The sequence below is a fragment of the Plantactinospora mayteni genome (assembly GCF_016862935.1).
Taxonomy (GTDB): Bacteria; Actinomycetota; Actinomycetes; order Mycobacteriales; family Micromonosporaceae; genus Plantactinospora; species Plantactinospora mayteni.
Window position 1 is genome coordinate 1 of record NZ_BONX01000018.1, and the last position, 56,409, is coordinate 56,409.

Annotated in this window: 52 protein-coding genes and 2 pseudogenes (1 of these 54 only partly in view); 36 read left to right on the plus strand and 18 right to left on the minus strand. The window is 72.7% G+C overall.

Annotation, left to right across the window (positions count from 1 at the left end):
* Window positions 1-277, plus strand: a pseudogene (locus Pma05_RS13465) (hypothetical protein); the annotation flags it as partial.
* 147 nt (window positions 278-424) lie between these two features.
* Here Pma05_RS13465 and Pma05_RS13470 read toward each other — a convergent pair.
* Together Pma05_RS13470 and Pma05_RS13475 are read right to left on the minus strand one after the other, a co-directional pair.
* On the minus strand, window positions 425-1,588 hold the full coding sequence (locus Pma05_RS13470; RefSeq protein WP_203857728.1) for an NADH-quinone oxidoreductase subunit D: 1,164 nt from the start codon (window positions 1,586-1,588) through the stop codon (window positions 425-427).
* A 68-nt stretch (window positions 1,589-1,656) separates the two neighbouring features.
* Window positions 1,657-2,853 (minus strand): SAM-dependent methyltransferase, encoded by a 1,197-nt coding sequence (locus Pma05_RS13475; RefSeq protein ID WP_203857729.1) that lies wholly within the window; start codon window positions 2,851-2,853, stop codon window positions 1,657-1,659.
* 83 nt (window positions 2,854-2,936) lie between these two features.
* Here Pma05_RS13475 and Pma05_RS13480 point away from each other — a divergent pair, with 83 nt between their 5' ends.
* The 8 genes from Pma05_RS13480 to Pma05_RS13515 all read left to right on the plus strand — a co-directional run bounded on the left by Pma05_RS13480 (window position 2,937) and on the right by Pma05_RS13515 (window position 11,648).
* Window positions 2,937-4,226, plus strand: coding sequence for a phytase (locus tag Pma05_RS13480; RefSeq protein ID WP_203857730.1), 1,290 nt, complete (start codon window positions 2,937-2,939; stop codon window positions 4,224-4,226).
* Between the two features lie 289 nt (window positions 4,227-4,515).
* Window positions 4,516-5,517, plus strand: coding sequence for a DUF2520 domain-containing protein (locus tag Pma05_RS13485; protein ID WP_203857731.1), 1,002 nt, complete (start codon window positions 4,516-4,518; stop codon window positions 5,515-5,517).
* Between the two features lie 22 nt (window positions 5,518-5,539).
* The gene (gene panC / locus Pma05_RS13490; protein ID WP_203857732.1) at window positions 5,540-6,400 is read left to right on the plus strand and encodes a pantoate--beta-alanine ligase; all 861 of its coding nucleotides are present in this window, start codon (window positions 5,540-5,542) and stop codon (window positions 6,398-6,400) included.
* Window positions 6,401-6,451: 51 nt separating this feature from the next.
* Window positions 6,452-6,877 (plus strand): aspartate 1-decarboxylase, encoded by a 426-nt coding sequence (panD, locus tag Pma05_RS13495; RefSeq protein WP_203857733.1) that lies wholly within the window; start codon window positions 6,452-6,454, stop codon window positions 6,875-6,877.
* 293 nt (window positions 6,878-7,170) lie between these two features.
* Window positions 7,171-8,076, plus strand: a complete 906-nt coding sequence (locus Pma05_RS13500; protein ID WP_203857734.1) for a septum formation family protein — start codon at window positions 7,171-7,173, stop codon at window positions 8,074-8,076.
* A 194-nt stretch (window positions 8,077-8,270) separates the two neighbouring features.
* A complete protein-coding gene (locus Pma05_RS13505) occupies window positions 8,271-9,965 on the plus strand; it encodes an L-aspartate oxidase (protein WP_203857735.1) in 1,695 nt (564 codons plus the stop codon).
* A complete protein-coding gene (gene nadC, locus Pma05_RS13510) occupies window positions 9,962-10,849 on the plus strand; it encodes a carboxylating nicotinate-nucleotide diphosphorylase (protein ID WP_203858042.1) in 888 nt (295 codons plus the stop codon). Before Pma05_RS13505 ends, nadC begins: the two co-directional genes overlap by 4 nt.
* Window positions 10,850-10,889: 40 nt before the next feature.
* Window positions 10,890-11,648 (plus strand): type III pantothenate kinase, encoded by a 759-nt coding sequence (locus tag Pma05_RS13515; RefSeq protein WP_203857736.1) that lies wholly within the window; start codon window positions 10,890-10,892, stop codon window positions 11,646-11,648.
* Window positions 11,649-11,745: 97 nt separating this feature from the next.
* Here the strand turns inward: Pma05_RS13515 and Pma05_RS13520 are convergent, their stop codons facing one another.
* On the minus strand, window positions 11,746-12,495 hold the full coding sequence (locus tag Pma05_RS13520; protein ID WP_203857737.1) for a class I SAM-dependent methyltransferase: 750 nt from the start codon (window positions 12,493-12,495) through the stop codon (window positions 11,746-11,748).
* Window positions 12,496-12,640: 145 nt separating this feature from the next.
* Between Pma05_RS13520 and lysS the strand changes: the two genes are divergently transcribed.
* From lysS to Pma05_RS13535, 3 genes are all read left to right on the plus strand, one after another.
* On the plus strand, window positions 12,641-14,095 hold the full coding sequence (gene lysS, locus Pma05_RS13525) for a lysine--tRNA ligase (protein WP_372441478.1): 1,455 nt from the start codon (window positions 12,641-12,643) through the stop codon (window positions 14,093-14,095).
* A gap of 110 nt (window positions 14,096-14,205) precedes the next feature.
* A complete protein-coding gene (locus Pma05_RS13530) occupies window positions 14,206-14,556 on the plus strand; it encodes a histone-like nucleoid-structuring protein Lsr2 (protein WP_192766542.1) in 351 nt (116 codons plus the stop codon).
* 598 nt (window positions 14,557-15,154) lie between these two features.
* Window positions 15,155-17,686 (plus strand): ATP-dependent Clp protease ATP-binding subunit, encoded by a 2,532-nt coding sequence (locus Pma05_RS13535; RefSeq protein WP_203858043.1) that lies wholly within the window; start codon window positions 15,155-15,157, stop codon window positions 17,684-17,686.
* Window positions 17,687-17,797: 111 nt separating this feature from the next.
* On the opposite strand, the gene Pma05_RS13540 is transcribed toward Pma05_RS13535, so the two are convergent.
* Window positions 17,798-18,691: an HhH-GPD family protein gene (locus Pma05_RS13540; protein ID WP_203857739.1), complete on the minus strand. Its 894-nt coding sequence runs from the start codon at window positions 18,689-18,691 to the stop codon at window positions 17,798-17,800.
* A 354-nt stretch (window positions 18,692-19,045) separates the two neighbouring features.
* Here Pma05_RS13540 and Pma05_RS13545 point away from each other — a divergent pair, with 354 nt between their 5' ends.
* From Pma05_RS13545 to Pma05_RS13555, 3 genes are all read left to right on the plus strand, one after another.
* Window positions 19,046-19,558: a glycine cleavage system transcriptional repressor gene (locus tag Pma05_RS13545; RefSeq protein ID WP_203857740.1), complete on the plus strand. Its 513-nt coding sequence runs from the start codon at window positions 19,046-19,048 to the stop codon at window positions 19,556-19,558.
* Window positions 19,555-20,136, plus strand: a complete 582-nt coding sequence (locus tag Pma05_RS13550) for a peptide deformylase (protein ID WP_203857741.1) — start codon at window positions 19,555-19,557, stop codon at window positions 20,134-20,136. Before Pma05_RS13545 ends, Pma05_RS13550 begins: the two co-directional genes overlap by 4 nt.
* A gap of 81 nt (window positions 20,137-20,217) precedes the next feature.
* Window positions 20,218-20,955, plus strand: a complete 738-nt coding sequence (locus tag Pma05_RS13555; RefSeq protein ID WP_203857742.1) for a hypothetical protein — start codon at window positions 20,218-20,220, stop codon at window positions 20,953-20,955.
* Window positions 20,956-21,024: 69 nt separating this feature from the next.
* Here the strand turns inward: Pma05_RS13555 and disA are convergent, their stop codons facing one another.
* The 4 genes from disA to Pma05_RS13575 form a co-directional block, all read right to left on the minus strand.
* Window positions 21,025-22,206 (minus strand): DNA integrity scanning diadenylate cyclase DisA, encoded by a 1,182-nt coding sequence (gene disA, locus Pma05_RS13560; RefSeq protein ID WP_203857743.1) that lies wholly within the window; start codon window positions 22,204-22,206, stop codon window positions 21,025-21,027.
* Window positions 22,207-22,442: 236 nt separating this feature from the next.
* Window positions 22,443-23,888 carry a DNA repair protein RadA gene (gene radA, locus Pma05_RS13565; RefSeq protein WP_203857744.1) on the minus strand — a complete coding sequence of 482 codons (1,446 nt, stop codon included), beginning with the start codon at window positions 23,886-23,888 and terminating at the stop codon, window positions 22,443-22,445.
* 53 nt (window positions 23,889-23,941) lie between these two features.
* A complete protein-coding gene (locus tag Pma05_RS13570) occupies window positions 23,942-24,661 on the minus strand; it encodes a hypothetical protein (protein ID WP_203857745.1) in 720 nt (239 codons plus the stop codon).
* A 179-nt stretch (window positions 24,662-24,840) separates the two neighbouring features.
* Window positions 24,841-25,728: a UbiA family prenyltransferase gene (locus tag Pma05_RS13575; RefSeq protein WP_372441468.1), complete on the minus strand. Its 888-nt coding sequence runs from the start codon at window positions 25,726-25,728 to the stop codon at window positions 24,841-24,843.
* On the opposite strand from Pma05_RS13575, the gene Pma05_RS13580 reads away from it, so the two are divergent.
* The 4 genes from Pma05_RS13580 (at window position 25,727) to Pma05_RS13595 (ending at window position 29,744) form a co-directional block, all read left to right on the plus strand.
* A complete protein-coding gene (locus Pma05_RS13580) occupies window positions 25,727-26,527 on the plus strand; it encodes a methyltransferase domain-containing protein (RefSeq protein WP_203857747.1) in 801 nt (266 codons plus the stop codon). The genes Pma05_RS13575 and Pma05_RS13580 overlap by 2 nt on opposite strands.
* A gap of 48 nt (window positions 26,528-26,575) precedes the next feature.
* Entirely contained in the window at window positions 26,576-27,745 is a 1,170-nt protein-coding gene (locus Pma05_RS13585; RefSeq protein WP_203857748.1) for an acyl-CoA dehydrogenase family protein, read from the plus strand.
* Between the two features lie 320 nt (window positions 27,746-28,065).
* Complete coding sequence (locus tag Pma05_RS13590; protein ID WP_203857749.1) at window positions 28,066-29,196, plus strand: type III polyketide synthase; 1,131 nt, start codon at window positions 28,066-28,068, stop codon at window positions 29,194-29,196.
* 56 nt (window positions 29,197-29,252) lie between these two features.
* A complete protein-coding gene (locus tag Pma05_RS13595; protein WP_203857750.1) occupies window positions 29,253-29,744 on the plus strand; it encodes a DUF6023 family protein in 492 nt (163 codons plus the stop codon).
* A 110-nt stretch (window positions 29,745-29,854) separates the two neighbouring features.
* On the opposite strand, the gene Pma05_RS13600 is transcribed toward Pma05_RS13595, so the two are convergent.
* Window positions 29,855-30,658: a hypothetical protein gene (locus Pma05_RS13600; protein ID WP_203857751.1), complete on the minus strand. Its 804-nt coding sequence runs from the start codon at window positions 30,656-30,658 to the stop codon at window positions 29,855-29,857.
* A 330-nt stretch (window positions 30,659-30,988) separates the two neighbouring features.
* Between Pma05_RS13600 and Pma05_RS13605 the strand changes: the two genes are divergently transcribed.
* The 5 genes from Pma05_RS13605 to Pma05_RS13625 all read left to right on the plus strand — a co-directional run bounded on the left by Pma05_RS13605 (window position 30,989) and on the right by Pma05_RS13625 (window position 33,842).
* Window positions 30,989-31,474, plus strand: coding sequence for a CarD family transcriptional regulator (locus Pma05_RS13605; RefSeq protein ID WP_007073334.1), 486 nt, complete (start codon window positions 30,989-30,991; stop codon window positions 31,472-31,474).
* Between the two features lie 66 nt (window positions 31,475-31,540).
* The gene (gene ispD / locus Pma05_RS13610; RefSeq protein ID WP_203857752.1) at window positions 31,541-32,251 is read left to right on the plus strand and encodes a 2-C-methyl-D-erythritol 4-phosphate cytidylyltransferase; all 711 of its coding nucleotides are present in this window, start codon (window positions 31,541-31,543) and stop codon (window positions 32,249-32,251) included.
* An 18-nt stretch (window positions 32,252-32,269) separates the two neighbouring features.
* Window positions 32,270-32,746 carry a 2-C-methyl-D-erythritol 2,4-cyclodiphosphate synthase gene (gene ispF, locus Pma05_RS13615; protein WP_203857753.1) on the plus strand — a complete coding sequence of 159 codons (477 nt, stop codon included), beginning with the start codon at window positions 32,270-32,272 and terminating at the stop codon, window positions 32,744-32,746.
* A 144-nt stretch (window positions 32,747-32,890) separates the two neighbouring features.
* Window positions 32,891-33,667, plus strand: a complete 777-nt coding sequence (locus Pma05_RS13620) for a helix-turn-helix domain-containing protein (protein WP_203857754.1) — start codon at window positions 32,891-32,893, stop codon at window positions 33,665-33,667.
* The gene (locus Pma05_RS13625) at window positions 33,660-33,842 is read left to right on the plus strand and encodes a DUF397 domain-containing protein (protein WP_203857755.1); all 183 of its coding nucleotides are present in this window, start codon (window positions 33,660-33,662) and stop codon (window positions 33,840-33,842) included. The genes Pma05_RS13620 and Pma05_RS13625 overlap by 8 nt, the downstream gene beginning before the upstream one ends.
* 154 nt (window positions 33,843-33,996) lie before the next feature.
* Here the strand turns inward: Pma05_RS13625 and Pma05_RS13630 are convergent, their stop codons facing one another.
* Window positions 33,997-34,569 carry a TetR/AcrR family transcriptional regulator gene (locus Pma05_RS13630; protein ID WP_203857756.1) on the minus strand — a complete coding sequence of 191 codons (573 nt, stop codon included), beginning with the start codon at window positions 34,567-34,569 and terminating at the stop codon, window positions 33,997-33,999.
* 113 nt (window positions 34,570-34,682) lie between these two features.
* On the opposite strand from Pma05_RS13630, the gene Pma05_RS13635 reads away from it, so the two are divergent.
* From Pma05_RS13635 to Pma05_RS13645, 3 genes are all read left to right on the plus strand, one after another.
* Window positions 34,683-35,465 carry an SDR family NAD(P)-dependent oxidoreductase gene (locus Pma05_RS13635; protein ID WP_203857757.1) on the plus strand — a complete coding sequence of 261 codons (783 nt, stop codon included), beginning with the start codon at window positions 34,683-34,685 and terminating at the stop codon, window positions 35,463-35,465.
* Window positions 35,466-35,788: 323 nt separating this feature from the next.
* Window positions 35,789-36,826, plus strand: a complete 1,038-nt coding sequence (locus Pma05_RS13640; RefSeq protein ID WP_203857758.1) for a tetratricopeptide repeat protein — start codon at window positions 35,789-35,791, stop codon at window positions 36,824-36,826.
* A gap of 104 nt (window positions 36,827-36,930) precedes the next feature.
* Complete coding sequence (locus Pma05_RS13645) at window positions 36,931-38,037, plus strand: hypothetical protein (protein ID WP_203857759.1); 1,107 nt, start codon at window positions 36,931-36,933, stop codon at window positions 38,035-38,037.
* A 23-nt stretch (window positions 38,038-38,060) separates the two neighbouring features.
* Here the strand turns inward: Pma05_RS13645 and Pma05_RS13650 are convergent, their stop codons facing one another.
* Window positions 38,061-39,236: a homogentisate 1,2-dioxygenase gene (locus tag Pma05_RS13650; RefSeq protein WP_203857760.1), complete on the minus strand. Its 1,176-nt coding sequence runs from the start codon at window positions 39,234-39,236 to the stop codon at window positions 38,061-38,063.
* 94 nt (window positions 39,237-39,330) lie between these two features.
* On the opposite strand from Pma05_RS13650, the gene Pma05_RS13655 reads away from it, so the two are divergent.
* From Pma05_RS13655 to Pma05_RS13675, 5 genes are all read left to right on the plus strand, one after another.
* Entirely contained in the window at window positions 39,331-40,191 is an 861-nt protein-coding gene (locus Pma05_RS13655; RefSeq protein ID WP_203857761.1) for a hypothetical protein, read from the plus strand.
* Window positions 40,192-40,207: 16 nt separating this feature from the next.
* Complete coding sequence (fahA, locus tag Pma05_RS13660; protein ID WP_203857762.1) at window positions 40,208-41,413, plus strand: fumarylacetoacetase; 1,206 nt, start codon at window positions 40,208-40,210, stop codon at window positions 41,411-41,413.
* 235 nt (window positions 41,414-41,648) lie between these two features.
* Window positions 41,649-41,846 carry a DUF397 domain-containing protein gene (locus Pma05_RS13665; protein WP_203857763.1) on the plus strand — a complete coding sequence of 66 codons (198 nt, stop codon included), beginning with the start codon at window positions 41,649-41,651 and terminating at the stop codon, window positions 41,844-41,846.
* Between the two features lie 303 nt (window positions 41,847-42,149).
* Complete coding sequence (locus Pma05_RS13670) at window positions 42,150-42,749, plus strand: SRPBCC family protein (protein WP_203857764.1); 600 nt, start codon at window positions 42,150-42,152, stop codon at window positions 42,747-42,749.
* A gap of 125 nt (window positions 42,750-42,874) precedes the next feature.
* Complete coding sequence (locus tag Pma05_RS13675; protein ID WP_203857765.1) at window positions 42,875-44,170, plus strand: outer membrane protein assembly factor BamB family protein; 1,296 nt, start codon at window positions 42,875-42,877, stop codon at window positions 44,168-44,170.
* Between the two features lie 45 nt (window positions 44,171-44,215).
* Here Pma05_RS13675 and Pma05_RS13680 read toward each other — a convergent pair whose 3' ends face one another.
* From Pma05_RS13680 to hppD, 6 genes are all read right to left on the minus strand, one after another.
* Window positions 44,216-45,157 (minus strand): hypothetical protein, encoded by a 942-nt coding sequence (locus Pma05_RS13680; protein WP_203857766.1) that lies wholly within the window; start codon window positions 45,155-45,157, stop codon window positions 44,216-44,218.
* 91 nt (window positions 45,158-45,248) lie between these two features.
* A complete protein-coding gene (locus Pma05_RS13685) occupies window positions 45,249-45,803 on the minus strand; it encodes a hypothetical protein (protein ID WP_203857767.1) in 555 nt (184 codons plus the stop codon).
* A 142-nt stretch (window positions 45,804-45,945) separates the two neighbouring features.
* Window positions 45,946-47,088, minus strand: a complete 1,143-nt coding sequence (hisC, locus tag Pma05_RS13690; protein ID WP_203857768.1) for a histidinol-phosphate transaminase — start codon at window positions 47,086-47,088, stop codon at window positions 45,946-45,948.
* Entirely contained in the window at window positions 47,085-48,176 is a 1,092-nt protein-coding gene (locus tag Pma05_RS13695) for an RDD family protein (protein WP_203857769.1), read from the minus strand. Before Pma05_RS13695 ends, hisC begins: the two co-directional genes overlap by 4 nt.
* A 28-nt stretch (window positions 48,177-48,204) precedes the next feature.
* Entirely contained in the window at window positions 48,205-48,852 is a 648-nt protein-coding gene (locus Pma05_RS13700) for an RDD family protein (RefSeq protein WP_203857770.1), read from the minus strand.
* A 32-nt stretch (window positions 48,853-48,884) separates the two neighbouring features.
* Window positions 48,885-50,105 (minus strand): 4-hydroxyphenylpyruvate dioxygenase, encoded by a 1,221-nt coding sequence (gene hppD, locus Pma05_RS13705; RefSeq protein ID WP_203857771.1) that lies wholly within the window; start codon window positions 50,103-50,105, stop codon window positions 48,885-48,887.
* 137 nt (window positions 50,106-50,242) lie between these two features.
* Between hppD and Pma05_RS13710 the strand changes: the two genes are divergently transcribed.
* Window positions 50,243-50,785 carry an Lrp/AsnC family transcriptional regulator gene (locus tag Pma05_RS13710; protein ID WP_203857772.1) on the plus strand — a complete coding sequence of 181 codons (543 nt, stop codon included), beginning with the start codon at window positions 50,243-50,245 and terminating at the stop codon, window positions 50,783-50,785.
* On the opposite strand, the gene Pma05_RS13715 is transcribed toward Pma05_RS13710, so the two are convergent.
* Window positions 50,689-51,729, minus strand: coding sequence for an ArsR/SmtB family transcription factor (locus Pma05_RS13715; protein WP_203858044.1), 1,041 nt, complete (start codon window positions 51,727-51,729; stop codon window positions 50,689-50,691). The genes Pma05_RS13710 and Pma05_RS13715 overlap by 97 nt on opposite strands.
* Window positions 51,730-51,960: 231 nt before the next feature.
* Between Pma05_RS13715 and Pma05_RS13720 the strand changes: the two are divergent.
* From Pma05_RS13720 to Pma05_RS13730, 3 genes and pseudogenes are all read left to right on the plus strand, one after another.
* Window positions 51,961-53,184: pseudogene (locus tag Pma05_RS13720) on the plus strand (MFS transporter); the annotation flags it as partial.
* Between the two features lie 178 nt (window positions 53,185-53,362).
* Window positions 53,363-54,793, plus strand: a complete 1,431-nt coding sequence (locus Pma05_RS13725) for an outer membrane protein assembly factor BamB family protein (protein WP_372441469.1) — start codon at window positions 53,363-53,365, stop codon at window positions 54,791-54,793.
* Window positions 54,794-55,065: 272 nt separating this feature from the next.
* Window positions 55,066-56,409, plus strand: partial view of a fumarate hydratase gene (locus Pma05_RS13730; protein ID WP_203857773.1) — the 5' portion only. It continues 327 nt past the right edge of the window; only the first 1,344 of its 1,671 coding nucleotides appear in the window; the start codon lies at window positions 55,066-55,068; its stop codon lies off the right edge, out of view.

Here is a 56,409-nt window from a genome sequence, read left to right on the forward strand (position 1 = left end):
CCTCGGTGGCGGTGCCCGGCGTGGCGGCGGTGGTGATCTCGGCGACGGCCGGGGCTGGGAGCGGTCCGGCGGTGCTCCAGCACTGCCCGCCGGAGGGGTGGACCCGGCGTCCGTCTGGGGTCCGCCCCGGCAGGAGCCCGAGCCGGAGCCGGCCCGGCGGGGGCGGCGGCACCGGGAGGACGAGGAGTACGGCTACCCGCCGCTGGACGAGTCACCCCGGGCCGGCGGCACCCGACGGTCGGAGTACGGCTATCCCGCCGACGGCGACTGGCGCTGACCACCGCGCCACTGAACCTTTTCAACCTGAACCGCGCGGCGCTTACGCACCGCGTCCGACCTTGCGGCCCGTCGGACCGCAAGGGGAGGTGGAAAAAGGTTCACCGTCCGGGGCTGACCCGGCCGTTCCACCTGGACGGGGAGAACGTCACTTGTCGATGTCGCCGACGACGAAGAACATCGAGCCCAGGATCGCGATCAGGTCCGGCACCAGAGAGCCGGGCAGCAGCGTGGCCAGGGCCTGCACGTTGGCGTACGAGGCGGTGCGCAGCTTCATCCGCCACGGGGTCTTGTCGCCCCGGGACACCAGGTAGTAGCCGTTGATCCCGAGCGGGTTCTCGGTCCAGGCGTAGGTGTGCCCCTCCGGCGCCTTCACCACCTTCGGCAGCCGCACGTTCACCGGACCGCTGATCCGGTCCACCTGGTCCAGGCAGCGTTCCGCCAGGTCGAGTGAGACGTACACCTGGTCGAGCAGCACCTCGAACCGGGAGTGACAGTCGCCGGCGCTCCGGGTCACCACCGGCACCTCCAGCGACCCGTACGCGAGATACGGCTCGTCGCGGCGCAGGTCGAGGTCGAGCCCGGAGGCCCGGGCGACCGGCCCGGAGGCGCCGTACGCTGCGGCGTCGGCGGCGGAGAGCACCCCGACCCCGACGGTACGGGCCAGGAAGATGTCGTTGCGCCGGATCAGGTTGTCCAGGTCCGGCAGGCGGCGGCGTACCTCCCCGATCGCCGCCCGGACCCGCCCGGTCCAGCCGGCCGGCACCTCCTCCTTGAGCCCGCCGACCCGGTTGAACATGTAGTGCATCCGGCCGCCGGAGACCTCCTCCATCACCGCCTGGAGGGTCTCGCGTTCCCGGAACGCGTAGAACATCGGGGTGATGGCGCCGATCTCCAGCGGATAGGAGCCGAGGAACATCAGGTGGTTGAGCACCCGGTTCAGCTCGGCCAGCGCGGTACGCAGCCAGACGGCCCGCTCCGGCACCTCCATCCCCATCATCCGCTCGACCGCGAGCACCACGCCCAACTCGTTGGAGAACGCCGAGAGCCAGTCGTGCCGGTTCGCGAGCACGATGATCTGCCGGTAGTCGCGTACCTCGAAGAGCTTCTCCGCGCCCCGGTGCATGTAGCCGACGATCGGCTCGCAGGCGATCACCCGCTCGCCGTCGAGCACCAGCTTGAGCCGGAGTACGCCGTGGGTCGACGGATGCTGCGGCCCGATGTTCAGCACCATGTCGGCGGTGTCGAGGCCCGCCCCGGTGCCGACGGTCAGCTCCCGCAGCGCCCCGGTGTCGGCAGTCATGCCCGCCATCGTGCCACGATCCGCCCGCCCGCACCGCTGGCCGAACTGGGCGGCCGGTCCGGTTCGCGACTACGAGGTCATCTCGCGGGCCGCCCCGGTGCCGGTCCAGCGGGTTCTGCACCGAGCCACCCGGACGGGCCCGGATCGACCCCGACCGGTTGGAGCAGCCACCAGTGGCCGCCGAGGCCGGCCGGATCGGTGAGTTCGGCCGCCGTGGAGGCCCGGGCGAGCGCCCGGACGTAGCCGGCCGGGTCGGCCGAGGCCAGCGCCAGCGCGGGTCGGCGCCCGTCGGCCCCGAGCGCCCGCAGCGCGGTGTACTGCCCGACCAGGGTGTACGGCCGGCCAGCCAGCGCCGTACCGGCCGCCGCCACCGAGTCCATCGCGACGTGCGCGGTCAGGTCGCAACTGCCGTCCGGTACCGGTGCCACCTGCCGGCCGGCCCGGAATCCGGTGAGCGTGCCGTGGCGTGGGCGGCTGTCCCGCAGGTGTCCGTAGTCGACGGCGAGGGCCAGCCCCCGGTGCAGACTGCCGACCGCCTCGGCCCAGGCGGCGTCCCGGGCCAGCCCGATCTCCACCCGGCCCGGCAACGCCTCGTCCGGCTCGGCCCGGCTGGGCGACGGTTGGTCCGGCTCGGTCCAGCCCGTCGACGGTTGGTCCGGCCCGACCTGGCTGGTCGACTGCTGGTCCGGCTCGGCCCGGCCCGGTGACTGCTGGTCCAACTCGGCCCGGCTGGGCGACTGCTGGTCCGGTGGGGTCGGCCACCAGCGGGTCAGCCACTCCGTCTCGGCCGGGTCGAGCGGGCCGCCGGGCGACTCCGTACCGGTGGCGGGGTCGACGAGGATCCGTCGCCAGCCGGCGGGGCTGGGCTCCGCCACGTCCAGCGGTACGTTGTCCAGCCACTCGGTCGCGAGCAGCAGCCCGACGACCCGCTCCGGCAGGTCCGAACGCCATTCGACCGTCTCCGGCAAGGTGTCCGGGCGCGGGGCAAGCTCGACCGCGGTCAGCCGGAGCCGGGCGGCGAGTTCCGGCGGGGCGAGCCGGGCCAGGGTGCCGAGCAGTTCACCTCGCCCGGCGCCGACGTCGACCACGTGCAGCGGGTCCGGCCGGCCCAGCGCGGCGTCGAGTCGGTCCAGCAGCCGCAGCAGGGCGCCGCCGAGCACCGGTACGGCGTGGGCGCTGGTCCGGAAGTGCGCGGCCGGTCCGGCGCCGCTGACGAAGAACCCGTGGGCACCGTAGAGCGCGGTGGTCATCGCGGCTCGCCATCCGATCGGCATCGGCCCAGGTTATGCGGCACAGATCCCCCGGGTTCACCCGCCGTTCAGCGGCCGGCACCGCTGCGCTCCTACGGTCGGCGGTCATGAGAAGACCGCTGCTCGCCACCGTGCTCGCCGTACCCCTGCTGCTGGCCGCTCCGGCGGGCCCGGCCGCCGCGACGCCCCGCCCCGACGAGTCGCCGAGCCCGGTCCGGGCCGTGCTGGAGACTCCGGCTCTCTACGACGACGAGGCCGGCGGTGACGCGGACGCGGACGACCCGGCGATCTGGCTGCACCCGACCGACCGGGGCGGGAGCCTGGTGATCGCGACCGCGAAGAATGGCGGGTTGCGCGTCTACGACCTGCGAGGACGGGAGCGGCAGGCGATCGCCACCCCGCCCCCGCCCGGACCGGAGGACGAGGCCGGGCGGTTCAACAACGTGGACCTGGCCACCGGCTTCCCGCTCGGCGGTCGGCGGGCCGACCTGGCGGTGGTCAGCGACCGGGGACGGGACAAGCTGCGGTTCTATCTGGTCGACCCGGCCGGGCGGCGGCTCGTCGACGTGACCGCCCCGGACGTCCCGTACGCGTTCAGTCGGGACCAGGCCGAGGTGAACGAGCAGCGTACGGCGTACGGGCTGGCCACCTATCGGGACGCCGACGGCACCTGGTACGCCGTGGTCAGCCGGCGCAGCACCCCGGAGGTAGGGCTGTTCCGGCTGGTGGCCCGGCACGGGAAGATGTCGTACCAGCGGGTCGACGGGTTGACCCTGCCGGCGTCGTTCCGGCTGCCGGACGGCTCGCAGTGGCAGCCGTGCGCCGACCCCGGGGACGGCCCGCAGGTCGAGGGCATGGTGGTGGACCCGGCGGACGGCACCGCCTACCTGGCCCAGGAGACGGTGGGGCTGTGGCGGGTCGGTGTCCGGGACGGGCGGTTCTCGGGGCGGCCGGTGTCGGTGGAGCGGACCCGGGAGTTCGGCATACCGGCGGCGTTCGACCCGGAGGAGGACGACTGCGTGGTGGACTACGACGCCGATCCGGGCTTCGGCGGCCGGATCGCGGCCGACGTGGAGGGGCTGACGATCTACCAGACCGGGCAGCGGGACGGCGTACTGGTCGTCTCCAGCCAGGGTGACGACACGTTCTACACGTACGACCGCCGGACCAACCGGCCGCTCGGCCGGTTCGCGGTGGCCGACGGCGTGGTGGACGGGTCGCAGGAGTGTGACGGCGCGGCGGTGGTCTCGACCCCGCTGCCCGGTTACCCCGGCGGGCTGCTGGTGGTGCACGACGGCCAGAACACCCCGGACGAGACGGACTCGACCGGCGAGGCCCGGCCGAACACCAACTTCAAGTTCCTCGACGCCGGCTTCCTCCGCCCGACCCGGCACTGAGACTCCCGCCTCGTTGATCCCGGCCCACCCGTCGGGTGGCGGCGGCGCTCCCGTTAGAGGGCGTCGCCGCCCCGGCGCGACCGGACTCCGGCAGGGCTTCCGCAGGACTCCGGCAGGGCTTCCGCAGGACTCCGGCAGAGCTTCCGCAAGGCTCCGGCAGGGCTTCCGCGGGGCTTCGGCAGGGTTCCGGCGGGCGGTGAAGGTTTTCACAACCCCTTGGTCCTGAGCTGGCCGGACGGCGCATACTTGCGATCGACCGGTACCACTTATCGAGGACTGGATCACCGCTATGAGCGCTTCCGCGCGCCCGCGTACCGCCGCCTCCGGCGGGTCGGCCCGGCCACCGGCCGCCGCCCCGAGCCGTGACCGCGCCGGCCAGGGCCAGTCGCCCCCGCTCTTCCCCCGCCAGCTCACCGTCGGCGTGATCGGCGCCGGTCGGGTCGGTGCCGTACTCGGTGCCGCGCTCGGCCAGGCTGGGCACCGGGTAGTCGCCGCCGCCGGGGTGTCGACCGCCGCCCGGGACCGGATCGACCGGCTGCTGCCGGGGACCGCCGTACGCCCCGCCGACGAGGTGGCCCGGGCCGCTGCCGACCTGCTGCTGGTCGCCGTACCGGACGACTCGCTGGGCCCGGTGGTCGCCGGGCTGGCCGGGACCGGTGCGCTCCGGCCGGGGCAGGTACTGGCGCACACCTCCGGCGCGCACGGGCTCGACGTGCTCGCCCCGGCCGTGGCGGTCGGGGCGTACGCGCTGGCGCTGCACCCGGCGATGACCTTCACCGGTACCGCCGAGGACCTGCACCGGCTGGCCGGCATCTCGTACGGGGTGACCGTCCCGGAGCCGCTGCGGCCGTTCGCCGTCCGGCTCGTCGCCGACCTCGGCGGGGTACCCGAGTGGGTGGCCGAACTGGACCGCCCGCTCTACCACGCCGCTCTCGCGCACGGCGCGAACCACCTTGTCACGCTGGTCAACGAGGCGGCGGACCTGCTCCGGGCCGCCGGGGTGACCCAGCCGGCGAAGGTGCTCGGGCCGTTGCTCCGGGCCGCTCTGGACAACTCGCTGCGGCTCGGCGACGCGGCGCTGACCGGGCCGGTGTCCCGGGGCGACGCCGGTACGATCGCCCGGCACCTGGACCGGCTGGCCGCCACCGCCCCGGAGTCGGTGCCCGGCTATCTGGCGCTGGCCCGCCGCACCGCCGACCGGGCGATCGCGGCCGGTCGGCTCCGCCCGGCCGACGCCGAGTTCCTGCTCGGGGTACTGGCCGACCGGGACCGCAAGGTCGCCGCCGCGTGACCGGGGGAAGTGGGGAGCCGAGATGACCACGGTGTTGCGTACCCGGGCGGAGCTGGCGGCCACCCTGGCGTCGCTGCCCGGGGAGCTGGCGGTGGTGATGACCATGGGCGCCCTGCACCCCGGGCACGAGGCGCTGTTGCGGGCGGCCCGGGAGCGGGCCGACCGCGTACTGGCGACGATCTTCGTGAACCCGCTCCAGTTCGGCCCGAACGAGGACTTCGACCGGTACCCCCGGACCTTCGAGGCCGACCTGGCGGTCTGCCGGGCGGCCGGGGTGCGGTACGTCTTCGCCCCGTCCCGCGAGGAGCTGTATCCGGACGGCGGGCCGATGGTCCGGGTCGACCCGGGCAGTCTCGGCGAGGAGTTGGAGGGGGCCAGCCGCCCCGGCTTCTTCACCGGGGTACTCACCGTGGTGGCGAAGCTGCTCAACCTGCTCCGGCCGGACGTCGCGTTCTTCGGCGAGAAGGACTACCAGCAGCTCACCCTGGTCCGCCAGATGGTCCGGGACCTGGAACTGGACGTGGAGATCGTCGGCGTGCCGACCGTACGCGAGCCGGACGGGCTGGCGCTGTCCAGCCGTAACCGCTACCTCTCGGCCGAGGAGCGGACCGCAGCGCTGCGGCTGTCGGCGGCACTGCGGGCCGGCAGCGCCGCCGCCGAGACCGGCCGGGGTGCCGACGGTACGCTCGCCGCCGCCTACCGCGCCTTCGGCGAGGGTACGACCGGCGCCAAGCTCGACTACCTGGTGCTGACCGCCCCGGACCTGGGCCCGGCACCGGCCACCGGACCGGCCCGGATGCTGGTGGCCGCCTGGGTCGGCGCCACCCGACTGATCGACAACCTGCCGGTCGAGCTGGCCCCGCCTCCCGCACCGGCTGACTGAGGCGTGGCGACGACCGCCCGCGAAACCCCTGCACCACGGAGGACGTACCCGATGTTCCGCACCATGCTCAAGTCGAAGATCCACCGGGCCACGGTGACCCAGGCGGACCTGCACTACGTCGGCTCGGTGACCATCGACGCCGACCTGCTGGACGCCGCCGACCTGCTCCCCGGCGAGCAGGTCGCGATCGTGGACGTGACGAACGGGGCACGGCTGGAGACGTACGTGATCGCCGGTGAGCGCGGCAGTGGCGTGATCGGCATCAACGGGGCCGCCGCGCACCTGGTACACCCCGGCGACCTGGTCATCCTGATCTCGTACGGTCAGATGGACGACGCCGAGGCGCGGACGTACCAGCCCCGGATCGTGCACGTCGACGCGGCGAACCGGATCATCGAGCTGGGCGCGGACCCGGCGGGCGCCGTACCGGGAATGGCCGGCGACCCGGTCCGGGGCGACCTCGTCGCCACCGGCTGACCGGCCCGCTCCAGTCCCGCTGACCGGCCCGCTCCAGTCCCGCTGACCGGCCCGCTCCAGCCCCGCCGACCCGCCTGCTCCAGTCCCGCCGACCGCCGCTCCATTCCGCTGACCCGGCCTGCTCCAATCCGGCTACCCGGGCCTGCTCCGTCACGCTTGCCCGGGCCCGGTCGGCGTCCCCGGCGGCCTCCCCTGGGCGACCCGCCGGGGCGATGATCTCGCCGTCCGGATGACGCCGCCGGTTAACCTAGGGTGCAGCCATCCGGACTGTTTGTCGCCCTGGGGAGGACGCGATGCGCCGTTGGATGAGCGCCCTGGCGGCGGCCGGGGCAGTGGTGCTCGGTGCCGCCGGCTGCGCGCCTCCGGCCGGTACGGACGGCGACCTCACCAACAACTGGGCTCCGGTCGGCGAGCCGACGGTCTTCACCCCGGCGGCCGAGACCTGCCACTCGGCGGACTTCTCCGAGACGGTCTACCTGTCGTCGTACGTGCCGGTGGACTGCACCACCAACCACCGGCTGGAGACCGTGCACGTGGGCACGTTCGCCGGGGCGGCCAGCGAGGCGGAGAAGCCGCCGGCACCGGGCTCGCCCCAGTTCACCACCGCGTACGCCGAGTGCGACAACCGGGCGCGCGGCTTCCTCGGCGCGGACTGGCGTACCGGCCGGCTCTGGCTCGGGGTGGCGGTGCCCTCCCCGCAGGGCTGGGCGGCCGGGGCCAGGTGGTTCCGCTGTGACATGACCGAACTGTCCAACGTAGAGGAGGACGGCGACGCGGTCGGCCGGACGGCGAGCCTGAAGGGCGCGCTCCGCGAGGCCGGGCCGCTGCTGCTCGGCTGCTACGCCACCACCCTGACCCGGACCGAGACGATCGACCGGATGCCCCCGGCGGAGTGCTCGGCCCGGCACAATTCCGAGTTCACCGGGGTGTGGCGGGCACCGGCGACGTTGAAATATCCGACGGCCGAGCGGGACTGGCAGCCCTTCTACGACGGCTGCTACACCGTCGCCGCCCGGTTCGTCGGGGTGTCGCAGAGCACGATCCGGTTCCGTACCGGCGTCGTGACGCTGCCGGGCGGGCGGGACGACTGGACGTCGGGCAACCGGGGGGTCCGGTGCTACCTGTGGGTCTCGGACGGCAAGTTCACCCGCTCGCTCAAGGGCGCCGGCAACAGCGGCCTGCCGATCCGGACCGGCTGATCCCGGTCGATCTCCCGGGGCTGACCTGCGCGATCATGGCCGGGCACTCCCGTCGATCGGGGCGGGCCCGCTCGGCCGGCCCTTCGGTCGACCCGGAACGGGTCGGCCTCTCCGACCCGGATCGGGGAGCGTCGTAGGCCACTTCTGCCGGCCCCGGGCCACCCGATCGCACCGGTACGCGGTTGACTGGAGTGATGCAGTTTCCGACCGTCGACCTGCCGGTGGTACCCCGGTTGCTGGCCGCGCCGGCACCCGGCTGGGTGGAGACGACCGACGTGATCGTGATCGGGTCGGGCATCGCCGGGCTCACCGCCGCACTGCACCTGCGCGAGGCGGGACTGCACGTGACCGTGGTGACCAAGGTCAACATCGACGACGGCTCCACCCGGTGGGCGCAGGGCGGCATCGCGGCCGTACTCGATCCGCTGGACACTCCGGCGGCGCACGCCTCGGACACCGAGCTGGCCGGGGTCGGGCTCTGCGACCCGGCGGCGGTCCGGGTACTGGTGGAGGAGGGGCCGACCCGGCTGCGGGAGCTGATCCGGGTGGGTGCGGAGTTCGACCGCAACCCGGACGGCTCGCTGATGCTGACCCGGGAGGGCGGGCACCGGGCCGACCGGATCGTGCATGCCGGCGGCGACGCGACCGGGGCCGAGGTGCAGCGGGCGCTGCACGCGGCGGTCGGCCGGGACCCCTGGATCCGGCTGGTCGAGCACGCCCTCGTCCTCGACCTGCTCCGGGCCCCGGACGGCGGCTGGGCCGGTCCCGGCCGGGCCTGCGGGATCACCCTGCACGTACTCGGCGAGGGCAGCGAGGACGGCGTCGGGGCGATCCTGGCCCGGGCGGTGGTGCTGGCCACCGGCGGAATGGGGCAGGTCTTCGCCGCCACCACCAATCCGGCGGTCTCCACCGGCGACGGCGTCGCCCTCGCCATCCGAGCCGGTGCCGCCGTGACCGACCTGGAGTTCGTCCAGTTCCATCCGACCGCGCTGATGGCGCCGGCCGCCCCCAGGGCCGACGGGGCACGGGCGGCACAGCAGCCGCTGGTCTCCGAGGCGCTGCGCGGCGAGGGCGCCCACCTGGTCGACGCGGACGGCAAGCGGTTCATGGTCGGCCAGCACGAGCTGGCCGAGCTGGCGCCCCGGGACGTGGTGGCCAAGGGGATCCATCGGGTACTGCTGGCCACCGGCGCCGACCACGTCTTCCTGGACGCCCGGCACCTCGGCGCGGAGTTCCTGGCCCGGCGCTTCCCCACCATCGTCGCCTCCTGCCTGGCGGCCGGGATCGACCCGGCCGAGCAGCCGATCCCGGTTGCCCCGGCCGCGCACTACGCCTCCGGTGGGGTACGCACCGACCTGCACGGCCACACCTCCATCCCCGGCCTGTACGCCTGCGGCGAGGTCGCCTGCACCGGCGTGCACGGCGCCAACCGGCTGGCCAGCAACTCGCTGCTGGAGGGGCTGGTCTTCGCCCGCCGGATCGCCCAGGACATCGCCCGGGACCTGCCGGCGCAGGTCGAGCCGGCACCGACCGGGGCGTGGCGGGGCGGCGAGGGCGCCACGGTCGACCCGGCGGTGCGGGAGAGCCTGGCCCGGGCGATGACCCGGGGTGCCGGGGTGCTCCGCTCCGCCGACTCGCTCCGGGCCACCGCCGCCGAGCTGGTGACGCTGGGCGCGACCCGGGGTGCGCCGCGTACCGCGAGTTGGGAGGCGACCAACCTGGTGACGGTGGCGGCGGCGCTGGTCGGCGCGGCGTACGCCCGGCAGGAGACCCGGGGCTGCCATTGGCGCGAGGATTACTCGGATTCACGCGACGATTGGCTCGGACACCTGGTCGGGTCGATCGGTCCGGCGGGCAACCTCGAACAGGACTGGGAGGCACTGTGCTGACAGACTCGACCACGCAGGCGCTGCGGGCTGCCGGGCTCGACCCGGCGGAGGTGGAACGCATCGTCCGGGGGGCGCTGGACGAGGACCTGGGGCCGGAGCGACTGGACGTGACCAGTGTGGCCACCGTTCCGGACGAGCAGGTCGACACCGCCGACGTGGTGGCCCGGGCCGCCGGGGTGGTGGCCGGGCTGGCCGTGGCGGCGGCCGTCTTCGAGCTGGCGGGCGGCGCGGGCGTACGGGTGCTGCCGGTGGCCGCCGACGGTGCCGAGGTCGCCGAGGGGGACGTGCTGGCCACGGTGACCGGGCCGACCCGGGGACTGCTCACCGCCGAGCGGACCGCGCTGAACCTGCTCTGCCGGATCTCCGGGGTGGCGACACACACCCGGGCCTGGGTGGCGGCGCTGGGCGGCAGCAAGGCGACCGTACTGGACACCCGGAAGACCACCCCGGGGCTGCGCCCGCTGGAGAAGTACGCCGTCCGGGCCGGCGGCGGCGCCAACAAGCGGCTCGGGCTGTACGACGTGGCGATGATCAAGGACAACCACAAGCTGGCGGCCGGCGGCATCGGTCCGGCGTACCGGCGGGTCCGGGCGGCGTTCCCGGCGGTGCCGGTCCAGGTCGAGGTGACCACGGTGGCGGAGGCGCTGGAGGCGGTGGAGGTAGGTGCCGACTTCCTGCTCTGCGACAACATGTCCCCGGCGCTGCTGACCGAGGTGGTGGCGGCGGTGGGCGACCGCGCCGAGCTGGAGGCGACCGGCGGGCTGACCCTGGAGACCGCCGCTGACTACGCCGCCACCGGCGTCGACTACCTCTCGGTTGGGGCGCTGACCCACTCCTCGCCTATCTTGGACATCGCACTGGACCTCCGCTCGCGCGCCGCGTAGCGGCGGGACGCGCCACGACTCGGGGCCCGGGACTGACGACATGCTGCTCTGTATCGACATCGGTAACACCAACACCGTGCTGGCGACCTTCGAGGGCGAGAAGCTGGTGCACTCCTGGCGGATCAAGACCGATGCCCGGTCCACCGCCGACGAGCTGGGCCTCAAGCTGCGCGGACTGCTGGCCGGGGACGCGGTGGAGATCACCGGGGTGGCCGCCTGCTCGACGGTGCCGGCGGCGCTGCGCTCGCTGCGTACGATGCTGGCCCGCTACTACGGCGACATCCCCAACGTGATCGTCGAGCCGGGGGTGAAGACCGGGGTGCAGTTGGCGATCGACAACCCGAAGGAGGTCGGCGCCGACCGGGTGGTGAACACCCTCGCCGCGTTCACCCTCTACGGCGGGCCGTCGATCGTGGTCGACTTCGGCACCACCACCAACTTCGACGTGATCAGTGGCCGGGGGGAGTTCCTCGGCGGTGCGTTCGCGCCCGGAATCGAGATCTCCTTCGACGCGCTGGCCGCCCGGGCGGCGCAACTGCGCAAGGTCGAGCCGGCCGTACCCCGTTCGGTGATCGGCAAGAACACCGTGGAGTGCCTCCAGGCCGGGATGTACTTCGGTTTCGCCGGCCAGGTGGACCGGATCGTCGAGCGGATGGTCGGTGAGTTGGGCGAGGTGCGGGCGGTGATCGCCACCGGCGGGCTGGCGTCGCTGGTGATCGGCGAGTGCCGGACGATCACCCACCACGAGCCGATGATCACGCTGATCGGGCTCCGCATGGTCTACGACCGCAACCGCTGACACCCCCGTCGGTCGGCCTCCGCCACCCGGCTCGGCGTCGTCGCCCCTGGAAGAGCCGCCCGGCTCAGCGCCGGGCCCCGGAAGAGAGTCGCCCGGCTCAGCGTCGGCGGCCCCGGAAGACCAGCGTCCGGTACGGCAGCGCGAAGCTCTCCCGCCCGGCCAGGTCCGGATGGCTGGCGGTCAGCTCCCGAATGGCGTCGGCCACCTCGCGCTGCCGCTCCGGGCTGGCGGTGAGGTAGTGCGACCGGGTGCTGACCATCCCGACCAGGGCCTCCGGGGTGAGCGTCACGCTGTGCCGGAACTCGTTCCGTTCGACCGGCGCGAACTCCGGGCCGTACCCGTCGATCCCGGGTCCGTCGCTACTCCGGACGCCGCCCCCGCCGAGCAGCTCGACGGTGATCGCGGTCAGCGCGGCCACCCAGCCCACCGACTCGTCCCGGTGGTTGAAGATCGCCGCGTACGTCCCGCCGGGGCGGAGCAGCCGGACCCCCTCGGCATGCGCCACCGGATGGTCGAACCAGTGGTACGCCTGCCCGGCGACGACCGCGTCCACCGACCCGTCCGGCAGCGGCACCCGCTCGGCCGAGCCGGCCCGGGCAACCGTGCCGGGGGTGGCGGCGTCGAGCCTGGCCCGCATCCCCGGATCGGGCTCGACCGGTGTCACCCGATGGCCGACCCGCAGCAGTACCCGGGTGAGGATGCCGGTGCCGGCGCCGAGATCCAGCACCTCGGCCGGGGCGGGACGGCCGACCGCCCACCCCACGGCCGGCTCCGGATAGCTCGGTCGGTACCGGTCGTAGCTCTCGGCCGCGACACCGAAGGAGAGGGCGTGGGACTGGTCGACCATGCCTGGAGGTTATCCAGTGCCCCACCGCCCCGGCACTTGAGTACGCTCGGGGCCGAACTCCGCCGACACACAATTCCCGAGGAAGCGTGCCGTGAGCCAGCAGATCCCGAACCCCGCCGACCCCGTGGACGACCTTCCCGAGCAGATGCGGGTCCGCCGGGAGAAGCGGGACCGCATGCTCGCCGAGGGCGTCGAGCCGTACCGGGTGGGATATCCGCGTACCGCGACTCTCGCCGAGATCCGGGCCCGTTACGCGGACCTACCGACCGACACCGCGAGCGGGGACGTCGCCGCGGTCACCGGCCGGGTGATCTTCGTACGCAACACCGGCAAGCTCTGTTTCGCCACGCTGCGGGACGGTGACGGCACCGAACTCCAGGCGATGTTCTCGCTCGACCGGGTCGGCCCGGAGCGGCTCGACGCCTGGAAGCGGCTGGTCGACCTCGGCGACCATGTCGGGGTGACCGGTGAGGTGATTACCAGCCGGCGCGGGGAGCTTTCCGTGCTCGTCGATTCCTGGGAGCTGACCGCGAAGTCGCTCCGGCCGCTGCCGGTGGCGCACAAGCCGCTTAGCGAGGAGGCCCGGGTCCGGCAGCGTTATGTGGATCTGATCGTGCGCCCCCGGGCCCGCGAGATGGTACGCACCAGGGCGGCGACGCTGCGTAGTCTGCGCGATTCGCTGCACGCCCGGAGTTTCATCGAAGTGGAAACCCCCATGCTGCAACCGCTGCCGGGCGGGGCCACGGCCAGGCCATTCGTGACGCACAGCAATGCGTTAGACACGGATCTGTATCTGCGAATCGCCCCCGAGCTTTTTCTCAAGCGGGCGGCGGTCGGCGGCATCGACCGGGTCTTCGAGATCAACCGTAACTTCCGTAATGAGGGGGTCGACTCTTCGCACTCGCCCGAGTTCGCCATGCTCGAGACGTACGAAGCGTACGGTGACTACGACACGATGGCGGCTCTCACCCGTGACCTGGTGCAGGCCGCCGCGCTCGCCGCGGCCGGGTCGCACGTGGTGACGCACGCCGACGGCACCGAGTTCGACCTCGGTGGCCAGTGGCCTTCGGTGACCCTCTACGGCACCCTTTCCGAGGCGCTCGGCGAGGAGGTGACCGTTCGCACCGGCATGGCCGACCTGCTGGGATACGCGGAAAAGGTCGGACTGGCGGTCGACACCAAGTGGGGTCCGGGCAAGCTCGCCGAGGAGCTTTTCGAGGAACTGGTCGTACCCACGTTGCGCCAGCCGACCTTCGTCCGGGACTACCCGGAAGAGACCAGCCCGCTGGTCCGGGCGCACCCCGACGAGCCGGGGCTGACCGCGAAATGGGATCTCTACGTGCTCGGTTTCGAGCTGGCCACCGGCTACACGGAGCTGGTCGACCCGGTGGTGCAGCGGGAGCGGCTGGTGGCCCAGGCCCAGCGCTCGGCCAAGGGCGACGACGAGGCGATGCGCCTCGACGAGGACTTCCTCCGGGCCATGGAGTACGGAATGCCGCCGCTCGGGGGCATGGGAATGGGAATCGACCGGCTGCTGATGGCCCTCACCGGCCTCGGAATTCGGGAAACCATCCTCTTCCCGATGGTCCGCCCGGAGTAGTTGCCGCCCCCGGCTTGTCGCGTAGTTTCGCCGTCCTATTGACGGAGCAAGCATCTAACGGGCTATTGTGCTCTTGTTTGCGGCGAACCTGCTCGAAAGGATAGCGACACGTGGCCAAGCAGATCATTCACAAGCTGGTCGATGACCTGGACGGCGGAGACGCGGACGAGACCGTCAAGTTCTCGCTCGACGGCGTGCAGTACGAGATCGACCTGTCGGACAAGAACGCCGGCAAATTGCGGGACCTATTCGCCCCGTACGTCGCGGCCGGCTCGAAGGTGGGCCGGGGCGGCGTGGTGGTCGGTGGTCGTGCCGCACGGGGGCGGGGTGGCGCCACCGCCGACCGTGAGCAGAACAAGGCGATCCGGGCCTGGGCCAAGAAGGAAGGCAAGGACATCTCCGACCGCGGGCGTATCCCGCAGGAGATCGTGGACGAGTACCACGCCAAGGCGGGCCGCTAGGCATCGGCGCTCCTTGACCCTCGCGGGGTGGGTGGACGGCTGGGGTCCACCCACCCCGCATATATTTTTTCTCCGTGCCGGGCGGTATGAGACGATTGGGTCGAGTGTCCGCTTCGTCGACCGGTCGGTGCCGCCGGTCGCTCCCCGGCCCCGCCACGCACCCCGGCGAGGCTCCGCCGCACGGGTTGCCAGCGTGCGGTGAACGCCCACCCGGCGCCGTGCGGTTGACGCCGGCCCGGCGCCGTCGGGGAACGATCATGCCGAGCAGGGAACATCCTGGCGGCCCAGGCGTTGTCCACACCCGGTGGACGAAGTTGTCCACAGCCTGTGGATGACGCGGGGCCGCGTCGCCCGGGCGGGGGCTCGAATTTCGCTCTGCGCGTACAGCGGACGGTCTGGGAAGCATCGCTGAGCGTGGGCGGTTGGGAAAAACGTCGCGTACATGGCTCATTCCGGGAACACACGACCTCAGGAGAGTCGGCTCGCGGCGATAGAGTAAGGGAGCACGGATGTCCGCCTCGGGCGTCCGGGTGGTGGCCCCGCCACGATGCTTGGCCATCAAGATCGAGTGCGCACGGCACGTGAGGAGCACGAGGGCATGTTCGAGCGGTTCACCGACCGAGCGCGGCGGGTTGTCGTCCTGGCTCAAGAAGAAGCCCGGATGCTCAACCACAACTACATCGGTACGGAGCACATCCTGCTCGGCCTCATCCACGAGGGTGAGGGCGTGGCGGCAAAGGCCCTGGAGAGCCTCGGCATCTCCCTGGAGGGCGTCCGCCAGCAGGTGGAGGAGATCATCGGCCAGGGCCAGCAGGCGCCGAGCGGGCACATCCCGTTCACGCCGCGGGCCAAGAAGGTGCTGGAGCTGTCGCTGCGCGAGGCGTTGCAGCTCGGCCACAACTACATCGGTACGGAGCACATCCTGCTCGGCCTGATCCGCGAGGGTGAGGGCGTCGCCGCCCAGGTGCTGGTGAAGCTCGGCGCCGACCTCAACCGGGTCCGCCAGCAGGTCATCCAGCTCCTCTCCGGCTACCAGGGCAAGGAGCCCGCCGCCGCCGGTACCGCGCCGGGCGAGGCCGCGCCGTCGACCAGCCTCGTGCTGGACCAGTTCGGCCGCAACCTCACCCAGGCCGCCCGGGAGGGCAAGCTCGACCCGGTCATCGGCCGGGAGAAGGAGATCGAGCGGGTGATGCAGGTGCTCTCCCGCCGTACCAAGAACAACCCGGTCCTGATCGGCGAGCCCGGGGTCGGCAAGACCGCGGTCGTCGAGGGGCTGTCCCAGCGGATCATCAAGGGCGAGGTGCCGGAGACGCTCAAGGACAAGCAGCTCTACACGCTTGACCTGGGTGCCCTGGTCGCCGGCTCGCGATACCGCGGTGACTTCGAGGAGCGCCTCAAGAAGGTGCTCAAGGAGATCCGCACCCGCGGCGACATCATCCTGTTCATCGACGAGATCCACACCCTGGTGGGTGCGGGTGCCGCCGAGGGCGCGATCGACGCGGCGAGCATCCTCAAGCCGATGCTGGCCCGTGGCGAGTTGCAGACCATCGGCGCGACGACGCTGGACGAATACCGCAAGCACCTGGAGAAGGACGCCGCCCTGGAGCGGCGGTTCCAGCCGATCCAGGTGGGTGAGCCGTCGCTGGCGCACACCATCGAGATCCTCAAGGGCCTGCGGGACCGCTACGAGGCGCACCACCGGGTGAGCATCACCGACGCCGCGCTGGTCGCGGCGGCGACGCTCGCCGATCGGTACATCTCCGACCGGTTCCTGCCGGACAAGGCGATCGACCTGATCGACGAGGCCGGTGCCCGGATGCGGATCCGCCGGATGACCGCGCCGCCGGACCTGCGCGACTTCGACGAGCGGATCGCCCAGGTGCGCCGCGACAAGGAGTCCGCGATCGACGCGCAGGACTTCGAGCGGGCCGCCCAGCTCCGGGACAAGGAGAAGCAGCTCCTCGGCCAGAAGGCGCAGCGGGAGAAGGAGTGGAAGGCCGGCGACCTGGACGTGGTCTCCGAGGTCGACGACGAGCAGATCGCCGAGGTACTGGCGAACTGGACCGGCATCCCGGTCTACAAGCTCACCGAGGAGGAGACCTCCCGGCTGCTCCGCATGGAGGACGAGCTGCACAAGCGGGTCATCGGCCAGGAGGACGCGGTCAAGGCGGTCTCGAAGGCCATCCGGCGTACCCGGGCCGGCCTGAAGGACCCGAAGCGCCCCTCCGGCTCGTTCATCTTCGCCGGCCCGTCCGGTGTCGGTAAGACCGAGCTCTCCAAGGCGCTCGCCGAGTTCCTCTTCGGCAGCGAGGACGCGCTGATCCAGCTCGACATGTCCGAGTTCCACGACCGCTACACCGTGTCGCGGCTGGTCGGGGCGCCTCCCGGCTACGTCGGCTACGACGAGGGTGGCCAGCTCACCGAGAAGGTGCGGCGACGGCCGTTCTCGGTGGTCCTGTTCGACGAGATCGAGAAGGCCCACCCGGACGTCTTCAACACCCTGCTCCAGATCCTGGAGGACGGGCGGTTGACCGACGGCCAGGGCCGGATCGTGGACTTCAAGAACACGGTCATCATCCTGACCACCAACCTGGGCACCAGGGACGTGGCCAAGGCGGTCTCGATGGGCTTCCAGGCATCCGAGGATTCCGACTCGAACTACGAGCGGATGAAGCAGAAGGTCAACGACGAGCTGAAGCAGCACTTCCGGCCGGAGTTCCTCAACCGGATCGACGACACGATCGTGTTCCACCAGCTCAACGAGATCGAGATCCTCTCGATCGTGGACATCATGATCCAGCGGATCGAGACCCAGCTCCGCAACAAGGACATGGGCCTCGAGCTGACCGACAACGCCAAGAAATACCTGGCGAAGAAGGGCTTCGACCCCGTGCTGGGCGCCCGGCCGCTGCGGCGGACGATCCAGCGCGACATCGAGGACAACCTGTCGGAGCGGATCCTGTTCAACGAGTTGACGCCGGGCCAGATCGTGGTCGTGGACTGCGAGGGCAACCCGGACGACGTCGACAAGTCCAAGCTGGTGTTCCGCGGCGCGGAGAAGCCGGTCCCGGTGCCCGACGCGGTGCCGGCCGACCTCGGCAACACCGCCCCGGCCGGCGCGGACGAGTAGCCGACCGGCAGCTCAGGTAACCGGCGGTTCGGCCCGGTGGCAGTCGCCACCGGGCCGAATTCGTCTGCCCGGGGACTGCCGGCACCGGCGCGTTCGCCGGGGCGGCGCCGGTTATCCGTCGACGCGCCCCTCGCCGGCCAGTACGCAGGTGTCGTCGACCATCTCCACCAGGCCGTCCTCGATCAGCCCGGCCAGCGCCCGGGAGCGTTGCAGGTCGTCCGACCAGACCAGGTCCAGCCGGACCCGGGGCACCGGACCGGTGGCCTCCCGGAGTACGGCCAGCAGCCTGCCCCGGACCTGGCGGTCGGTACCGGCGTACCGCTGTGGGCGGCGGCTCGGGCCGGACGGCGCGGTACGCCCCGACGCCCGCCAGGCGCACCGGGCGGCCAGTGGACAGTCGACGCACCGGGGTGCCCGGGCGGTGCAGACCAGCGCCCCCAACTCCATGAACGCGGCGCTGGCCCGGGCGGCCCGCTCCGGTACCGCCGGCAGCAGCGCCTCGGTGGCGACCAGGTCGGCGGGACGGGTCGCCGGCCCCGCGTCCGGCTCTCCGGCGACGGCCCGGGCCACCAGCCGGCGTACGTTGGTGTCAACTACCGGGTGCCGCTGCCCGTACGCGAACGCCGCCACCGCCCGAGCCGTGTAGTCGCCGACGCCGGGCAGCGCCAGCAACTCGTCCAGCCCGGTCGGCACCTCGCCGCCGTGCCGTTCCAGTACGGCCACCGCGCACTCGTGCAGCCGTAGCGCCCGCCGGGGATAGCCGAGCCGTCCCCACATCCGGATCGCCTCGGCGGGAGTGTCGGCGGCCAGGTCGGCCGGCCGGGGCCATCGGGTCAGCCAGGCCCGCCAGGCGGGGAGTACCCGCACCACCGGGGTCTGCTGCAACATGACCTCGCTGACCAGGATCGGCCATCCCCCGATCCCGGGCTCCCGCCACGGCAGGTCACGGGCGTTCTCGTCGTACCACCGGATGGCGTCGGCGGCGAGCTGCGTTGGTGTCGACATGGCGCCGTCGATCCTGTCATGCCGGCCCGCCCGGCGGCCGTGGCGGGCACCCGGGTGTCCGCCCATCCTGGAGCGTGGGCCGGACGCCGGGTCGAGCCGCCGGACCCGAAGACCGTGCCGGGCGCGCCGTGGTGTCCGCCCATCCTGGAGCGTGATCCGGACGCCGGGTCGAGCCGCCGGACCCGAAGACCGTGCCGGGCGCGCCGTGGTGTCCGCCCGTCCCGGAGCGTGGGCCGGTTACCGGGTCGAGCCGCCGGACCCGCGCCGAGTGCCCAGGTGTCGGTCCGTCCCGGAGCGTGGGCCGGATGCCGGGTCGGGGTCCGGGTGGGGCGGATGATCGGGCAGACTGCCCGGATGAACGAGCTCGCGATCACCGTCATCGGTCCGGACCGGCCCGGCATCGTGGCCGACGTGACGGAGGCGCTGGCCCAGGTCGGGGCCAACCTGACCGACTCGACCATGACCCGGTTGCGCGGGCACTTCGCGATGACGCTGATCTGCGTCGGCCCGTCCGGTGCCGAGGCGGAGGCCGCGCTGGCCCCGGTTGTCGCGGACGGCCCGCTGGTGGCGACGGTCCGCCAGGTCGGCGCCGAGGCGACGAGTACGCCGTTCGGCGAGCCGTACCTGATGGCGGTGCACGGCGCCGACCGGCTCGGCATCGTCGCCACGCTGACCCGGGTACTCGCCGAGGCCGGCGGCAACGTCACCGACCTGACCACCCGGCTGACCGGGCCGCTCTACGTGCTCCTCGCCGAGGTGGAGTTGCGGCCGGACGCGGCCGAGGCGGTCGCCGCCCGGCTGGCCGAGGTGGGCGCCGGGCTGGACGTGGAGGTCACCCTGCGGCGAGCCGACTCGGATCTGCTGTGACGGCGAAGGACGCTTCCGGGACGGCCGAGGAGTGCGGCCTGGGCGACTGGACACCCGAGCTGCTCGGCGACCCGGGCCGGGTACGCCCGGTGGTGACCGCGCCGGCCGGGGTGTTGAGCCGGGCCGGTGCCACCGTCGACCCCTGTGCCGACGAGGTGGTCCGGCTCGCCGCCGACCTGGTGGCCACCATGCGGGTCTCGCCGGGCTGTGTCGGACTGGCCGCACCGCAGATCGGGGTCGGGGCCCGGGTCTTCGCGGTGGACGTGACCGGGCATCCCAAGGCCGTCACCCTGCACGGCACCTTCGTGCTCTGCAACGCGGAGGTCGTCGAGGCGAGCCGCTGGCGGCCGGGCCGGGAGGGCTGCATGTCGGTCCCCGACCTCACCGGCGACGTGAAGCGGGCCAGTCGGGTGGTGGTGCGGGGGCTCCTGCCCGGCACCGGAGCGGCGGTACGGCTGGTCACCGACGGCTTCGAGGCCAGGGCGCTCCAGCACGAGATCGACCACTGTGCGGGCCGGCTGTTCCTGGACCGGGTGGCCGGCGCGCACGCGGTCTACCAGCGCAAGGTCTATCTTTGACCGGCTGCGCCGATACCGCGTGGTGGGCCTCCGGCGCGTCGCGGGCGTCCCGGCCACCCGTGCCGATACGGTGAAACCATCATGCGTCTGACGGTTGGCCCCCTTCCGCCCGCCGTGTATTGGCGGCGTCGAGCCGTCGTGCTCGGCGCCATGCTGCTCTTCCTGATCGTGGTGCTCTACTCCTGCGTCAACACGGGTGGGGCGGACGACTCCGGAAGGGACAGGACCGCCGGCTCCGGGCCGTCCCCGACGCTCACCCCGGAGGTCGACCCGTCGGCGTCCGGCCCTCCCGAGTCGGGTGCACCGGAGTCGGGTGGTCCGGGCGGGGGTGACCCGTCGGACGCGCCTCCGGCGGACGAGGAGGAGACCTCGGTCGAGCCGGCGGGCGGCGGTCAGGTGCCGACTGCACCGCCGCCGGTCGACAACGAGTGCACCGACCAGGAGATCTCGGTGATTCCGGTGCCCTCGCAGACCTCCGCGCAGCGGGGCGTGCCGATCGAGCTACGAATCAAGATCAAGAACATTTCCAGCCGTACCTGCAACCGGGACGTCGGCGCCGACCTCCAGGAGCTCTACATCAAGTCCGGGGCCCGGAAGGTCTGGTCGTCGGACGTGTGCAGCGAGGTCCGGTCCAACGACATCCGGCCGTTCCCGCCCAGCCACGAGAACGCGTACACCATCTCCTGGAACGGGCGGGAGAGTTCCAAGTGCGCCAACCAGCTCGCCGCCGGGCCCTATCCGGCGGCCGGCACCTACCAGCTCTTCGGCCGGCTCGGCAACAAGCACAGCGACCCGGTCCGGATAACCATCACCGGCTGACCTCCGGCACCATCCCGCTGCCGGAGAGCCGGGCGGCAGGGACGACCCGGCCGGCGCCGACGGTCAGGGTCAGACGTAGCGCTCCAGAATGGACGCCTCGGCGAGCCGGGACAACCCTTCCCGTACGCCCCGGGCGCGGGCGTCGCCGACCCCGTCGACGGCCTGTAGGTCCTCCACGGTGGCGCCGAGCAGCCGTTGCAGGCTGCCGAAGTGGCCGACGAGCCGGTCGACCACCAGCCCGGGCAGCCGGGGCACCTTGGCGAGCAGCCGGAACCCGCGCGGGCTGACCGCCGCGTCCAGCGCGTCGGAGGCACCCGGGTAGCCGATCGCCTTGGCGACCGCGACCAGGTCGATCAGCTCGGTGGCGGTGAGCAGGTCCAGCTCGACCAGGGCCTCGTCGAGGGTCCGGGCCTTGCGCCCGGTCGGCAGGTAGTCGCGGATCACCAGGGTCCGGTCGGCGTCCACCCCGGCCATCAGCTCGTCGAGCTGGAGGGCGAGCAGCCGGCCGTCGGTGCCCAACTCCACCACGTAACCGGCGATCTCGTCGGCTATCCGCCGGACCATCTCCAGCCGCTGCACCACGGCGACCGCGTCCCGTACGGTGACCAGGTCCTCGATCTCCAGCGCGGAGAGGGTGCCGGAGACCTCGTCGAGGCGGAGCTTGTAGCGCTCCAGGGTGGCCAGCGCCTGGTTGGCCCGGGACAGGATCGCGGCCGAGTCGTCGAGTACGTGTCGCTGGCCGTTGACGTAGAGGCTGATGATCCGCATCGACTGGCTGACCGAGATCACCGGGAAGCCGGTCTGCCGGGCGACCCGCTCGGCGGTGCGGTGCCGGGTGCCGGACTCCTCGGTCGGGATCGTCGGGTCGGGCATCAGGTGCACGGCGGCCCGGACGATCCGGGTGCCGTCACTGGAGAGCACCACGGCGCCGTCCATCTTGCACAGTTCGCGGACCCGGGTGGCGGAGAACTCGACGTCGAGCGGGAAGCCGCCGGTGCAGAGCGTCTCGACGACCCGGTCGTAGCCGAGCACGATCAGCGCGCCCGTACGGCCGCGCAGGATGCGCTCCAGCCCGTCCCGCAGGGCCGTGCCCGGCGCCATCAGCGCCAGGTTGGCCCGCAACGGATCCCCGGTCGGCCCTGTCCCGTTCATGGTCATGCCGACGCCGACGGGGCGGGCCGAGGCACCGGCACTGGTGCGGACAGGAGGAGCCGCGCTGGCGGTTCGGTTCGCGTCGCGGTCGATCGGCACTCGGACATTCTACGGACTGCCCTGCGTTCGGTGCTGTCGCGGTTACTGTGACGTGCCACTGTGCCTGCTTCCTCCCATCGGCGCGCCGTCGGTACCGTCCGGGACCGGCCGCGTAGTGTCCAGTTTGTAGCTGATTGGCAAGCCTTGCCGGGCGTGGCCGTCCCGCCCGGCCGCAGGTGGCAACGGCCGTAAGCATGCCACGCCCCGACCAACCACAGCCTGGTGTGATCGTATGGTTACTCAGCCGACACCCGCGCCACGGCTTGCAGCGCCGATCGTACGTCGGTGACTTCCATCACCCGCATGTTCTCCGGAGTCACCCCGCTGGCGCTCGGCCCGCAGCCGGTCGGCACCAGGGCGTACCTGAAGCCGAGCCGGGCGGCCTCGGCCAGCCGGCGCGGCACGGCGGCGACCCGGCGCACCTCACCGGTCAGCCCCACCTCGCCGATCGCCACCAGGTCCGGCGCGATGGCCAGGTTGAGCCCGCCGGAGGCGACCGCCAGGGCGACCGCCAGGTCGGCGGCCGGCTCGACCACCCGGATCCCGCCGACGGTGGCCGCGAAGACCTCCCGGTCGTGCAGGGTCAGCCGTTCCGTCCGGCGTTGCAGCACCGCCAGCACCATCGCCAGCCGGGCGCTGTCCAGCCCGGAGACCGTCCGCCGGGGCGACCCGGCCACCGTGGCGCCGATCAGCGCCTGGACCTCGGTGACCAGCGCCCGCCGACCCTCCATCGCCACCGTCACGCAGGTGCCGGGCACCGGGTCGGCGGAGCGGGTCAGGAACAGCCCGGACGGGTCGGCCAGGCTGCTGATCCCGCCCTCGTGCATCTCGAAGCAGCCGACCTCGTCGGCGGTGCCGAACCGGTTCTTGACGCCGCGCACCATCCGCAGCGAGGAGTGCTTGTCGCCCTCGAAGTGCAGCACCACGTCGACCAGGTGCTCCAGCACCCGGGGCCCGGCGACCTGGCCGTCCTTGGTGACGTGCCCGACGAGTACGGTCGCGAGGCCCCGCTCCTTGGCGACCGCGACCAGGGCGGCGGTGACCGCCCGGACCTGGGTGACCCCGCCCGGCACCCCCTCGGTGCCCGGGGTGGAGACGGTCTGCACCGAGTCCAGCACCAGCAGGCCCGGCTTGACCGCGTCGAGGTGGCCGAGCACGGCGGAGAGGTCGTTCTCGGCCGCCAGATAGAGCTGGTCGTGCAGGGTGCCCATCCGCTCGGCCCGCAGCCGGACCTGGCTCACCGACTCCTCGCCGCTGACCACCAGCGACGGGCTGCCGGCACCGGCCGCCCACTGCTGGGCGACGTCGAGCAGCAACGTCGACTTGCCGACCCCCGGCTCACCGGCGAGCAGCACCACCGCGCCGGGGACCAGACCGCCGCCGAGCACCCGGTCCAGCTCGGGCACGCCGGTGGGGCGGGCCCTGGCCGGGGCGGCGCTGATGGTGGCGATCGGCCGGGCCGGCTCGGCCGGCGCCCGGGAACTCACCACCCGGCCGGAGACGGTCGGACCGGTGAGCGTCGACTCGACGACCGCGCCCCACTCGCCGCACTCCGGGCACCGGCCGACCCACTTGGGCGGCTGGTGGCCACAGGCGTCGCACTCGTAGGCGGGTCTGGGCTCGCGGCTCGCGGCCCGGCCGCGCCCGGCGGCGGGGCGGGACGTGGCTCGGCTGGTCGTCACCCGAGCACGCTAACCAATCGGTACGACGGAAGCCGACTCACCCGGCCGGCGGCCTACTCGTGCTCCTCTTCCTCGCCGACGACCGGAGTACCGACCGGGGCCGGCACCAGCGGCACCGCGACCGGGGCCCGTACCGGCACCTGGGTGCCGCCGAAGTCGAAGCTCAGCTCGACGATGCCGCCCGGCGGCAGCGGCTCGGACAGCCCGGAGAGCTGGAGCCAGTTGCCGACGGTCTTGTTCAGGATCACGAACCCGCCGGCCGGAATCCGGATCTCGGCCGGCAGCGTCGGGGACGCCGTGGGCGACGGGGTGGCGGCGGCACCATCGGTCGGGGCCGCCGACGGCGAGCCGCCCGGCTCCGGGCTGCCCGAGGTGGCCGCCGGGGACGGGCCGCCGGTGGTCGGCGGCGGGCTCGCCGAGACGGTGCCGCGCGGGGTCGGCGCGGCCGAGGCGCCGGCCAGCGCCACCGAGCGGGCACCGGCGGAGCTGATCCGCACCGTGACGGCCTCGCCGGAGTCGTTGTAGAGGGCGACGTTCATCGGCGCGTCGCCGCCGGCCGGGTAGCCCTGGATGTTCAGGTAGTCGATCGACAGGTTGCGGACCTTGAAGGTGTTGTCGGCCGACTGGGCGTTGGCGCCGACGCTGGTGGGCACCTTGGCGGCGGTCTCGGCGATCTGGCCCGCGCCGCACCCGGACAGCAGCAGGGTGGCGGCGGCTGCCGTACCGGCCAGCACCGCAGCGGCTCGCCGAGCCCCCCTGATCGAGCGCGTCACCTGGTCCTCCTCGTGTGCGATCCCGGTCGCCATCGCGTTCCCGGGTCGGCGGAACGGGCACGGTGGCCGTACCCGGGCCCAACGGGCTCCAGGGTAGTGGGCGGTGATCGGCTCCCGTACGGCGACCCGGTATCCCGGCCCGGCCCGCTCGGGCGGTACGGGCCGGTGGAGTGGGGCGGTCAGACCACCCGGCCGCTGGTCACCAGCAGTACGACATCGATCAGCGCGACGAGCATCACGGCCCGGAAGACGGCCACCGGGCGCTCGCCCCGGGCGGCGGCGGCCCGGCTGGCGTACCAGCCGACCGCCGGGACCACGGCGGCGACCGCGACCGCCGCCAGGCCGGCCCAGGACGGCGGCCCGGGCGGCCCGACCACCAGGGTCGCGGTGGCCGCCAGCAGCAGCCCGGCGGCGGCCAGCCGGGAGCCGGCCGGGCCGAGCCGGTGCGGCAGGCCGCGTACCCCGGTCCGCTCGTCGTCGGCCAGGTCCGGCAGCACGTTCGCGAAGTGCGCCCCGGCGCCGAGCAGCGCGCCCGCCGCGACCAGCCAGGCCGGCGGGGTCGGCGCGCCGGGCAGCCCGAGTACGACGACTGCCGGCAACGTCCCGAACGAGACCGCGTACGGCAGCACCGAGAGCGGGGTGGACTTCAGCGGCCAGTTGTAGAGCAGCGCGGAGACCAGGGCGAGGGTGGCCGCCCCGGCGGCGGTCGGGTTGAGGGTGAGTACGGGCAGCGGGGTGACCAGGGCGGCCAGGACCCCGGAGACACCGACCAGCCGTCGGCTGATCATGCCGCTGGCCACCGGCTTGTCCCGGCGGCCGACCGCGGCGTCCCGGTCGGCGTCGAGCCGGTCGTTGACCCAGCCGATGGCGAGCTGGCTGGCCAGCACGGTGAGGGCCACCGCCGCGATGCCGCCGGGCGGATGCCCGACGCCCCAGGCGAGCAGGGCCGAGACGGCGGTCACCGCGACCGCCGGCTCGGGGTGGCTCGCCCGGACCAGCCCTAACACCACATGCGACATATGGGAAGTCTGGTTGTTACCGCTCGGTCGTGCCAGGCTCGATCGCATGCGGAGAGCGCGGACCAGGGAGGATGCCGGGGCCAGCACGCCCGGCAGCCGGGTCCGGCGACTGCCGCGCAACGACCCCCGGCAGTACGACGACCTGGCCGACGAGTGGTGGCAGCCGGACGGCGCCTTCGCGATGCTGCACTGGCTGGCCGAGGCACGGGCCGGGCTGGTGCCGCCGGCCACCCGTCCCGGGGCGGTCCTGGTCGACCTCGGCTGCGGAGCCGGGCTGCTCGCCCCCCGGGTGGCCGGCAGGGGCTACCGGCACGTCGGGGTGGACCTGGTCCGCTCCGCGCTCGCCCAGGCCGCCGCGCACGGCGTCACCCCGGTCAACGGGGACGCCGGGGCGGTACCGCTGGCCGACGGCTGCGCCGACGTGGTGGCCGCCGGTGAGGTACTGGAGCACGTACCGGATTGGCGGCGGGTGGTGGCCGAGGCGGCCCGGCTGCTCCGGCCCGGCGGCACGCTGGTGCTGGACACCCTCAACGCCACCCTGCTGAGCCGCCTGCTGGCGATACGGGTGGCCGAACTCTTCCCCGGCGTACCCCGGGGCATCCACGACCCCCGTCTCTTCGTCGACGCCGGGGAGTTGGTCCAGGAGTGCGCCCGGCACGGGATCGCGCTGCGGGTCCGGGGCATCCGGCCGGCGGCCTGGGGCACGGCACGCTGGCTGCTGCGCCGGGCGGTCCGGCGCTCGGGCCCGGCCGGGGACGGGCGGACCGAGGCCCCGGACGCGCCACGGATCGTGCCGACCTGGTCGGCGGCGGTGCTCTACCAGGGGTGGGGGACCAGACAGGAGTAGGGCGGGCGGCAGCGCCGGCCATCCCGGCCGGTGCGGGAAGGGACACGCATGACGGTGGACGCGCTCGCAGCGGCGCGCCGGGTGGCGCCACGACTCGCCGCCCGGGCGGCCGAACACGACCGGGACGGCACGTTCCCGGTCGAGGACTTCGCCGACCTGCGCTCGGCCGGGCTGCTCGGGCTGATGGTCCCGGCGAGGCTGGGCGGGCTCGGGGCCAGCTTCGCCGGGTACGCGGCGGTCGCCAGCGAGCTGGCCCGGGGCAACGGCGCGACGGCGCTGGTCTTCAACATGCACGCCTCGGTGACCGGTGCGCTCGGCGCGCTGACCGAGGAGTTGGCCGAGGCGCTCGGCGTACCGTCCGAGGCGCTGGCGGCCCGGGACCGGCTGCTCGCCGAGGCGGCGGCCGGCGCCTGGTATGCGGTGGCGATGAGCGAGCGCGGCGCCGGCTCCCGGCTGTCGAAGCTGACCACCACGTACGAGCCGGTGGACGGCGGCTACCACATCAAGGGTGCCAAGACCTTCTGCTCCGGGGCGGGACACGCCGACGGCTACCTGGTGGCCGCCCGGAGCGTCGCCGACCAGTCGGTGGTGTCGCAGTTCCTGGTCCCGGCCGGGCCGGACGGGCTGCACGTCGAGCCGACCTGGGACTCGCTCGGGATGCGGGCCACCGCCTCGCACGACCTGCACCTGGACGTGACGGTGCCGACCGACCGGCTGCTCGGCGGGGTGGAGGGGCTGGCCCTGGTGGTCGCGCAGCTCATGCCGCACTGGCTGGTGGCCAGCTATGCGGCCGTCTACGTCGGAGTGGCCCGGGCGGCGATCGACGCCGCCGTCGAACACCTGACCGGACGCGGGCTGGACGGCCTGCCGGCGGTACGCGCCCGGGTCGGCCGGGCCGACGCCGCCACCGCCGCCGCCCAGTTGGCGGTGACCGAGGCGGCCCGCCGGGTCGACGAGGCGCCGGGCGACGCCGAGACGAACCGCTGGGTGTGGCGGGCCAAGCTGCTGGCCGGGACGACCGCGGCCGAGGTGGCGGCCTCGATGGTGGAGGCGGCCGGCACCTCGGCGACCCGGCGGGGCCATCCGCTCGAACGCCTCTACCGGGACGCCCGGTGCGGGTCGCTGCATCCGGCCACCTCGGACGTCTGCGCGGACTGGCTCGGCATCGCCGCGCTCGGCGGCGACCCGGACCGGGACGCGTCGACTCCCCGATGGTGAGGGGTCCGGTGACCGAACCCCTTTCACCCTGAACCGCGCGGCGTTCACGTACCGCGTCCGACCTTGCGGTCCGCCCGAGCGCGAGGGGAGGTTGAAGAAGGTTCACTGGTACCTGACAGTGGCGAGCCGGCCGCCCGGCCACCACCGGCGCGGTCGGGCCGTACCGCGACCGGGCGCGTCCGGTCGGCGCGAGTCCCGAGGTCACGCTCGGGGGTTGGGCTCGGTGGGGCGCGTGGAGCGCGCACGGTGCGTTCGGCACCGGCGGTCGCCGGGGTCCAGTGCAACTGCACCCCGAAGAGCAGTCGCGATCGGAGGACGGCATGGGAAGCGGAAGCGGGCAGGACGGCTCCGGGGTGATCGTCGGCGTGGGCGTGGCGCTGCCGCCCACGGCCAGCCAGCAGGAGCTGTGGGCGGGCTTCTTCGCGGGGCACTTCTCCGGGTCCACCCGGGCGCTCGCCGAGCGGATCTTCGCCAACTCCGGGGTACGGCACCGGCAGGCGGCGGTGAACCCGCTGCTGGAGGACGTCTCGGACTGGCCGACCGAGCGCCGGATGCGCCGCTACCAGATCGAGGCGCTGCCGCTGGGCAAGGAGGCGGTCGCCCGGGCGCTGACCGACGCCAGGCTCTCGGCCGGGGAGATCGGCCTCTTCGTGGTCTGCTCCTGCACCGGGTACGCCACGCCGGGGCTGGACATCCTGCTGGCCCGGGACATGGGGATGGCCCCGGACACCCAGCGGATGTTCGTCGGCCACATGGGGTGTTACGCGGCCCTGCCGGGGCTGGCCGCCGCCAACGACTTCGTCACCGCCCGGGGCCGCCCGGCGCTGCTGCTCTGCGCCGAGCTGACCAGCCTGCACATCCAGCCGTCGACGGCTCGGATGGACACCCAGCAGATCATCTCGCACGCGCTCTTCTCCGACGCCGCCGTCGCCGTCGTGGTCGCTCCGGGAACCCGTTCCGGGTACGCCGTCCGCGAGGTCACCGCCGTCACCGACACCTCGACGGCCGACCACATGACCTGGGAGTTGACCGACACCGGCTTCCGGATGGGACTGTCCCCAAAGGTGCCCCAGGTACTGGCGGCACACGTCCTCGATCTGGTCACCGACCTGCTGGCCCGGCACGGAAAGCGGATCTCCGAGGTGGACGGCTGGGCGGTGCATCCCGGCGGTCCCCGGATCCTCAACGTGGTGGAGACGGAACTCGGCCTGCCGCCGGAGGCCCTCGCCGCATCCCGGGCGGTACTCGACGAGAACGGCAACTGTTCGTCGCCGACCTCCCTACTCATCGTGGAACGACTTCGGCGGTCGGCCGTTCCACCCCGTACCGTGGTGATGCTCGCGTTCGGACCCGGGCTGACCCTCTACGCGGCACTGCTGGACCGGCAGCCCGGGGCGGCACGGGCGGACGGCACGCGGCCGGCCCACCAGGTCGGCCAGGGTGGCTCCTAGCGAGATCTCGGCTCGACTGGCGAGATCTCCGTTCGACCGGCGGGAGGAGGCGACCGGTGCGCAGGGTGGCGTTGACGATGGCGGCGGTGCTGCTCGTCGGGATCGGCGGCTGGTGGTCGGTCCGGTCGGCACCGGAGCCGGCCCGGCCGGGGCGGACCGGGGTCGGCCTGCCGGAGGTGGCCCCCGGGATCGGCGGGGCGGATCTGGCCGGCGAGCGGGCTGGAAGTGTGGCCGGGCAGAGCCTGCCGCGCTTCCCGGACACGGTCTGGCGGGAGACGGCCACGCTCAACCAGCGGCGTTTCGTCACCTGGTCGATCGACACCCGCCCGGGCGGTCGCTACCTGCTCCAGTACGTCTGCCTCAGCCCGGGCGAGCTGCACATCCGGGCGCTCCGGGGTGTGACGGAGAGCTGGTCGAAGTCGGTGAGCTGCCCCGGACCCTTCGGCAGTGTGCAACTCGTCGCGGCCGGCGACGAGCTGTCGATCGGGGCCCGACGGCTGAACCACCGGCACGTGGAGATCGCCCTCCAGGTCGTGGCACTCCCCTGACCAGCCTTGTCGATGGGCCAGCTCAGGCAGATGGCCGGCTCAGGCGGGATGGCCGGTTCGGGCGGGTGAGTGGTCGGCAGGCGGATGGCCAGCCGGGCGGGGAGACCGGTTCAGACGGCGGTCAGCAGGCGGGGCAGGTCGGCCTGGTAGTCGCCCGGTGAGCTGAGTACCGGCACGGTCCGGAGGATCTGCCCCGACCGGCTGGCCAGTACGGCGGCGCCCCGGCCGCTCCCGTCGGCCAGGTGCAGCGCGGTCCGCAGCTCGGAGGTCGGGTCGGTCAGGAAGCGCGGTACCCCGCCGCCGGGCGCTGGCATGGTCCGGGTGCCCGGTACGGTCCGGCGGGTGCTGACCGCCACCACGGCGACGCCCGGCGGGACGGCCCGGACGGCGGCGTCGAGGTGCTCGTCGCAGGTACAGCCGTCGATCAGGATGATCACGGCGGGGAGCAGCCCCCGTAACGGGACGACCCGTCCGTCCTCTCCCACCAGGTCGAGCGCGGGCAGGGACCGCCCGGCGGGGTTCGTCGGGTCGCTCGGGCTGCTCTGGTCGCTCGAGCTGCTGCTCTGGTCGCCCGGGGTACCGGGAGTGCTCCGGCCGGTCGCGGTCGGCCGGTACGGGGTGGGCCAGGTGAGGGCGAAGAGGCTGGCCATGGTGGCCAGCAGGGCGACCGACATGATCAGCAGGGAGAGCCGGAGCGGGGCGGGGCCGGCGGTGGCGGTGGGGAGCCCGAGACGCCTGCGCCAGCCGTTGTGACGGGCCTGTAGTCGCAGCTCGCGGCGGACCTGCGCGGCTTCGGCGGCCAGTTCGGCCGGATCGTCGGGGATGACGATCCGGCCCCAGTCGGCGGGTAGGTCGGGCACGCCGTCGAACGGGCCGTTGTCCGGCCGGCCGTCGCCGTCCGCCGACGTGCTCATGGCGCACCCCCTGGCTGCTCACCTGAGGTGTGAATCGGGCTCCGCTCCAGCCTCCCCCACCGGGGGTCGGATCGCCAGTGGGCGGCGGTGCCGTGTGCCGAAGAGATATGCTGGTGGGACCGCAACGCCCTACATCCGATTTTTCCGATCCGTCTTGTCGGCCGGTGATCCGTGTGTCACGCAGTGTGCCTAAATCCATGGATCGCTGCTGTGTCAAGCCGAAGAAAGACCTCTCACAGGGCCTCTGAGCTGCGCTAACGGTCAGGACTGCGGTGGGACATCGGTGCCTGAGCGTGTTACCCTAGACACAGCGAAAGGGGTTTCGAACCTATGGTTTTCAGTGTCGGCGAGACCGTTGTTTACCCCCACCACGGGGCCGCACTCATCGAGGCAATCGAGACTCGGGTCATCAAGGGCGAGCCCAAGCAGTACCTCGTCCTCAGGGTCGCTCAGGGTGATCTGACGGTCCGGGTGCCCGCCGAGAATGCCGAGATCGTGGGCGTGCGCGAAGTGGTCGGCGAAGAGGGCCTGGGCAAGGTCTTCGATGTCCTCCGTGCCCCGCACACCGAGGAGCCGACCAACTGGTCGCGGCGTTACAAGGCAAATCTGGAGAAGCTGGCCTCCGGTAACCCTCTCAAGGTGGCTGAGGTTGTCCGCGACCTCTGGCGCCGGGAGCGGGAGCGGGGGCTGTCGGCGGGTGAGAAGCGAATGCTCGCCAAGGCCCGCGACATCCTCGTCGGTGAGGTCGCACTCGCCGAAAAGAGCACCAAGGACGAAGCGGAAACTCTTCTCGACAAGGTGCTCACCGAGGCATAGCACCCCCAAGCTGGCACTTCCGCCAGTGCCTGCGACGTACCCCGAAGAAAGTCCGAGGACCGCGACGTGACCGCGCAGCTCAATCCGCGCGGTGACGTCGCGGTCCTCGTTCCGGCTGCCGGTGCCGGCGTCCGGCTCGGGCCGGGCGGCCCCAAGGCGCTCCGCCGGATCGGCGGCGAACCGCTGCTGGTGCACGCCGTACGGCGGATCGCCGCCGCACCCTCCGTGCACACCATCGTGGTGGCGGCGCCACCCGGTGACGACGACGCGGTCCGCGAGCTGCTCGGGCCGGTCGCCGAGCTGACCGTGGTGGCCGGCGGGGCCACCCGGCAGGAGTCGGTCGCCGCCGCGCTGGCGGCGGTGCCGGCCGGCCCGGAGATCGTCCTGGTGCACGACGCGGCCCGGGCGCTCACCCCGACCACCCTGGTCGAGTCGGTCGCCGAGGCGGTACGGGGCGGCGAGGACGCCGTGATCCCGGTGCTCCCGGTGGTCGACACGGTCAAGGAGGTCTCGGCCGCCGGCGTGGTGCTCGGCACCGTCGACCGGTCGGCGCTGCGGGTCGTGCAGACACCGCAGGGCTTCCGGCGGGCGGTGCTGGCCGCCGCGCACGCCGCCGCCGCCGATCCGCTCACCGACGACGCGGGCCTGGTCGAGAAACAAGGGGTACGCGTCGCCTGCGTCCCCGGCTCGGAATACGCGCTGAAGATCACCCGCCCGTTCGACCTGGCCCTGGCCGAGCACCTGCTCAGTGCCGTGCCGCTCGCCGGGCACCACTGATCGCCTACGCTTTCGCACGTGATCCTTCCGCTGGTCGGTGTCGGTACCGACGTGCACGGGTTCGAGCCCGGTCGGGCCTGCTGGGTGGCCGGCCTGCACTGGCCGGGCGTGGACGGGCTGGCCGGGCACTCCGACGGTGACGTCGCCGCGCACGCCGCCTGCGACGCGCTGCTCTCCGCCGCCGGCCTCGGCGACCTGGGCAGCAACTTCGGGGTGGCCGAGCCGGAGTGGGCCGGCGCCGCCGGGGTGGCGCTGCTGGCCGAGACCGCCCGTCGGGTCCGGGCCGCCGGCTTCGAGATCGGCAACGTCTCGATCCAGGTGATCGGGGTACGCCCGAAGATCGGTCCCCGCCGCGACGAGGCCCAGCGGGTGTTGACGGCGGCGGTCGGCGCCCCGGTCACGGTCTCCGGTACCACCACCGACGGTCTCGGTCTCACCGGTCGGAGCGAGGGGCTGGCCGGCATCGCCGTCGCGCTCGTCCACCGGCGGTCCTGAGGTCCTGCCCGAGGCCACTTTATAGGGAAGTAGTGCAATCTTCCTCGCCCGCTCCAGTCTGGACCGCTGATCAGAGGTGGCAGAAAATGGGCGGAAGGCATTAGAGGCGGATGCCCCGCATCGATTTCCGAGACAGGGGCGGATATGAGCGATCTTCGGGCACTTCTCAAGAGACTGCGGGCCGAGAAGAAGCTGACCCAGCAGCAGGTGGGCAGAGCGATCAACGTCAGTACGTCGCTCTACGCCGGATTTGAAAGCGGTCGACTGGTGCCGCGACCCGAAACGGCCGAGCAACTCGACGGGTTCTTCGGCACCGGTGACGAGATCCAACGGGCTTCGGACGCGGCCCGGGAGGACGCGCTGGCGGTCTGGATGCGGCCGTGGCGGGAGAACGAGAAGCGCGCCGTGCTGCTGCGGACGTTTCAACCCAACCTGATCCCCGGGCTGCTCCAGACCGAGGGATACTCGCGGGCGGTGCTGCACGGCGGTCGGTTGCCCGACGAGGCGATCGCGCGGACCGTCCAGGACCGCCGGGACCGGCAGGCGGCCACGGTGGACCGGCCGGACCCGCCGATGCTGACCGGGATCCTCGGCGAGTTCGCGCTGCACTGCGGCCCGCCGGACGTGCTGAAGGAGCAACTCGAGCACCTGGTCAGTGCCAGCTATCGCCACCGGGTGCAGGTGCGGGTGGTGCCGCGGTCCGCCGGGCTGCACATCGGATTGTCCGGCCCGTTCGTGCTGGCGACCCTCGCCGGCGGGGCCCGGGTCGGCTACCTGGACTCCCAACTGCGCGGCGAGGTGGCGACCGACCCGGAGGACCTGAGGAAGTTAGAGTTGGCCTGGGATATCGTGACCGGGCTCGCACTCCCGGTCGACCAGTCGAGAGACCTGATCGTGAAGGCGGTTGAGGAGCATGGCTGAGCAGCCGAACTGGCGTAAGAGCAGCCGTAGCAGCGCCAACCAGGGCAACTGTGTGGAGGTTGCGGACAACCTCCCGGGTCGGGTGTTGGTGCGGGACAGCAAGGATCGGTCGGGGCCGGTGCTGGCGTTCGGTCCGGCGACCTGGCGGGCCTTTGTCCGAGACGTTCGCGGATAGCCTCCGCCGAGGCGACGAACCGCCCCCGCGACCCGTGGCAGCACGGGTCGCGGGGGCGTTGTCGTTATGGGATGGCCGCCCCGATCACCGGTTCACCCTCGGCCTCTCCCGTCCGTCGGCGAGCGCCTGCTCGTCGAGGACCGGTCGTCTTCCCCTAACGGCCGGAGACGCCGTGTAACAGGGTGTCGATGATGCGGGCGGCGAGCCGGTCGGGATCGTCGTCGGTGGTGCGTGGCGCGCCGTGTGCGGTCTCGCTGATCAGTGCGATGTAGACCCGCCTCGTCCAGGTCAGGTCGGCGTCTGCCCGGATGATCCCAACCTGCTGTGCCCGCACGAGCACCCGGTCACAGGCGGCGAAGACGTCGGCCTGGGCCTGTGCCGTGGTCGGCGCGACCGCGAGCTGACCCATCGCGAAGGGCCAGCCGGACTTGATGCGCAGGATGTTCGCGGTCGCCTGATGTAGCGCCACCAGTGGTGGCGCGGTGTCGGGCCGGGCCTGCTCGACCGCCTCGCGGACCTGCTGCCAGGCGGCGTCGGCCATGCTCCGGACGAGCGCGTCCCGGTTGGCGAAGCGGCGGTGGATCGTCGTACGCGCGACGCCCGCTGCCTCGGCGATCTGCTCCATGGTGGCGTTCGGGTCGTCGCTCAGGATGCGCTCGGCGGCCTCCAGGATGCTGCGGATGCTGCGTTCGGCATCCGCCCTCAGTCGCCGGTCACCGTCGGCCATCTCGCCCCCGTCCCCTTCCGCCCTGCTGCGGTGATGTTACACCAGGATGCAGCTCGCCTGATATCTGCAACACGACGTTGCAGTTGTGGAAGCAAATTGGTACGGTCTGTTGCATGAATGAGACAGCTCTCGTCACCGGCGCGTCGTCTGGCATCGGCGCCGAGTTCGCCCGTCAACTCGCGGCCAGAGGCCACGACCTGGTGCTCGTCGCCCGTTCGGCCGCGCCCATGCAGGAACTGGCCGCAGTGCTGCGGCAGACCCACGGCGTACGCGTCGAAGTGATCACGCAGGACCTCGCCGAGCCCGACGCCGCCGCCTGCGTACTCGACGGGTTGCGGTCTCGCGGGCTGAAGGTGGACCTGCTGGTCAACAACGCGGGCTTCGGCACGTGTGGCAGATTCGAGGAGATCTCCCGCCTGCGCGACCACGAGCAGTTGATGGTCAACGTCGTGGCCCTGACCGATCTGACCCACGCGCTGGTCCCGCCGATGCTGAAGCGCGGTCGCGGCGCGGTCGTCAACGTCGCCTCGACCGCGGCCTTCCAACCCACGGCATACTTCGCGGTCTACAGCGCGGCCAAGGCATTCGTGCTCAACTTCAGCCTCGCGCTCTGGACCGAATACCGCGATCGGGGCGTGAAGGTCCTCGCGCTCTGCCCCGGCCCGGTGCAGACCGGCTTCTTCGACGTGATCGGCACCCGTAAGGCGGCCGTCGGGCGGATGGAGACGCCGGAGCCGGTCGTCAGGCGGGCGCTGCGGGCGCTGGACCGCAACCAGGGCTACGTGGTGCCGGGGGCGAGCAACTTCGCCGGGGCGCACCTTCAGCCCCGCCGGCCACGCAAGATGGTGGCCATGGTGAGCCGGCTCGTCACCCGGGGCGTACTGACGACCTCGTGACGGCTCGTCGAAGGTGAGTCGGGCTCGGGTGCTCGTCGGGGAGCGTGGCAAAGCCCAGCGGAGGTTCCGGCAGTGGAGGCTGCGGAGGCTGTGGGAAGGGCTGCTCGGCGGACCGGCGGTAGATAGGGACCAAGCCTGACACCACGGGGGGAGCGCCAGGCTTGGTCCCGTCTACGGTACCGCGCATCCGCCGACCTGGGGAGTGGGCATTCGGCGGGTCGCCGGTTAACTGGCCGGTGGCCGCCATTCAACTGCCCGGAGAGTGGGTGTTCGGCAGGTCGGGCGTGGAGATCGGGCGGGACAGCGCCGGATAGGCTCGGCCCGTGTCCAGCGACGCCGATTCCGACCAGTCCTCCTCCGCCGAAGGGTACGTCCAGCGCGCCGAACTGCTCGCCGAACTCGGCCGGTACGACGAAGCCGCCGCCGAAGTCGGGTTCGCGATCGCGCTCGACCCGTCGAATGTGCGTGCGCTGCTCATGCTCGCGATGGTCAAGCTCGCCGCCGACAAGCCGGAGGAGGCGCTGACCGCCGCCGACTCGGCCGTGGCCGTCGCCCCGGAACTGGTCCATCCACTGGTGATCCGGGGACATGCCCTGGCCGACCTGCGCCGGTTCAAGGAGGCGGCGGCGACGGCCGACGAGATCCTCGCGCTCGGGCCGGACGACGCGTACGCCCAGCGCAGCGCGGCGGCGATCCTGGCCGAGTCGCGTAACGGACAGCAGGCGCTCAACGCCGCGTGGCGGGCTGTCGAGTTGGCGCCGGAGGAGCCGCAGGCGCACCTGGTGCTGGGCCTGGTGGCGGCCAGGATGCAGATGTTCGACCTGGCCGAGCGGGCGTACCGGGAGGCGCTGCGGCTGGACCCCGAGTTGGCGGCGGCCCAGCACAACATCGGAGTGATCCGGCTGGAGCAGCGGCGCTACTCGGAGGCGCTGGAACATCTCGCGGATGCGGCGGCCCTGGAGCCGACCAGCCGGGACGGCGCCCGGACCATCGGTGGCGGACTACGCCAACTCCTGATGTACGGCGCCGGCTACACCATCGTGGTGTCGGTGCTGGTCGCCTGCCTGGCGGCGGCGAACCCGGTGTCGTCCCGGCTCTGGGCCGGGCTCGCGGCAGTGACCGGCGGCATCCTGGTCTGGCGGTTCGCCAAGCGGGTGCCGAACCTGGGCCGGGGGCGGCTGCCCGACCTGATCCGCTCGGACCGGCTGCTGGCCCTCGCCGTCTACACCGTGATCGCCGGACCGTGCCTGATCATGCTCTACGCGATCCTCGGTACCCCGTGGCCGCTGGTGCTGGCGATCCTCGCCACCGCCGCGACCGAGCTGGCGGTGCTCTTCGGCTGGTCACCCGATCGCGACTGACGGCACGATCCGTATCGGACGGCGTGGATGAACAGGTAGAGTCCGGGACAGAACATCCCGTTTCTTCTCGGCCTGCCCGTGCCGACCGGACGATCGGGGGTGCGATGGCTCGGCAGTGGACCCATCGGTGGAGTCGCCGACTCGGCATGGCGTTGTGCGGGGTGTTGTTGGTGCTCACCGGCTGCACCGACGAGACCGGGCCCGAACCGCCGGCGCCGGTGGTGACCGCCGAGGAGTTCGAGCAGCGCCTCACCGAACACCTGTCCCGCGCGGTGAGCGGAGCACTGGAACCCGAGGCGCAGGCCACCCCGCCGAGCCATTCCCGGACGGTGGGCTGCGCCGACCTGCCCGAGGGCGGCCCGACCTGGGGTGTCCGGCCGCGGGCCGAGCTGGCAGTGTCCGCTGGCGAGAAGGCCGAGAAATACCTCGACGACGTGGAAATGTGGATGCTTCGCGAGGGCTTTGCCGAACATGACAAGCGGTGGCGGGTTGGCACGCCCGCCGACGTCCGGGAGGTCACCGCCACGCATGAGGACGGCACTCAGTTGCTCATGGAGATGGCACGGGACAGTGGGCGGTTCACCGTCGCCGTGACCGGGCCGTGCACGTGGCCGCCGGATCGGCCCGGCGGCCCGCCAGCCTCCGGACGGCTCCCACCCCTCGCGCCGCCGTCCGGGCCGACGCAGACCCGCAACGAGGATTCCGCCGACCCGTGCCGGTCGCCGAAGCTCTATGTCTACAACCTCACCTCCCGGCCTTTCGCCGGGCGTGGGCCGCACCTGATGGCGCTGGTCGGATATCCCGACGAGCGGGAGATGGAGTACGCCGAGGTCCTGCTGCCCAGGGAATGGGAACCTCGGTACGAGCCTGGCACCTCCGACCGGGATCTCGATCAGGTGCAACTGTTCGTCTGCGTACGCGTGACGGCGACCAAGGATTCGCGCAAGGACGTCACCTGCAACTACGCGAGTGAACAGGCAGCGCCGGGCGGGGGCAGACCGTTCACCTTCGACCTGTTCGAGAGCGTCTATCACGTCACGGTACGGGAGGCCCGCAGCGGCAGGATGGTCAGCGAGTTCATCGTGCCGGGGCGACAGGGCGCCGAGGACAGCTGCCCATATCGCATGAACTACAACCGGAAGCTGGCCCGGGGCATCGACGAGGCGGCCTTCCAGAAGAGGCTGCGGCCCCTCGCCGAGGCACGTCGGTGACGAGGTCGTCGTCGCGCTAGGACTCAGCCGGTGGTACGGCCGGACCAGGTCCAGGCGTACCCGGTGTCCTCGCAGGAGAGTGCCGGGCCGCAGAGGTCGAGCGGGCGGAAGGTGTCGACCATGACGGCCAGCTCGTCGAAGCGCTCCGCCCCGATCGCCCGCTCCGGTGCGCCGGGCTGCGGGCCGTGGGTGAAACCGGCCGGGTGCAGCGAGATCGACCCTTGCTCGATGCCGGAGCCGCGTCGCGCCTCGTAGTTGCCGCCGGTGTAGAAGAGCATCTCGTCGGAGTCGACGTTGTGGTGGTTGTACGGCACCGGGATCGCCAGCGGGTGGTAGTCGACCTTGCGGGGGACGAAGGAGCAGATCACGAAGTTCGGCCCCTGGAAGGTCTGGTGCACGGGCGGGGGCTGGTGGATCCGGCCGGTGATCGGCTCGAAGTCGTGGATCGAGAACGCCCACGGGTAGAGGTGGCCGTCCCAGCCGACCACGTCGAACGGGTGGTTGGCGTACACGTGGCGGGTCCAGCCCCGGCGGTGCTGGACGTACACCTCGACGTCGGTCTCCTCGACCAGCAGCGGCGCCTCCGGGCCGCGTACGTCCCGCTCGCAGTAGGGGGAGTGTTCGAGAAACTGGCCGCGTACCGAGAGGTAGCGCTTGGGCGGGCCGATGTGCCCGGACGCCTCCATGGCGAGCATCCGGAGCGGTTCCGGGGCGACCGGGACGATCCGGTACACCACCGAGGTCGGGATGATCACGTAGTCGCCGGCGGTCACCCCGAGCACCCCGAAGCTGGTCTCGACCCGGGCGGCGCCGGACTCGACGTAGAGGCACTCGTCGCCGATCGCGTTGCGGTAGAGCGGGGAGGGCTGGTCGGCGACGACGTACGAGATCCGGACGTCGTCGTTGGCCAGCAGGTGCTGCCGGCCGAGGATCGGGTCGGCGCCGGCACCGCCGTCGAGTTTGTGGGTACGCAGGTGGCGCGGCTTGAGCGGCAGGTTCGGCACCCGCTGCCAGGCCGGTGGGGTGAACTCCTCGGCGGCGACGATCGCGGTCGGCAGATAGCGGTGGTAGAGCAGCGACGAGTCGGAGGAGAAGCCCTCCTGCCCCATCAGCTCCTCGGCGTAGAGGCTGCCGTCGGGTTGCCGGAACTGGGTGTGGCGCTTCCGGGGAACCTCGCCGACGCTGCGGTAGTACGGCATGATCGCCTCCCTTTTGTCCCAGTCACCGGCCAAAAGCGTCCGATAATCGGACGGTGTTGTCCGCTAGTCGTAGCGTCCCGTAAGTTCTCTGTTCGTGTCAACGCAGGTGCCCCGGCTCTTCGCCGGGCTGGTCGACGACGCCGCCGTCTTCCCGCCCGGCAGCGCCACGCTGCCCGAGGCGGTCGCCGCGCACCGCCGGCACCGCAGAGCCTGGTACGCCCCACTGGTCGGCCCCCTGCTGCTGCCCGCCTCCGCCCTGCCCGGCCTGCCGGCCCTGCTCGACGACGACGAGCGGATCGACGTCGGCGTGATCGGCGACGTACCCGTGCCGGAGCTGTACCCGCTGCGCGAGCGGACCGACCCGCGGATCCGGATCCGGCAGGTCGAGATGGCGGTGGCCAAGCGGGGCGAGGACCCGCTACCCGGGCTCGCCGCCCTCGCCGGCCTCCCCGCGCACCTGGACCACGACGCCGACGTCTACGCCGAGATCCCGCTCACCTGGGGGCTGCTCGGCGCGCTCGACAAGCTGGCCGACGAGCGGGCCGCCGGCAGCCGGATCGCGGCCAAGTTCCGCACCGGCGGGCTGGCCGCCGAACTCTTCCCCACCCCGGTCGAGCTGGCGGCGGTGATCGGCGCCTGCCGGGACCGGGACCTGCCGTTCAAGCTCACCGCCGGGCTGCACCACGCGATTCGGCACATCGACCCGGAGACCGGCTTCACCCACCACGGCTTCGTCAACATCCTGGCCGGCACGGCCGTGGCCTGCGCCGGAGCCGAGGTCGCCGAGGTGGCCGAGACGCTGGCCGCGACCGACCCGTTGCCGCTGGTCGAGGCGGCCCGGTCCCGCCGCCAGGAACATCGTCCACTCTGGATCGGGTTCGGCTCGTGCAGTGTGATGGAACCGCTGATCGACCTGGTCCGGCTGGGACTGGTGAACGGAGGCTTGAAGCCGTGACAGTTGGGGGACGCGGGTGACCTGGGTGGCGGAGGCGGCGGGATCGACGTACGGGGTGCAGAACCTGCCGTACGGGGTCTTCCGGTCGGCGGGGCGGGCGCCCCGGATCGGCGTACGGGTCGGGGATCTCGTCCTCGACCTCGACGGCGCGGAGGCGGCCGGACTGCTACTGGCCGGCGGCGCGCTGCGGCAGCCGACCCTGAACGCGTTCCTGGCGCTCGGCCGGGCACAGTGGAGCACCGTCCGGAGCCGGATCGTGGAGCTGCTGAGCGACGAGCGGCACCGGGCGGCGGTGACCCCGCTGCTGCTCCCGCTCGACCGGGTCGAGCTGGTCATGCCGTTCGGGGTCGCCGACTACGTCGACTTCTACTCCTCCGAGCAGCACGCGAGCAACGTCGGGAAGATCTTCCGGCCCGACGGGCGGGCGCTGCTGCCGAACTGGCGGCACCTGCCGGTCGGCTACCACGGCCGGGCAGGCACGGTGGTGGTCTCCGGTACCCCGGTGGTCCGCCCGACGGGGCAGCGCGGCACCCCGGACGGGCCGGTGTACGGGCCGTCGACCCGGCTGGACATCGAGGCCGAGGTCGGCTTCGTGGTCGGCGTACCGTCGCCGCTGGGCGGGCGGGTCGGGGTGCGGGACTTCCCGGCGCACGTCTTCGGGGTGGTGCTGCTCAACGACTGGTCGGCCCGGGACATCCAAGCCTGGGAATACCAACCCCTCGGGCCGTTCCTCGGCAAGTCGTTCTGCACCTCGGTCTCGCCCTGGGTGGTGCCGCTGGAGGCGCTGGCCGACGCCTGGGTACCGGCCCCGGCGCAGGAGCCGGCGGTGCTCGACTACCTGCGGGACGTACCGCACCTGGGGCTGGACCTGCGGCTGACGGTGGACTGGAACGGCACCCGGGTCAGCGAGCCGCCGTTCGCCGGGATGTACTGGACGCCGGCCCAGCAGCTCGCCCACCTGACGGTGAACGGGGCGGCGCTGCGTACGGGTGATCTCTACGCCTCCGGCACGGTCTCCGGGCCCCGCCGGGAGCAGGTCGGCTCGTTCCTCGAACTGACCTGGGGCGGGGCCGAGCCCGTGCGGCTCTCCGACGGCTCGACCCGGACCTTCCTGGACGACGGCGACACGGTCAGCATCGGCGCCACCGCGCCGGGACCGGACGGCAGCACGATCGGGCTCGGCGAGGTCGTCGGCACGATCGCCCCGGCCCGCCCGAACTGAGGTCCGGCGGTACGGGATCTGGTTCCGCTCAGTGCCGCACCGACGGCCCACAATTCCGCCCAGCGTACGCACAGCCGGTCTCCAGTCGGCATTCAGTCAGCTCCCGCACAGCCGGTCGGACGAAGTGTGCGATTGACCGGCCGGGACGAGTAACAGGATTGCTCATCGCGCGTTGACTTACCCGGACGGTGACAAACCCGTCATCAAGTGTCATACGCCTTGAAAGGGTACAAAAATGTTCAACGCGGAAGTTGCCCGCTGGCGCAAGAGCAGCCGTTCCAACGACCAGGGACTCTGCGTCGAGGTGGCCGACAACCTGCCCGGAGTGGTCGGCGTGCGTGACTCGAAGGACCCGGACCCGGTGCTGTCGTTCGAGGCGGCCAGTTGGGCGGCCTTCGTGGCCGCGACCAGGACGGGCGCGTTCGGAAGCTGATCGAAAACCGCGCGGTTCCGAGCGTTGCCGGGACCGCGCGGTCACGGGGAACCATCGCCCTGGCTCGGGGTTGGTCCGAGCGCTGCCGGGACGGCGCGGTCACGGGGAACCTCGCCCGAGCCCAGGGTCGAATACCGGCCGAGGCGGCGTCGGGCTCGCCCGGGGGCGGCGAGGCACGGCTATCTGTTTCGCTCACTGCGGTCCGTTCGCGCGTCGCGCTGTCACGTTCTGATCACTCTGCGGCGGTCCGGGCTGTGATCGGCCCCGCCCGGGTCGTACCGTCGTGGTTGGGGGAGGTGCCCAATGTCGACGGTGGCGTTCAGCCGGCTGATCGAGGCACCCGCCGACGAGCTGTGGCGGGTCTTCACCGACCTGCCCGCCCGCCACCGATGGCTCTGCCAGGTCGACGAGGTCGAGGTACTGGACCCGGCCGGGCCGCCGGCACCGGACGAGATCTCCGCGCCGCCCGGCCCCGGCAGCGGGCCTGGCACGGGCAGCGGGCCTGCGCCGAGCAGCGGTTCTGGGACGGGCAGCGGGCTCGGGGTCGGCACCGTCTGGCGGGAGAGTCGGACCGGGCCGGACGGCACCGTGATGGTCGAGGAGTTCACGGTCCAGGAGGTGTCACCGCCCCGGCGACTCGTGGTCGGCTCGTCGGGCAACGGCGTGGACTACCTGACGACGTACACCTTCGTTCCGGTGCCGGCGCGGCGGCCGGGCCGGCACCGGACCGTGGTGACGGTCAGCCACGAGGGTGTGCCCACCGCGCGGTACGGCCGGCTGCTGGCGGTGCTCTTCGGCGGGCTCGCCGCGCGGGCCGGCGAGGGCGCGCTGCGCCGGGACCTGGCCGACCTGGCCGCCACCGCCACCGGCCCTGGCCGGAGCGGCCCGGCCGTCGCCGCCTGACCGACCGCCGCCTGAAGACCGCCGCCTGAAGACCGCCGCCTCACCAACTGCCACCGACCTATTCGCGCACCTGCCAGGTGGTGGCCGGCCGGTGGCCGATAGGGTTCCGGCGGAGGTGTCCGGGCATGGCAACGCCGAACGGCGCGCGGAACTGGCCGCGAACGGCGGTCGCCATCACGGTGGCGGTGCTGCTCGTGGTCGGGTCCGCCGTGGTCGTCTACCGGGTGCTGGCGCCGGCCGAGGTGAGCACCCCGGCCTCCGCCGACTACCCGGCTCCGGTGACCGTCCGACCCGGTGTGGTCGGCACCCTGAACGCGGCACCGCTGATCGTCGACGACCGGATCAGGGTCTACGCCACCACCCGACAGATCCGGGCCGACCGGCCGGTCGACGCGCCCACCCGGCGCACGCCGTACTGGTCGTACCGGCGCTGGCCGGCGCAGGTGGCGGGGCTGGTGGCCGAGGGCGGCACGGTGGTGACCCGCTGGTCGGACGGCGAACTGGTGGCGCTGGACGCGCGTACCGGGGCGGTCCGCTGGCGGGCCACCGGACCGCGCCCCGGGCACGGCTATCACGGTCGGCGCACCGGAGCCGCCACCGTCTACGCCCCGACCGGCCTCTACACGGCCCGTACGTCAGCCGGCCGACCCGTACTCGTGGTCGGCGGGACCGCCGACCGGCGCGGGATCGACCTCGACACCGGCCGGGAACTGTGGCGGCTCGCCGCCGACCCGGCCTGCTCCGACGGTGGTCCGGACGACGAGGCCGCCGCCGGGGCTGGTCAGGGGCTGACCACCACCGACGGGTTCTTCGCGGTCCTGGACAACTGTGCCGGGGCACGCGACGTCGAGTTCCACGACGTGGCCACCGGTACCCTCGCCGGTCGCTGGCGTCCCGACGACTCGGGACAGCCGATCCAGGTCAGCCCGGTCGGCTGCGCGGCCGGGCGGTCCGGCTGCCGCGCCCTGCGAACGGTCAGCGGTGGCGTGACCCGGGGCTGGCTGGTCGACGGGGTCCGCCCGGTGCCGGCCCCGGCACTGGACGCACCCGAGGCCGTACTGGTCGACGAGGTCGCGGTGGCGCCGGGCGGGACCGGGCTGGTGGCCCGGTCGGTGCGGACCGGTGCCGAACTGTGGCGCTGGTCGGAGGCCGGGCAGGCCCGGCTGGTCGCCGCCCAACCGGGCCGGGTGCACCTGCGTACCGCCGGAGGTGACCTGGTCACCCTGGACGCCGCGACCGGGGCGGAACTGTCCCGGTTCCCGTTCACGTACGGGCGGGACTCGACCACCTGGTCGCCCGGGTTCGCGTACGCCGCCGGTGGTTTCGTCGCGGTGGAGCGGCTCGCCGAGCCGGTGGACCCGGCCGCCGGGGACGACCGCTACTACCTCGCCGCCCAGCCGGTGATCCTGGCCGGTACCTGACCGGGGCCCGGACGCGGCTCGTCAGCCCGGCCGGCGGCGTCGGGTTCAGGCGTCGACTTCGGTCCCGACCCTGCGTCGCTGGCGGATCCGGCGGGCCACGACGAAGAGCACCCCGGCGATGACCAGGCCGCTGGCCAGCGAGGTGCCGAGGATGCCCCACGGGGTGGCCAGGGGTGCGAAGAGCCGGCTCGGCTTCCCCACCTCGCCCGGATCCGGGAAGGTCACCTCTCCGGTGGCGTTCTGGCGTACCGTGCCGCTCTCCAGCGCGATATCGATCTTCCACGGTCCGTTTGGCAGTTCCCGGGGGAACCGGACGGTGACCGTGCCGGTCTCGCCGAGGCCGAGAGTCGTGCCCTGGACGACGTCGAACGGCCCGGCCCGCAGGTCGGCGGGACCCTCCGACAGGGACACCGACCCGCCGACGTCCAGCGCCCGCTGCCCGGTGTTGACGACCCGGATGGCCACCGACGGTACGCCCTGCGGGTCCCGGGCCGGCACCAGCTCACCGATCGTGAAGTTGGACGGTGGCTCGCCGCCGAGACCGACGTCGAGATAGACGCGTACGCCGACGCGGTGGATCTGGTTGATGCCGTCCGACTCGTTCGGCCGGGACTTCGTCGATGCCCAGATCACCGCGTACCGCTCCCCGGCCGAGGTCGGTGGTGGCACGTCGACGGTCGCCCTGACCCGTGCCCTGTCGCCCGGCGCCAGGTCCAGCCGGTCCTTGTCGAGCGAGATCCACGAGGCCAGGTCGTTCTGGGTACGTCCCTCGCCGAACTGGAACCGGCCCTCGTCGACGCTGGCGGCTGCCGGGTACAGGTCTATCCGCTGGGTCCTGGCGGTCTTGTTCACCACCAGCAGGTTCCGCCGGATGACCGTGCCGGGTGGCAGGTGGTCGACGATGTGCCGCCGGGCCCGGGGGTCGGCGCGACGCTCGACGGGTGCCTCCAGCAACTGGATTCCGATCGTCGGCGCGTCGTCCCGCACAGCCGCCGCCGCCTCGCCGGCCCCGGCGGTCAGGCCGGGGCCGGCGAGGCAGAGCAGGGCGAGGAGCAGGTGTCCGACGACCCCGCCGCCGTTACGCGACCGAATGCGTCACCGTCCCGGTGTAGGTGCCGGCCTCGTTGTCGAGCGGGACGTTCACCACCAGGGTCGGGTTCCAGGCCGCGCTGTTGTTGCCGGTGCCACCGGTGTGGCTGAAGGCGGTGAGCGGTGTCGTGTTGTCGAGCGGCGCCGCGGCGGCGGCGTTGACCTGTCCGGGGGTGAAGGTGCCGTTGCCGGTCGTCGCGGTGGCCGGTCCGGACCAGTAGTCGACCTCGGAGGCGAGGATGGTCTCGCTCGCGGTGGCCGTACCGGTGGTGAAGTCCGTGGAGGTCACCGTCGCCGTCCAGGAGGCGTCGGCCGAGGCCCGCTCGTCGGTCACGGTGACCACGCCGAGTTGCCCGTCGAGCGGGCTGCCGGGCGAACCGGTGCCGAGGTCGGCGGTGGCGGGAACGGTGATGTCCAGCGTGCCGGCGAGGAGTTCGAAGGTGACGTCGGTGTCACCGGTCGGAGCGGCTGCGGCGGGCGAGCCGAGCAGCCCTGCCGCCAGTACGGCGGCGGAGCTGACCAGCAGGGCTTTGGTGATACGCACGATTCTGATCCACCTTGATCTGGTTCCGGGCAGGCTGTGGGCGGTCGACAACCGTCCAACTGGTCCGAAAGTACCCCGACACGGCGGAACAAGGGCATAAAAGCTTAAAAACGGAAAAAGCGGGCGAAGGACCCGAATTCACCTACAGAGCGGAGTCGGCGGCGGCGAGGAAGGCGTCGTTCTCCGCCGGGGTGCCGATGGTGACGCGTACGCCCTCGCCGGCGAAGGGGCGGACGATGATCCCGCGTGCCTCGCACGCCTGTGCGAACGGCACCGACCGGTCGCCGAGCGGCAACCAGACGAAGTTCGACTGGCTGGCCGGTACCGTCGCGCCGACCGGCCCGGCCGGCAGCCGCTTGCGGAGCGCCTCGGTGACCCGGTCCCGCTCGGCGACGACCAGCGCGCAGCGCCGCCGTACCTCGTCGGTCTGGGCGAGCGCGGCCAGCGCCCCGGACTGGGCGGCCAGGCTGGTGGAGAACGGGGTCACCACCTTGCGTACCGCCGCCGCCACCTCCGGCTGCCCGACCAGGAAGCCGATCCGCAGCCCGGCCAGCCCCCACGCCTTGGAGAAGGTGCGCAGCACCACCACGTTCGGCCGGTCGCCGTAGGCCGCGAGGCCGTCCGGCACCTCGGGGTCGGTGACGAACTCCCGGTACGCCTCGTCGAGCACCACCAGCACGTCGTCCGGCACCGCGCCGAGGAACCGGTCCAACTCGGCCCGGCGCAGACTGGTCCCGGTCGGGTTGTTCGGGTTGCAGACCAGGATCAGCCGGGTCCGGTCGGTCACCGCCGCCGCCATCGCGGTCAGGTCGTGCCCGTGCCCGGCGTCGTTCGGCACCCGCACGCTGGTGGCGCCGCTGGTCGCCGCGATGATCGGGTACGCCTCGAAGGAGCGCCACGAGTAGACGACCTCGTCCCCGGGCAGGCAGGTGGCCCGGACCAGGTGCTCGGCCAGCGCCACCGACCCGCAGCCGGTGGCGATCCGGTCCGCGTCCACGCCGTGCCGCTCGGCGAGCGCCGCCCGCAGCGCCAGTACGCCCATGTCCGGGTAGCGGTGTGCCTCGGCGACCGCCTCGGCGACCGCCTCGACCACCCCGGGCAGCGGCCCGTACGGCACCTCGTTGCTGGCCAGCTTGATCGCTTCCGGCAGGCCCAGTTCCCGGGCCAGGTCCGCCGGGCTCCGCCCGGGTACGTAGTTGGGCAGCGCGTCGAGATCGGCGCGGGTCAGCCGGGGCGCCCGGGGCTGCCGGTCGGGGCCGGGGGTGGAACTGGTCGGACCGGTCATGACGGGGGGCCTCCAGAGCTGTCGTGCGGGGTGCCGGTGGGCTCGGCCGGGGGAGTGGCCGCCGAGGAGGACCGCACCACCACGGTCTGGCCCCGCTTGTCGTGCAGGGCCTGCCGCAGCGGCCGGTCGAAGAACGGAAGCGCGCAGTCGACGAGCTGGATCAGGAAGCCGATGCCGCAGCAACTCCAGAGGAAGACCGGCAGGCCGAGCATGTTGAACCGCCGGAACGAGCGGCCGAAGCCCAACTGCTCGGTCTCGGCCAGCGGTACGACCTTGATCCCCATCACCCGCTTGCCGAAGGTCTGCCCGGTGTTGGCCACCGACGGCACCTCGTAGGCGAACCAGAGCGCGACCGCGATCAGCAGGATGACCACCTGCAAACCGTCGGCCTGCGCGCTCGCCTGGGGCAGGCCCTCGGTGGTCGACTCGCCGGCCAGGGCGCGCCGGAAGATCTCCCGGGTGACCGGCTCGATCTCCTGCACGAAACGCCAGACGAACCAGCCGTTCACCACCACGTTGAGCAGCAGCACCAGGCTGATGTCGATCAGCCGGGCGACCACCCGGGCGCCGAGTGGCGCCAGCTCCAGCCCGTGCGGCCGGGGCGGTGGCGCCCCCCAGTACGGCTGCGGCCAGCCTGGCGGCGGCGGCCCGTACGGCGCCCCGGGCGGCGGCGGCCCGTACGGCTGACCGGCCGGTCCGGCGCCGGGCCAGCCGGCCGGTGGTCCGGAGGCCGGTGGCCCGCTCGGTGGTGCCCCGCTGACCGGCGGTGCCCCGCCCGGCGGCGGACCGCTGACCGGTGGACCACCCCACGGCGGTCCGCCCCAGGGTGGTCCGCCCCAGGGCGCGGCCGGTCCGCCGGGCGCCCCGGGCGGGGGCGGCGTCGCCGGTGAGCCGGGCGCGGCGGGGGAACCCGGTGCCCCGGCACCGCTGGACGGTGCGGGGGCCGGCTCGGGCTCCTCGGCCGGCGGCGGACCGGGTGGTGGGGTGGCGTCGACGGGCAGCGCCGCGCCGATCCAGCCCTCGCCGTCCCAGTACCGCTGGGTGGTCGGCTCGGCGGGGTCGGCGTACCAGCCCGGTTGCACCGTCACCGGGACGACCTTGGTTGAGTCCTGACGTTCACGCTGGAACCTTAACCACCACGGTCCTGGCGAACTTGTCGTGGAGGCACTGCTGGTACGGCTTGTCCCAGAGCTGCCAGAGCCCGTCGATGTAGCTCAGCCCGGGGACCAGGCCGCCGCCCGCCTGCACCAGGTATCGCCGGGCGAGCGGGGCCCGGCCGATCGAGCCGGCCGGATCCAGCGGGACGATCTTGATTTTCATCACCCGCTTGCCGACGGTCTGCCCGGTCCGCTTCGTCAGTTCCACCTGGTAGAGGTATTGAATGGCGAACGCGACCACCAGCAGGGCGGCCTCCAGCAGCAGGAATGGCACCAGGAAGCCGAGCGGGTCCGGCTCGACGACGTAACTGTCCGGATCGGGCACGGTGAAGAAGTCCCTGCCCACCGTCAAGAAGAAGACGACGAACGCCGGGATCATGATCACCATCATCGTCCCGCCGAGGATCGCCGCGTCGATCAGGTACGCCAGCAGCCGGTCGACGAACGAGGCGAGCGGCTGACCGGACGGGCTGACCGGCGGCGGCGCCACCGGGTAACCGGGCAACGGACCGTAACCGGTCCGACCCGGCGCGTACTGCGGCGGGGCGTAACCCGGCGGCGGGCCGTAGCCGGGCGGCGGAGCGTAGCCCTGTGGTGGCGGAGGCATGGGCGGAGGCTGCTGGGTCACGCAGGACAGTGTTACAGGTTTCCGCGCGCCTCTTGTTCCCGCTCGATGGCCTCGAAGAGCGCCTTGAAGTTGCCCTTGCCGAAACCGAGGGATCCGTGCCGCTCGATCAGCTCGAAGAAGACCGTCGGCCGGTCCTGCACCGGCTTGGTGAAGATCTGCAACAGGTAGCCGTCCTCGTCCCGGTCGACCAGGATCTTCCGGGCCTTCAGCTCCTCGATCGGGGCGCGTACCCGGCCGATCCGGGCCCGCAGCTCCGGGTCGTCGTAGTACGAGTCCGGGGTGTCCAGGAACTCGACGCCGGCCGCCCGCATCGCGTCGACGCTGGCCAGGATGTCGTTGGTGGCCAGCGCGATGTGCTGGGCACCCGGCCCGCCGTAGAACTCCAGGTACTCGTCGATCTGCGACTTGCGCCGGGCCACCGCCGGCTCGTTGAGCGGGAACTTGACCTTGCGGGTACCGTTCGCCACCACCTTCGACATCAGCGCCGAGTAGTCGGTGGCGATGTCGTCGCCGATGAACTCGGCCATGTTGGTGAAGCCCATCACCCGGCGGTAGAACTCCACCCACTCGTCCATCCGGCCCAGCTCGACGTTGCCGACCACATGGTCGACGGCCTGGAAGAACCGCTTCGGCTGCACTCCCGCGTCGATCATCGGCTGCCGGTCCACGATCGGGCCCCGCGCGACGAAGCCGGGCAGGAACGGGCCCTGGTAGCGGGACCGGTCGACCAGCGAGTGCCGGGTGTCGCCGTAGGTGGCGATGGTGGCGATCCGGACCGTGCCGTGCGAGTCGGTGACGTCGTACGGGGCGGCCAGGCCGGTCGCGCCCTGCGCCATCGCGTACGCGTACGCCGCGTCCACGTCCGGCACCGCCAGCGCGATGTCGAGTACGCCGTCGCCGTGCCGGGCCACGTGGTCGGCGTCCGGGGCGTCCGGGCGGACCGCACCGGTGAAGACGAACCGGGCCGATCCGCTGGTCAGCACGTACTCGGCGTGATCCCGGTGACCCTGCTCCGGCCCTCGGTACGCCACCCGGGTCATCCCGAACGCGGTCGAGTAGTAGTGCGCGGTCTGCTTCGCGTTGCCGACCATGAACCGGATGTGGTCGATGCCCTGCACCGGGAAGGGGTCGGCGGCGTCCTCGTGTGCGACGGCCCCGACGAGCCGGTCGAGGTCGACCTCGGAGTCCAGTTCCGTGCCGACGGTGGACGGCTGGTGGAGTGCGCTGGTCATCGTTCTGCCTCCCTGGGGTGCCGCGACCGACCGGCGGCCCGGCCCGACCTTTCCGGGAGCATCCCGCTCGCCCGCCGACCTGGGCAACCGATCGGCGAAATGCTGGGCAGGTTGTGCATTTAGTATGGTCAACAGCCGTGACTACTGTGCAGGATGTGCAGCTCGACCAGCTCGACGTCAGGCTGGTCGAGCTGCTCGACGCCGAACCCCGGATCGGCGTCCTGGAGTGCTCCCGCCGGCTCCAGGTGGCCCGGGGCACCGTGCAGGCCCGGCTCGACAAGCTGCTCGCCCGGGGCGTGATCGCAGGGCTCGGGCCGCAGCTCGACCCGGCGGCGATCGGCTTCGCGGTGACCTCGTTCGTCACGCTGGAGATCCACCAGCGTCCCGGCCACGACCCGGTGACCGCGCACCTGCGCGGCATCCCCGAGGTGCTGGAGGCGCACACCATCACCGGCTCCGGCGACGTGCTCTGCCGGATCGTCGCCCGGTCCAACGCCGACCTGCAACGGGTGCTCGACCAGATCCTCTCGCACGAGCAGATCGCCCGGGCGTCCAGCATCATCGCGTTGGCGGAGAAGATCCCCTACCGGGTGCTGCCGCTGCTCCGCTCGGCCGTGGACACCGCGCCGGAGGGCGGCGACTCGGCGGCGAGCGCGTCGCCTAGCGCGGTGCGCTCGTAGCGGACCGACCGGCCGAGCCGGGTCCGGCTGACTAGCCCGGCGTCCCGGAGCACCGCCAGGTGCCCGCCGACGCTGCCCAGCCCGCTGCCGAGCTGGGCGACGAGTTGACTGGTGGTGGCGGGGACGGCCAGGGCCCGCAGCACCGCCGCCCGGGAGCCGCCGACCAGCCGGTCCACCGCGTCCGGGGTACGGCCGGGCGGGGGCGGGCCGAGCAGGTCGGCGACGCCCCGGGCGGGATAGACGATCGCGTACGGCCAGGGCGGCTCGGTATAGCTGATCAGCGTGCCGAAGGCGCTGGGTACGAAGAGCAGCCCCCGGCCGGCCAGCGTCCGGTTGCCCCGGTCGGTGCAGTCGACCTCGATCACCCCGTCCGTCCCGTCCGAGATCCAGCGCAGCCGGGGATCGAGGTCGGCGAGCGCGGCGGCCCAGCCGTACGTGCCGAGCTGACCGGCCCGGCGCAACAGGTCCCGTTCCAGCACCGCCCGCAGCCGTGGCCAGTCCGGCGCCACCAGCGTGCTCCAGACCGCCTCGATCCCGTCGGCGATCCGGTCCACCACGTCCGGTGCCTCGAAGATCCGCCGCGCGTACTCCGGCGGGGTCCGGTGCCCGGCCAGGTTGCGGGCCAACTCCTCGCGGGCCTGCTCCAGCGGGGTGGCCCGGATCGCGGCCAGCTCGTCGGCGAAGGTCAGCCCGACCCCGGACGGCGGCGGCTGTACGAAGTCCGCGTTGTAGCCGCCCCGGCGTAGCAGCGTCAACAGCGCCCCGACCGCCGGCCGGTCCCGCCGCAGTCGCAGGTAGCGGTCCCGGACCCGGGCCACCCAGGGAGCCAGCGGGGCCGACCGGTATTGACCGGCGCAGAGCCGCAATGCCGACATCGCCTCGCCGAGCGGCGAGATGGCGAACCGGCTGGCCGCCACGTCGGCCGAGGTCACCTCGATCCGGATGGTCACCGACGGGCTCCTTCCGCCGTTACCGCGCCGACGCGCCCACCGACGGAGTGCCCGCCGACGGAGCGGGCTCCGACGGCGCGGGCTCCGACGCGGAGTTGCCGGCACCTTTCGCTGCTGCCCGAAACCCTAGTCCGGTGCGGCGGGTTCGCGCACGCTGGCCGGGTGAGCACCGCGACAGGGCCGGCCGAGGGCCGGGCGAGCACGGCGACGGGCCCGGCCGAGGACCTGGCCAGCCGGCCGGCGACGTTCGGCAGTGTGCTGGCGGTACCCGAGTTCCGGGCGGTCTTCGCCAGCTTCGGCGTGTTCATGGTCGGCGAGACGGTGAAGATGCTCGCCCTCGCCGTACTCCTCTACGAGCGGACCGGGTCGGCGCTGCTCGCCGCGCTGGCGTACGTGGTCGGCTTCCTGCCGTACGCCGTCGGCGGCGTGCTGCTGCTCGCCCTCGCCGACCGGTGCCGGCCCCGGGCCCTGATGGTCGGCTACGACCTGCTCCGGCTCGCCGCGGTCGCGGTACTCGCGCTCGGGGTACTGCCGCCGGCCGGCATGCTCGGGCTGGTCTTCGCGGTCGGGCTGCTGGCCCCGGTGAGCAGCGCCGCCCGCAACGCGCTGCTGCCGGAGTTGCTGGCCGGGGACGGCTACGTGCTCGGGCGCTCGCTCTTCACCGTCGCGGCGGGTGCGACCCAGGTGCTCGGGTTCGCCCTCGGCGGCCTGCTGCTCGGCCTGGTCGGCCCGTACGGCGCGCTCTGGCTGACCGTACTCACCTGCGCGGTCTCCGCCCTGCTGGTCCGGTACGGCGTGCGGGAGCGGCCACGCCGGGCGGTGGCCCACGGGGTGGTGCGGCAGACCTGGCGGGTCAACCGGCTGCTGCTGCGCGACCGGCGGGTCCGGGGACTGCTGCTGGCGCACTGGCTGCCCGGCTCGCTGCTGGTCGGCGCCGAGGGCGTGATCGTGCCGTACGCCGACGGGCTCGGCCGGGGTGCGAGCGCCGGTGCGCTCTTCGCGGCGTCCGCGTTCGGCATGCTGACCGGCGACCTGGTGGTGGGTCGGTGGGTCGCGCCGGCCCGGCGGGAGCGCCTGGCCCCGTGGCTGGCGCTGCTGCTCGGTGCGCCGATCCTGGGTTTCGCCGCCGGGCCGGGGCTGGCCGCCGCCATCGCGCTGTTCGGGCTGGCCACCTTCGGCTTCGCCTTCCAGCTCGGGTTGGCCCGGCGGTTCCTGGCGGCGGTGCCGGAGCAGCGCCGGGGGCAGGCGTTCGGGCTGCTCTCCACCGGGCTGATGACCGTGCAGGGGCTGGCCGCCGGGCTGGCCGGGCTGCTCGCCGAGTGGATCGCGCCGGGCCGGGTGATGGCGCTCGCCGGGCTCGCCTCGCTGGCCGCGACCCTGCTGCTGTGGCGCTGGCTCCGCCCCGAACCCGCCGAACCGGCCCCACCGTCCGCCGCCGACCTGGCCCGACTGCCCACCGACTCCGCTCGACTGCCCGACGGCCCGGCTCGACTGCCGAACGGCCCGGCTCGACCGTCCGGCGCCACTCGTGCCGGAGCGTCGGATGGGCAGGAAAGTGCGAAGATCCACGACACGGACATAACGCCCTAGCGGCACTTGCCGGACCGACCTCGTTTACGGTATCGGGATGGCCAAGGGGAGCGCCCGGAGCGCGGGCGTCATGTCCGCCCTGGCCATCGCGCTGATCGCGGTGATCGTGCTCGCCGCGACAAACGTCTGGAATCCCTTCCCCGGCGTCTGGGACTGGGTCAACCGCGACGAGCCGATCTCCGAGCCGGACGTCGTCTGGCAACAGCGGATCGGCGGTACGCCGCAGAGCGTCACCATCGCCGGCAACGCGGTGGTGATCCGCTACCGTACCCGGATCGAGTCCCGCAGCCTCGCCACCGGGCTGCGACTGTGGGAGCGCAAGGCCGACTGGGCCGCCGTCGCGGGTGGCGACCGCGACGCCGTCGTCGCCGTCGGCAAGCTGCTGAGCAAGGGCTACGAACTGCTCGACCCCGAGACCGGAGCGGTACGCCGCAAGGACAGCGCGGCGGTCGGCGTCTGGACGTACCGCAACGCCGTGGTCGACGTGCGCTGTCGGGAGCCCGTGGACTGCACGCTGACCGCCTGGGATCCCCGGGGCAGCAATCCGATCTGGACGACCTTCCTGCCCGGAGTGCAGACCGGGCCGCTGGCCGGCAACCCCGACACCCTGGGTACCCGACGGTTGACCACCCGGCAGGTGCACGAGGGGGCCGGCGGCCCGGTGGAGATGCCGCCGCTGCTCGGGCTCTCCGCGGACGGCCGGGTGCACATCGTGGACACCGCGACCGGCCGGGTGATGCAGGACGTGAAGCCGGGGCAGCAGGACCGGATCGTGGTGGTCGGCGGCCGGATGCTGCGTATCGAGGCCCGCGCCGCCGACGGCACCTGCTACTTCACGGTGGTGGCCCGGGATCCGGCGACCGGGCAGGAGGTGTGGCGCCGGGACGGGCTCAACCTGCGTACCGCGGACGGTGCGGGCTGCGTGCAGCGGAAGGATCCGCAGGGCGGGGAGAACGTCTTCGTCGGGGTCGGGCCGGACGCCCGGGAGACGGTCGTCGACGCGTACGACGGCCGGGTGCTCTGGACCGGCCCCAAGGGTGAGAAGCTGCTCGCCGTCGACGACCGGTACGCCCTCTCCCGCTCCGCCGACCAGCGCTCGATCATCGGCAGCGAACTCGCCATCGACCGGGCCCGGTGGACCCGGCCGGTCAACTCCGAGGGCGGTGCCGCGCTGGCCAGGAACGCCGCGCTGCTGATCGACCGGCGTCCGAACCGGATCATCGCGCTCGACCCGCGCAGCGGCCGGGAGTTGGCCAATCTCCGCTCGTCGGCCGAGGTGCTCGCGGTCGGTTCGGCCGGGATGGTGATCGGCGACGGGCGGGACATCGGATACTTCCAGTTCGCCGGGGCCTCGACCGGCGGCCCGGCACCGACCGCCGGCCCGGGCGGCCAGGAACCCGAGCCCGGCACCGAATGCGGCGGCCCGAAGCAGCCGGAGTGCCCACCGGAGAACGGCAAGGACGGCTGACGCTGCTCCGGTCGGCGCAGGCGTTTCCCGGATCGTGGACCTCGAATCGTGGACCTCGAATCGTGGGCCTCGAATCGTGGGCCTCGAATCGTGGGCCTCGACAGGAGGTTTCCCGGACCGGGTCGACGTGCTCCCCGCACCAGGCCGGCAGGTGTTTCCCGGCCTCGGTCGGCAGGTTCGGCCGCGGTCGGGGCGGGTCGGGTGAGAGCGGCGTCGCAGGGTCGACCCGGCGGGTGGGCCAGGCCCGGCCGGCTGGCCTAGGCTTGCCGGCTATGAGCAGTGGCGCGCCGTTCTCGTACTCCCCCCTGTTGCCCGTCGGCGCCGACCAGACCGAATACCGACTGGTCACCGACGAGGGCGTCGACGTGGTCCACGGGCCGGGCGGGCGGCGTTTCCTGACCGTGGAGCCGGCGGCACTGACCGCGCTGACCGCCGAGGCGATGCACGACATCTCGCACTACCTGCGGCCGGCGCACCTGGCCCAGTTGCGGGCCATCATCGACGATCCGGCTGCCTCGCCGAACGACCGCTTCGTCGCGCTGGACCTGCTGCGCAACGCCAACATCGCCGCCGGGGGCGTACTGCCGATGTGTCAGGACACCGGCACCGCGATCGTGCTGGGCAAGCGGGGCCGGCACGTACTGACGGACGGCTCCGACGACGAGGCGCTGTCCCGGGGCGTCTACCAGGCGTACACCCGGCTCAACCTGCGGTACTCGCAGCTCGCCCCGCTCACGATGTGGGAAGAGAAGAACACCGGAAGCAATCTGCCGGCCCAGGTGGAGATCTACGCCGAGGACCCGGACGGGCACCCGGACGCGTACAAGTTTCTCTTCATGGCCAAGGGTGGCGGCTCGGCCAACAAGTCGTACCTCTACCAGGAGACCAAGGCGCTGCTCAATCCCACCCGGATGATGCAGTTCCTGGAGGAGAAGCTGCGGCTGATCGGCACCTCGGCCTGCCCGCCCTACCACCTGGCCGTGGTCATCGGCGGCACCTCCGCCGAGTACGCCCTGAAGACCGCGAAGCTGGCCTCCGCGAAATACCTGGACAACCTGCCCACCCAGGGCTCGATGCTGGCGCACGGCTTCCGCGACCTGGAGCTGGAGGCCGAGGTACTGGAGCTGACCCGGCAGTTCGGCATCGGCGCGCAGTTCGGCGGGCGCTACTTCTGCCACGACGTACGCGTGGTCCGGCTGCCCCGGCACGGCGCCTCCTGCCCGGTCGCGATCGCGGTCTCCTGCTCCGCCGACCGGCAGGCGATGGGCAAGATCACCCCGTCCGGCGTCTGGCTGGAGCGGCTGGAGACCGATCCGGCCCGGTTCCTGCCGGACGTCACCGACGCCCAACTCGACGAGGGTGCCGAGGTCGTCCGGGTCGACCTCAACCGGCCGATGGACGAGATCCGGGCCGAGCTGTCGAAATATCCGGTGAAGACCCGGCTCTCCCTGACCGGCCCGCTGGTGGTGGCCAGGGACATCGCGCACGCCAAGATCGCCGAGCGGTTGGACGCGGGCGAGCCGATGCCGCAGTACCTGCGCGACCACGCCGTCTACTACGCCGGCCCGGCGAAGACCCCGGAGGGGTACGCTTCCGGCTCCTTCGGCCCGACCACC

What these genes read in the sequence shown, in the direction of transcription:
- Pma05_RS13470 (WP_203857728.1), bottom strand. Translation starts at nt 1,588, where the DNA reads ATGGCGGGCATGACTGCCGACACCGGGGCGCTGCGGGAGCTGACCGTC.
- Pma05_RS13475 (WP_203857729.1), bottom strand. Translation starts at nt 2,853, where the DNA reads ATGCCGATCGGATGGCGAGCCGCGATGACCACCGCGCTCTACGGTGCC.
- Pma05_RS13480 (WP_203857730.1), top strand. Translation starts at nt 2,937, where the DNA reads ATGAGAAGACCGCTGCTCGCCACCGTGCTCGCCGTACCCCTGCTGCTG.
- Pma05_RS13485 (WP_203857731.1), top strand. Translation starts at nt 4,516, where the DNA reads ATGAGCGCTTCCGCGCGCCCGCGTACCGCCGCCTCCGGCGGGTCGGCC.
- panC (WP_203857732.1), top strand. Translation starts at nt 5,540, where the DNA reads ATGACCACGGTGTTGCGTACCCGGGCGGAGCTGGCGGCCACCCTGGCG.
- panD (WP_203857733.1), top strand. Translation starts at nt 6,452, where the DNA reads ATGTTCCGCACCATGCTCAAGTCGAAGATCCACCGGGCCACGGTGACC.
- Pma05_RS13500 (WP_203857734.1), top strand. Translation starts at nt 7,171, where the DNA reads ATGCGCCGTTGGATGAGCGCCCTGGCGGCGGCCGGGGCAGTGGTGCTC.
- Pma05_RS13505 (WP_203857735.1), top strand. Translation starts at nt 8,271, where the DNA reads ATGCAGTTTCCGACCGTCGACCTGCCGGTGGTACCCCGGTTGCTGGCC.
- Pma05_RS13515 (WP_203857736.1), top strand. Translation starts at nt 10,890, where the DNA reads ATGCTGCTCTGTATCGACATCGGTAACACCAACACCGTGCTGGCGACC.
- Pma05_RS13520 (WP_203857737.1), bottom strand. Translation starts at nt 12,495, where the DNA reads ATGGTCGACCAGTCCCACGCCCTCTCCTTCGGTGTCGCGGCCGAGAGC.
- lysS (WP_372441478.1), top strand. Translation starts at nt 12,641, where the DNA reads ATGCGGGTCCGCCGGGAGAAGCGGGACCGCATGCTCGCCGAGGGCGTC.
- Pma05_RS13535 (WP_203858043.1), top strand. Translation starts at nt 15,155, where the DNA reads ATGTTCGAGCGGTTCACCGACCGAGCGCGGCGGGTTGTCGTCCTGGCT.
- Pma05_RS13540 (WP_203857739.1), bottom strand. Translation starts at nt 18,691, where the DNA reads ATGTCGACACCAACGCAGCTCGCCGCCGACGCCATCCGGTGGTACGAC.
- Pma05_RS13545 (WP_203857740.1), top strand. Translation starts at nt 19,046, where the DNA reads ATGAACGAGCTCGCGATCACCGTCATCGGTCCGGACCGGCCCGGCATC.
- Pma05_RS13555 (WP_203857742.1), top strand. Translation starts at nt 20,218, where the DNA reads ATGCGTCTGACGGTTGGCCCCCTTCCGCCCGCCGTGTATTGGCGGCGT.
- Pma05_RS13580 (WP_203857747.1), top strand. Translation starts at nt 25,727, where the DNA reads ATGCGGAGAGCGCGGACCAGGGAGGATGCCGGGGCCAGCACGCCCGGC.
- Pma05_RS13575 (WP_372441468.1), bottom strand. Translation starts at nt 25,728, where the DNA reads ATGCGATCGAGCCTGGCACGACCGAGCGGTAACAACCAGACTTCCCAT.
- Pma05_RS13585 (WP_203857748.1), top strand. Translation starts at nt 26,576, where the DNA reads ATGACGGTGGACGCGCTCGCAGCGGCGCGCCGGGTGGCGCCACGACTC.
- Pma05_RS13590 (WP_203857749.1), top strand. Translation starts at nt 28,066, where the DNA reads ATGGGAAGCGGAAGCGGGCAGGACGGCTCCGGGGTGATCGTCGGCGTG.
- Pma05_RS13600 (WP_203857751.1), bottom strand. Translation starts at nt 30,658, where the DNA reads ATGAGCACGTCGGCGGACGGCGACGGCCGGCCGGACAACGGCCCGTTC.
- Pma05_RS13605 (WP_007073334.1), top strand. Translation starts at nt 30,989, where the DNA reads ATGGTTTTCAGTGTCGGCGAGACCGTTGTTTACCCCCACCACGGGGCC.
- Pma05_RS13620 (WP_203857754.1), top strand. Translation starts at nt 32,891, where the DNA reads ATGAGCGATCTTCGGGCACTTCTCAAGAGACTGCGGGCCGAGAAGAAG.
- Pma05_RS13625 (WP_203857755.1), top strand. Translation starts at nt 33,660, where the DNA reads ATGGCTGAGCAGCCGAACTGGCGTAAGAGCAGCCGTAGCAGCGCCAAC.
- Pma05_RS13630 (WP_203857756.1), bottom strand. Translation starts at nt 34,569, where the DNA reads ATGGCCGACGGTGACCGGCGACTGAGGGCGGATGCCGAACGCAGCATC.
- Pma05_RS13635 (WP_203857757.1), top strand. Translation starts at nt 34,683, where the DNA reads ATGAATGAGACAGCTCTCGTCACCGGCGCGTCGTCTGGCATCGGCGCC.
- Pma05_RS13645 (WP_203857759.1), top strand. Translation starts at nt 36,931, where the DNA reads ATGGCTCGGCAGTGGACCCATCGGTGGAGTCGCCGACTCGGCATGGCG.
- Pma05_RS13650 (WP_203857760.1), bottom strand. Translation starts at nt 39,236, where the DNA reads ATGCCGTACTACCGCAGCGTCGGCGAGGTTCCCCGGAAGCGCCACACC.
- Pma05_RS13665 (WP_203857763.1), top strand. Translation starts at nt 41,649, where the DNA reads ATGTTCAACGCGGAAGTTGCCCGCTGGCGCAAGAGCAGCCGTTCCAAC.
- Pma05_RS13670 (WP_203857764.1), top strand. Translation starts at nt 42,150, where the DNA reads ATGTCGACGGTGGCGTTCAGCCGGCTGATCGAGGCACCCGCCGACGAG.
- Pma05_RS13675 (WP_203857765.1), top strand. Translation starts at nt 42,875, where the DNA reads ATGGCAACGCCGAACGGCGCGCGGAACTGGCCGCGAACGGCGGTCGCC.
- hisC (WP_203857768.1), bottom strand. Translation starts at nt 47,088, where the DNA reads ATGACCGGTCCGACCAGTTCCACCCCCGGCCCCGACCGGCAGCCCCGG.
- Pma05_RS13700 (WP_203857770.1), bottom strand. Translation starts at nt 48,852, where the DNA reads ATGCCTCCGCCACCACAGGGCTACGCTCCGCCGCCCGGCTACGGCCCG.
- hppD (WP_203857771.1), bottom strand. Translation starts at nt 50,105, where the DNA reads ATGACCAGCGCACTCCACCAGCCGTCCACCGTCGGCACGGAACTGGAC.
- Pma05_RS13725 (WP_372441469.1), top strand. Translation starts at nt 53,363, where the DNA reads ATGGCCAAGGGGAGCGCCCGGAGCGCGGGCGTCATGTCCGCCCTGGCC.